General features: G+C 43.9%; 52 protein-coding genes and 1 tRNA gene (1 of these 53 cut by a window edge). 35 read left to right on the top strand and 18 right to left on the bottom strand.

The annotated features are described in order from the left end of the window. The first annotated feature begins 404 nt into the window (after positions 1-404). The 6 genes from IPH92_03060 to IPH92_03035 all read left to right on the top strand — a co-directional run bounded on the left by IPH92_03060 (position 405) and on the right by IPH92_03035 (position 6,422). Complete coding sequence (locus IPH92_03060) at positions 405-1,283, top strand: hypothetical protein (protein ID QQR64522.1); 879 nt, start codon at positions 405-407, stop codon at positions 1,281-1,283. A 278-nt stretch (positions 1,284-1,561) separates the two neighbouring features. After that, positions 1,562-1,963 carry a hypothetical protein gene (locus IPH92_03055; GenBank protein ID QQR64521.1) on the top strand — a complete coding sequence of 134 codons (402 nt, stop codon included), beginning with the start codon at positions 1,562-1,564 and terminating at the stop codon, positions 1,961-1,963. A 166-nt stretch (positions 1,964-2,129) separates the two neighbouring features. After that, complete coding sequence (locus IPH92_03050; GenBank protein QQR64520.1) at positions 2,130-3,005, top strand: PCRF domain-containing protein; 876 nt, start codon at positions 2,130-2,132, stop codon at positions 3,003-3,005. A gap of 111 nt (positions 3,006-3,116) precedes the next feature. Continuing rightward, entirely contained in the window at positions 3,117-3,800 is a 684-nt protein-coding gene (gene ftsE, locus IPH92_03045; GenBank protein ID QQR64519.1) for a cell division ATP-binding protein FtsE, read from the top strand. 22 nt (positions 3,801-3,822) lie between these two features. After that, positions 3,823-4,743: an ABC transporter permease gene (locus IPH92_03040; protein ID QQR64518.1), complete on the top strand. Its 921-nt coding sequence runs from the start codon at positions 3,823-3,825 to the stop codon at positions 4,741-4,743. Positions 4,744-4,745: 2 nt separating this feature from the next. Beyond that, a complete protein-coding gene (locus tag IPH92_03035) occupies positions 4,746-6,422 on the top strand; it encodes a CTP synthase (protein ID QQR64517.1) in 1,677 nt (558 codons plus the stop codon). 105 nt (positions 6,423-6,527) lie between these two features. Here the strand turns inward: IPH92_03035 and IPH92_03030 are convergent, their stop codons facing one another. The 3 genes from IPH92_03030 to IPH92_03020 are packed head-to-tail and all read right to left on the bottom strand — an operon-like array spanning position 6,528 to position 8,752. Continuing rightward, positions 6,528-7,220 carry an FAD-dependent oxidoreductase gene (locus IPH92_03030; GenBank protein QQR64516.1) on the bottom strand — a complete coding sequence of 231 codons (693 nt, stop codon included), beginning with the start codon at positions 7,218-7,220 and terminating at the stop codon, positions 6,528-6,530. Positions 7,221-7,223: 3 nt separating this feature from the next. Next, complete coding sequence (locus IPH92_03025) at positions 7,224-7,856, bottom strand: hypothetical protein (protein QQR64515.1); 633 nt, start codon at positions 7,854-7,856, stop codon at positions 7,224-7,226. After that, positions 7,853-8,752 carry an FAD:protein FMN transferase gene (locus IPH92_03020; protein QQR64514.1) on the bottom strand — a complete coding sequence of 300 codons (900 nt, stop codon included), beginning with the start codon at positions 8,750-8,752 and terminating at the stop codon, positions 7,853-7,855. The genes IPH92_03025 and IPH92_03020 overlap by 4 nt, the downstream gene beginning before the upstream one ends. Positions 8,753-8,813: 61 nt before the next feature. Here IPH92_03020 and IPH92_03015 point away from each other — a divergent pair, with 61 nt between their 5' ends. The 4 genes from IPH92_03015 (at position 8,814) to IPH92_03000 (ending at position 11,363) form a co-directional block, all read left to right on the top strand. Then, entirely contained in the window at positions 8,814-9,482 is a 669-nt protein-coding gene (locus IPH92_03015) for a response regulator transcription factor (GenBank protein QQR64513.1), read from the top strand. Beyond that, entirely contained in the window at positions 9,427-10,461 is a 1,035-nt protein-coding gene (locus tag IPH92_03010; protein QQR64512.1) for a HAMP domain-containing histidine kinase, read from the top strand. Before IPH92_03015 ends, IPH92_03010 begins: the two co-directional genes overlap by 56 nt. 195 nt (positions 10,462-10,656) lie before the next feature. After that, entirely contained in the window at positions 10,657-10,827 is a 171-nt protein-coding gene (locus tag IPH92_03005) for a rubredoxin (protein QQR64511.1), read from the top strand. Positions 10,828-10,832: 5 nt separating this feature from the next. Next, the gene (locus IPH92_03000; protein QQR64510.1) at positions 10,833-11,363 is read left to right on the top strand and encodes a hypothetical protein; all 531 of its coding nucleotides are present in this window, start codon (positions 10,833-10,835) and stop codon (positions 11,361-11,363) included. A gap of 80 nt (positions 11,364-11,443) precedes the next feature. Here the strand turns inward: IPH92_03000 and IPH92_02995 are convergent, their stop codons facing one another. Both IPH92_02995 and IPH92_02990 read right to left on the bottom strand, forming a co-directional pair. Continuing rightward, positions 11,444-11,917 (bottom strand): hypothetical protein, encoded by a 474-nt coding sequence (locus IPH92_02995; protein ID QQR64509.1) that lies wholly within the window; start codon positions 11,915-11,917, stop codon positions 11,444-11,446. A 236-nt stretch (positions 11,918-12,153) separates the two neighbouring features. After that, positions 12,154-12,771, bottom strand: coding sequence for an alpha/beta hydrolase (locus tag IPH92_02990; protein ID QQR64508.1), 618 nt, complete (start codon positions 12,769-12,771; stop codon positions 12,154-12,156). A gap of 585 nt (positions 12,772-13,356) precedes the next feature. On the opposite strand from IPH92_02990, the gene IPH92_02985 reads away from it, so the two are divergent. The 4 genes from IPH92_02985 to IPH92_02970 all read left to right on the top strand — a co-directional run bounded on the left by IPH92_02985 (position 13,357) and on the right by IPH92_02970 (position 21,524). Continuing rightward, positions 13,357-13,430, top strand: a tRNA-Gln gene (locus IPH92_02985). A gap of 170 nt (positions 13,431-13,600) precedes the next feature. Next, positions 13,601-16,462, top strand: a complete 2,862-nt coding sequence (locus IPH92_02980; GenBank protein ID QQR64507.1) for an AAA family ATPase — start codon at positions 13,601-13,603, stop codon at positions 16,460-16,462. 51 nt (positions 16,463-16,513) lie between these two features. Then, a complete protein-coding gene (locus IPH92_02975) occupies positions 16,514-19,285 on the top strand; it encodes an AAA family ATPase (protein QQR64506.1) in 2,772 nt (923 codons plus the stop codon). Position 19,286: 1 nt separating this feature from the next. Beyond that, complete coding sequence (locus tag IPH92_02970; protein ID QQR64505.1) at positions 19,287-21,524, top strand: hypothetical protein; 2,238 nt, start codon at positions 19,287-19,289, stop codon at positions 21,522-21,524. 12 nt (positions 21,525-21,536) lie between these two features. Here the strand turns inward: IPH92_02970 and IPH92_02965 are convergent, their stop codons facing one another. Continuing rightward, entirely contained in the window at positions 21,537-22,520 is a 984-nt protein-coding gene (locus IPH92_02965; protein ID QQR64504.1) for a hypothetical protein, read from the bottom strand. A 546-nt stretch (positions 22,521-23,066) separates the two neighbouring features. Between IPH92_02965 and IPH92_02960 the strand changes: the two genes are divergently transcribed. Continuing rightward, positions 23,067-23,543 (top strand): NUDIX hydrolase, encoded by a 477-nt coding sequence (locus IPH92_02960; protein ID QQR64503.1) that lies wholly within the window; start codon positions 23,067-23,069, stop codon positions 23,541-23,543. Between the two features lie 550 nt (positions 23,544-24,093). Here the strand turns inward: IPH92_02960 and IPH92_02955 are convergent. Beyond that, the gene (locus IPH92_02955; GenBank protein ID QQR64502.1) at positions 24,094-24,891 is read right to left on the bottom strand and encodes an HAD-IIB family hydrolase; all 798 of its coding nucleotides are present in this window, start codon (positions 24,889-24,891) and stop codon (positions 24,094-24,096) included. Between the two features lie 141 nt (positions 24,892-25,032). Here IPH92_02955 and IPH92_02950 point away from each other — a divergent pair, with 141 nt between their 5' ends. From IPH92_02950 to IPH92_02930, 5 genes are all read left to right on the top strand, one after another. Further along, a complete protein-coding gene (locus IPH92_02950) occupies positions 25,033-25,608 on the top strand; it encodes a cysteine hydrolase (GenBank protein ID QQR64501.1) in 576 nt (191 codons plus the stop codon). A gap of 287 nt (positions 25,609-25,895) precedes the next feature. Beyond that, complete coding sequence (locus IPH92_02945; protein QQR64500.1) at positions 25,896-26,603, top strand: hypothetical protein; 708 nt, start codon at positions 25,896-25,898, stop codon at positions 26,601-26,603. A 239-nt stretch (positions 26,604-26,842) separates the two neighbouring features. Then, entirely contained in the window at positions 26,843-27,766 is a 924-nt protein-coding gene (locus IPH92_02940) for a hypothetical protein (GenBank protein QQR64499.1), read from the top strand. 88 nt (positions 27,767-27,854) lie between these two features. Next, entirely contained in the window at positions 27,855-28,586 is a 732-nt protein-coding gene (locus IPH92_02935) for an SDR family oxidoreductase (GenBank protein ID QQR64498.1), read from the top strand. A 350-nt stretch (positions 28,587-28,936) separates the two neighbouring features. Then, positions 28,937-29,188 (top strand): hypothetical protein, encoded by a 252-nt coding sequence (locus IPH92_02930; protein ID QQR65450.1) that lies wholly within the window; start codon positions 28,937-28,939, stop codon positions 29,186-29,188. Between the two features lie 78 nt (positions 29,189-29,266). Here IPH92_02930 and IPH92_02925 read toward each other — a convergent pair whose 3' ends face one another. Further along, on the bottom strand, positions 29,267-30,013 hold the full coding sequence (locus IPH92_02925; protein QQR64497.1) for a class I SAM-dependent methyltransferase: 747 nt from the start codon (positions 30,011-30,013) through the stop codon (positions 29,267-29,269). Positions 30,014-30,034: 21 nt separating this feature from the next. On the opposite strand from IPH92_02925, the gene rlmB reads away from it, so the two are divergent. After that, entirely contained in the window at positions 30,035-30,784 is a 750-nt protein-coding gene (gene rlmB / locus IPH92_02920) for a 23S rRNA (guanosine(2251)-2'-O)-methyltransferase RlmB (GenBank protein ID QQR64496.1), read from the top strand. A 78-nt stretch (positions 30,785-30,862) separates the two neighbouring features. Next, positions 30,863-37,489, top strand: coding sequence for an Ig-like domain-containing protein (locus tag IPH92_02915; GenBank protein ID QQR64495.1), 6,627 nt, complete (start codon positions 30,863-30,865; stop codon positions 37,487-37,489). Here the strand turns inward: IPH92_02915 and IPH92_02910 are convergent. After that, a complete protein-coding gene (locus IPH92_02910; GenBank protein QQR64494.1) occupies positions 37,473-39,575 on the bottom strand; it encodes a transglycosylase domain-containing protein in 2,103 nt (700 codons plus the stop codon). The two genes, IPH92_02915 and IPH92_02910, sit on opposite strands and share 17 nt — an antisense overlap. A 231-nt stretch (positions 39,576-39,806) precedes the next feature. Here IPH92_02910 and IPH92_02905 point away from each other — a divergent pair, with 231 nt between their 5' ends. From IPH92_02905 to IPH92_02875, 7 genes are all read left to right on the top strand, one after another. Further along, on the top strand, positions 39,807-40,496 hold the full coding sequence (locus IPH92_02905) for a DUF2202 domain-containing protein (protein QQR65449.1): 690 nt from the start codon (positions 39,807-39,809) through the stop codon (positions 40,494-40,496). A 36-nt stretch (positions 40,497-40,532) separates the two neighbouring features. Continuing rightward, complete coding sequence (locus IPH92_02900) at positions 40,533-41,099, top strand: RNA polymerase sigma factor (GenBank protein ID QQR64493.1); 567 nt, start codon at positions 40,533-40,535, stop codon at positions 41,097-41,099. Then, positions 41,096-41,842, top strand: a complete 747-nt coding sequence (locus IPH92_02895; GenBank protein QQR64492.1) for a hypothetical protein — start codon at positions 41,096-41,098, stop codon at positions 41,840-41,842. The genes IPH92_02900 and IPH92_02895 overlap by 4 nt, the downstream gene beginning before the upstream one ends. Before the next feature lie 31 nt (positions 41,843-41,873). Then, positions 41,874-42,650: a sulfite exporter TauE/SafE family protein gene (locus IPH92_02890; GenBank protein ID QQR64491.1), complete on the top strand. Its 777-nt coding sequence runs from the start codon at positions 41,874-41,876 to the stop codon at positions 42,648-42,650. Between the two features lie 5 nt (positions 42,651-42,655). Continuing rightward, positions 42,656-43,057 (top strand): cupredoxin domain-containing protein, encoded by a 402-nt coding sequence (locus IPH92_02885; GenBank protein QQR64490.1) that lies wholly within the window; start codon positions 42,656-42,658, stop codon positions 43,055-43,057. Between the two features lie 90 nt (positions 43,058-43,147). Beyond that, a complete protein-coding gene (locus tag IPH92_02880; protein QQR65448.1) occupies positions 43,148-44,098 on the top strand; it encodes a virulence protein RhuM/Fic/DOC family protein in 951 nt (316 codons plus the stop codon). A gap of 383 nt (positions 44,099-44,481) precedes the next feature. Beyond that, positions 44,482-44,703 (top strand): hypothetical protein, encoded by a 222-nt coding sequence (locus IPH92_02875; protein ID QQR64489.1) that lies wholly within the window; start codon positions 44,482-44,484, stop codon positions 44,701-44,703. A 77-nt stretch (positions 44,704-44,780) separates the two neighbouring features. Here the strand turns inward: IPH92_02875 and IPH92_02870 are convergent, their stop codons facing one another. The 5 genes from IPH92_02870 to IPH92_02850 form a co-directional block, all read right to left on the bottom strand. Further along, on the bottom strand, positions 44,781-45,485 hold the full coding sequence (locus IPH92_02870; protein ID QQR64488.1) for a hypothetical protein: 705 nt from the start codon (positions 45,483-45,485) through the stop codon (positions 44,781-44,783). Positions 45,486-45,598: 113 nt separating this feature from the next. Beyond that, complete coding sequence (locus IPH92_02865) at positions 45,599-46,054, bottom strand: iron-sulfur cluster assembly scaffold protein (protein QQR64487.1); 456 nt, start codon at positions 46,052-46,054, stop codon at positions 45,599-45,601. After that, positions 46,051-47,226 carry a cysteine desulfurase gene (locus IPH92_02860; GenBank protein ID QQR64486.1) on the bottom strand — a complete coding sequence of 392 codons (1,176 nt, stop codon included), beginning with the start codon at positions 47,224-47,226 and terminating at the stop codon, positions 46,051-46,053. The genes IPH92_02865 and IPH92_02860 overlap by 4 nt, the downstream gene beginning before the upstream one ends. Position 47,227: 1 nt before the next feature. Beyond that, on the bottom strand, positions 47,228-47,914 hold the full coding sequence (locus tag IPH92_02855; protein ID QQR64485.1) for an anaerobic ribonucleoside-triphosphate reductase activating protein: 687 nt from the start codon (positions 47,912-47,914) through the stop codon (positions 47,228-47,230). A gap of 124 nt (positions 47,915-48,038) precedes the next feature. Next, complete coding sequence (locus IPH92_02850) at positions 48,039-50,195, bottom strand: ribonucleoside triphosphate reductase (protein ID QQR64484.1); 2,157 nt, start codon at positions 50,193-50,195, stop codon at positions 48,039-48,041. A gap of 189 nt (positions 50,196-50,384) precedes the next feature. Here IPH92_02850 and IPH92_02845 point away from each other — a divergent pair, with 189 nt between their 5' ends. After that, positions 50,385-50,654 (top strand): winged helix-turn-helix transcriptional regulator, encoded by a 270-nt coding sequence (locus IPH92_02845; GenBank protein QQR65447.1) that lies wholly within the window; start codon positions 50,385-50,387, stop codon positions 50,652-50,654. Between the two features lie 43 nt (positions 50,655-50,697). Here IPH92_02845 and IPH92_02840 read toward each other — a convergent pair whose 3' ends face one another. From IPH92_02840 to IPH92_02830, 3 genes are all read right to left on the bottom strand, one after another. Next, entirely contained in the window at positions 50,698-51,375 is a 678-nt protein-coding gene (locus IPH92_02840; protein QQR64483.1) for a transposase, read from the bottom strand. Between the two features lie 116 nt (positions 51,376-51,491). Then, positions 51,492-52,166 carry a hypothetical protein gene (locus IPH92_02835; protein QQR64482.1) on the bottom strand — a complete coding sequence of 225 codons (675 nt, stop codon included), beginning with the start codon at positions 52,164-52,166 and terminating at the stop codon, positions 51,492-51,494. Between the two features lie 115 nt (positions 52,167-52,281). Further along, positions 52,282-53,157 (bottom strand): hypothetical protein, encoded by an 876-nt coding sequence (locus tag IPH92_02830; GenBank protein QQR64481.1) that lies wholly within the window; start codon positions 53,155-53,157, stop codon positions 52,282-52,284. A 180-nt stretch (positions 53,158-53,337) separates the two neighbouring features. On the opposite strand from IPH92_02830, the gene IPH92_02825 reads away from it, so the two are divergent. Further along, positions 53,338-54,615, top strand: coding sequence for an ATP-grasp domain-containing protein (locus tag IPH92_02825; GenBank protein QQR64480.1), 1,278 nt, complete (start codon positions 53,338-53,340; stop codon positions 54,613-54,615). Here the strand turns inward: IPH92_02825 and IPH92_02820 are convergent. Then, positions 54,575-55,087, bottom strand: coding sequence for a hypothetical protein (locus IPH92_02820; GenBank protein QQR64479.1), 513 nt, complete (start codon positions 55,085-55,087; stop codon positions 54,575-54,577). The two genes, IPH92_02825 and IPH92_02820, sit on opposite strands and share 41 nt — an antisense overlap. Here IPH92_02820 and IPH92_02815 point away from each other — a divergent pair. The 4 genes from IPH92_02815 to IPH92_02800 all read left to right on the top strand — a co-directional run. Continuing rightward, positions 55,078-55,806, top strand: a complete 729-nt coding sequence (locus IPH92_02815; protein ID QQR64478.1) for a ribonuclease H-like domain-containing protein — start codon at positions 55,078-55,080, stop codon at positions 55,804-55,806. The two genes, IPH92_02820 and IPH92_02815, sit on opposite strands and share 10 nt — an antisense overlap. Before the next feature lie 54 nt (positions 55,807-55,860). Continuing rightward, a complete protein-coding gene (locus IPH92_02810; protein ID QQR64477.1) occupies positions 55,861-56,307 on the top strand; it encodes a hypothetical protein in 447 nt (148 codons plus the stop codon). Between the two features lie 65 nt (positions 56,308-56,372). Continuing rightward, complete coding sequence (locus IPH92_02805; protein ID QQR64476.1) at positions 56,373-57,614, top strand: glycoside hydrolase family 1 protein; 1,242 nt, start codon at positions 56,373-56,375, stop codon at positions 57,612-57,614. Between the two features lie 19 nt (positions 57,615-57,633). Then, positions 57,634-57,671 carry the beginning of an EamA family transporter gene (locus IPH92_02800; protein ID QQR64475.1) on the top strand. It continues 898 nt past the right edge of the window, so only the first 38 of its 936 coding nucleotides appear in the window; the start codon lies at positions 57,634-57,636; its stop codon lies beyond the right edge, outside the window.

The following is a 57,671-nucleotide window of genomic DNA, read 5'->3' as shown; positions in this document are numbered from 1 at the left end:
TCCACAATCCTAGTATAGATACCGTTTGTTTTCAACCAAACAATTTGGTATTCTAGTCACTGTCTGCAATAACCGAATTGCGGCAGCAGAAAGAAGCCATCTTAGCTCAGTCGGTAGAGCGCATCCATGGTAAGTCGCATTGACTTCTTGCCCACTTGCCCGGAAACAGGCAAGCGAATCCTGAATAACGGTTAACGGCTCATGTGGAGTTAAGACCGTGGCAATCACCACGTGGTGGAGGCCCGAACGACTGACAAGGGACGCTACGCCGAAAGGTATGCGTAAGATACAGTCTAGTCCCCATATATCACTTTTTGTAAATTGGGGTGTAAGCGAAGGATGAGGTCCCCGGTTCAATCCCGGGAGATGGCTCACGAAGGACGAAGTGATGGGTAAAACATAATATGATTCACGAAGGGTTTGGTAATAAAAAATTAAGTGTACCCGAGACAGTGTCTGGGGAATCATCAATTGATAAAGAAGAATTATCCGAACAATCACAGGATTTCTCGATAGAGTCTGATTCTAACCAAGTAGAGCAGGCGGCTAGATTCCTTGGGGATGAGACAGTTGTGGAAATAAGACGGATCGTTAGTGAATTACACGAGTCTATAGGAAAAATGCTTGAACCGGTTCTCGAAAAGATAGAGAATGGAGAATTCCAGTTACTTATTGGTGACGATACATCTGGCAGAATCCCAGCACTCATCGTGAGGAAGATTATCAACGTCGCTTATGAAAATACCGGTCGACCAAAAATCCCCACCCATTTTATTGCCGGGACGTCAATACATAGCAATAAAGAAGGATTATCTCTTAAGGAGCTAGAATTAGGAGTGGCAAAAAAGGAAGCTGAGATAAGTGCGTACATTGCAGAATTAAAAACTGAGTCTTCCTTAAATATCTCTGACGCACTCATTGTGACTGAATTTATAGAAAGTGGAGAGGGCCTTATTCCAGTGATAAAAGCTTTGCAAGGAAATAACATCACACCTGTTATACTCACCACAAATATTAATTCGTACAAAGTAGCGAGGGCAATGGAAACTGAACTAAATGTGCCGTTGGTTTCGTATGGTAAGAAGTCTCCGGTACCACCTTCTCTATTCGATAAGAAAGACCTTTCAGGAGTAGCCAAACATTATTTTGATTTACATGCTAAACCGATTAGACTAGGGATCTCAGAGGATGAGAGAAAAATGATTCTTGCGAAGATGACTATTGCTCGTGATGAAGCAGATCGTGTCGCAGACAAGCTTGTTGCTGAATTGCTCCTTACATAATTATAAAGACTACTATTTTTACAGTAGTTTAATCCTGGTTTTGGAAGTGTGGGCACCTTCACCACTAATGTACTTCGAATAATGAGGTAACTTAAGGATAAATCCCTCGATGGGGATTTTGTGTGTCAGAGGCGTATACGTTCTTTAACGATAGAGAAAACCGCCATATGTGTCTACACATTACCACCATCTATTGACTTTTGTTCTAAAAGTGATTTAATGTGAACCACATGAAGGTAGTACTTCATTTTCGAAAAGTTCATTACAAGGAGAGAAAGATGAGTAAATTCAACCCACGTGTCGGTGTTTTGTACACCGCGACTAAAGTTTCTGCGTCAGGCACTGAAGTTTCGTATCGATTGCGATGCAGCGAGGTAAATCCTTCAGCCTTCAGAGAGATCTGCCGAATGATAGATTGTGTCGTGTATCCACGCCAGAATGAATACACGCAAACCAGTTTTGATATTGTGCAACAATCTGAGGATGCTCGTCGTCCTGTCGTTGTGTTCTGGCGTGAATGTACTGCAGAAGATTTGCGCGCCATTCAAAGACTTTGGCAGAAAGAAAATTCAGTTCTAGGCGTAAATTATGTCAGTTTCAATGACTGGAAAACCAGCATAATGGCAGATGACACAATCCCACTAGATCTTAAAATGGACATGTGGAAGGTGTTTAAATAATTTCACGCACAGAATTCGCTCTTTAGAACTCCAGAAGAAAGTGTAATGATACGTCACCATGATGTTCCTTTATCCCGTTCTCATGATTGAAATACTGCGATGTAACAATCGCACCCCTGTGGCCGGCTCTCTTTGAGCCGGCCACATTTCTGTTATACTCATACAAATGGCACAGTCTCATGAGGAAAGAATAAAAGAAATTGAGGAAGCAATGGTGCGGCCTGATTTTTGGAATGAGCCGGCGAAGGCTCAGGCTATGTTTAAGGAACTCGAATCTCTTAAAGATGTGGCTTTAGGGAAAGGAAAATACGACAAAGCACCCGCAGTCATTACTATAGTGGCAGGGGCAGGGGGCGACGATGCCGAGGATTTTGCACGTATGCTTGTGGAGATGTATAAGCGCTATGCAGAAGGGAGAGGCTGGGGGCTTACCATCCTTGATTCAAATGCAAACAATGAAAACGGGTATCGCAATATTGTATTTGAGGTGAGTGGGAAGGAGGCGTATGGGACGTTGCGTCGTGAGTCAGGGGTGCATCGCTTGGTACGCATGTCGCCCTTTAATGCGAATGGTAAACGGCAGACATCATTTGCGCTCGTAGAAGTCTCACCACAGGTAGTTGATATGAAGGAAGTAGACCTAGCGGAGGAGGATGTTGAAATTACGTATGCAAAGTCAGGTGGCGCGGGTGGACAGAATGTAAATAAACGTGAGACCGCGGTGCGTGCAACCCACACGCCCACGCGCATTTCAGTGCACGTTTCTTCAGAGCGTAGTCAGCAGCAAAATAAAGAAAAGGCACTCACCCTCCTTGCAGGAAAAGTCTTTGCGTTTACCGAAGAGCAACACGCACGTGAACTCAAGGGACTTTCAATAGAAAAGACGGTGAAGATAGAATGGGGGAGTCAGATTCGCTCGTACGTACTCCATCCATATCAAATGGTAAAAGATCATCGTACCGAGGTGGAAGTGCGAGACACCGACAAGGTCCTTAATGGCGATATACAAGTATTTCTGGACGCAGAGGCGGAGTTAACATAGTTAAACGTGCGCATAAAAGCGCTGTTTTGAGTGTTCCCACTTTTGAGGGGCGCATGTTCATCAGAAAGTAATGGACATGCACCCCTCATACCAGTAGAATAGGTACGATATATGATTTATTTTGATAACGTTTCAAAGATATACAATGCAGGCCGTTCTGTGGCACTCCACGATGTAACGTTTCAGGTAGCACCCAATGAGTTTGTTTCTATTGTGGGACATTCAGGTGCGGGTAAAACCACACTGCTCAAAATGCTTATTGCTGAAGATAAGCCCACCAAAGGACAAGTTTTTTTTGAGTCACTCGACATCCATGCTATTTCGCGAAGTGCACTGCCAAAGTTTCGTCGCAAAATAGGTACCGTCTTTCAGGACTTTAAGCTCCTACCTCACATGACTGCCTATGAGAATATCGCCTTTGCGATGGAGGCAAATGGCCGTTCCGATGAAGAGATTGCGGAGAACGTGCCTCAGGCACTTGATCTGGTAGATTTAGGTGACAAAGTGTGGAATTTCCCTCATGAACTTTCTGGTGGTGAGAAACAGCGTGTGGCTATTGCACGTGCCATTGTGAATCAACCCGATATTATTATTGCGGATGAGCCCACAGGCAATCTCGATCCTATCGCTACATATGAAGTCGTCCAGATTTTGAAAAAAATTAATGACCTCGGCACTACTGTCATTATGACTACACATAATAAAGGCGTTATCGACGCACTCGGGAGACGTGTGATTACCATGGATGAGGGCCGGATAGTACGAGATGATGCGGAGGGTAAGTACGTTCTATAAGTATGCAATTCAATATATAAATATGGTTACTAGTCTTAAACGGGTCATTCGAGCAGGGTTTGTTGGGTTTTGGCGTAACGGCTTCGTGTCGCTTTCGGCAATTTTTGTTATCGCAATAACACTCATCGTCGTGGGCAGTTCCATGCTTACCGGGCAACTCCTCGATGCCTCACTCGTGCAGGTGCGCGAAAAGGTAGATATTAATGTGTACATGGTGACTTCCGCCAGTGAAGACGAAATCAATGTACTGAAATCTTCTCTCGAAAGTCTCCCTGATGTGCGTGAGGTCATCTATACCTCACGTGAAGATGCGCTTGCACAATTCCGTGAACGGCATCAAAACGATGAACTCACTATTCAGGCTCTTGAAGAACTCGGTGATAATCCGCTCGGTGCGTCACTCTCGATTCGAGCAAATGAGACTTCTCAATACGAGAGTATTGCAACCTTCCTCACTGACCATCAAGCCGCAGAATCATCCGAGGCACCACTTATTGATCGTATCAATTTCAATCAAAATAAGGAGGCAATCGACAAACTCACGAATATTATCAATACTGTCGAGCGTACGAGTTATTTTGCGATGCTCATTCTCATCGGTGCCTCAATTCTGATTGCCTTCAATACCATTCGTCTCGCTATCTACACATCGCGTGAAGAAATTAGCGTGATGCGCCTTGTGGGAGCATCCAACATGTTTATTCGTGGGCCATTTGTGCTTCAGGGAGTACTCTACGGACTTATTGCGGGTGTACTCACACTTCTTGTATTATATCCAGTCGTGTTGTGGCTTGGTCCAGGAACTGATGTATTCTTTGGATTCAATATCTTTAACTATTTTGTAGAAAACTTTGGGTATCTCTTCATTGTACTTGTCGGCTCGGGAATTGTACTCGGCGTTGTGTCGAGTACACTTGCCATTGCTAGATATCTTCGTGTATAACCATGACCAATAAAAAAACTTCAGTTGCGCAAAAAAGTAAAACACGTTCATACATTTTTATCGTCGGAGGAGTAATGAGTGGTGTGGGGAAGGGCATTGCCTCATCCTCTATTGCACTCTTGCTTCAGTCTCGTGGTCTAACCGTCACTTCACTCAAGATAGATCCATACATCAACGTTGACGCAGGCACGATGAATCCCACTGAGCATGGTGAGGTTTTTGTACTTGAAAACGGTCTCGAAACAGACCAAGACATGGGTAATTACGAGCGCTTCTTGGGGAAGACTATTCCTGGTATCAACTACATGACGACAGGAAGTGTGTATCAGGACGTGATACGGAAGGAGCGCAATCTTGAGTACGGAGGAAAAAATGTTGAGGTTGTTCCTCATATTCCCGAAGAGGTGATTCGACGTATTAAAAAAGCGGGCGAAGCAGCAGACGCTGACGTGATTACAATCGAAGTGGGGGGTACCGTGGGTGAATACCAAAACATTCTTTTTCTTGAGGCGGTGCGCATGATGAAAACCGAGATGCCGGAGCATGTGGCTGTGGTTATGGTGAGTTACCTCCCGGTACCCTCGAGTATCGGGGAAATGAAAACCAAGCCCACGCAGACCGCTGCGCGTATCTTGAACAGCACTGGTGTCTTTGCAGATTTTATTCTTGCACGTGGTCCCGTGGTGATAGATAAAAAACGGAAAGAAAAAATTGCTCGTTTTTGTAATGTGAAAGTTGAGCATGTCATTTCGGCACCTGATGTGAAAAGTGTGTACGATGTTCCCGTTAATTTTGAAAAAGATAATCTTTCTGCACTTATCTGTGCGCAACTCGGTATTGTGGCTCCGAGGCCAGTGAACCTCACTGCCTGGAAGAATTTTGTGTCACGGTCAAAGAATGGCAAGGATGTGGTAAAGATTGCCGTGGTGGGGAAGTATTTTAGTTCAGGCGATTTCATTCTCTCAGACGTATACATTTCCGTTCTTGAAGCGATTAAATACTCTGCTTATGCACTCCATCTCACTCCAGAGATTCACTATGTTTCTGCGTCAAGTTTTGAGGATAATCCAAAAAGTTTAAAGAAGCTGAATGACTTTGATGGCATCCTTGTCCCGGGCGGATTTGGTGCTACGGGTATTCCAGGACTGCTTTCAGTTATTAAATACGCACGCGAAAAAAAGATTCCCTACTTCGGTATTTGCTATGGTATGCAACTTTTGGTTATTGAGTTTGCACGCACGATACTTAGGTACAAAGATGCCCATACTGCAGAAATAGAACCTACTTCAAAACATATAGTGGTCGACGTCATGCCTGAGCAAAAAGAAAAGATTGCCCGTGGCGATATGGGTGGCTCAATGCGCCTTGGAGAATATCCTGCAGTCCTCACAAAGGGGTCTGTAGCCGCGCGAGCGTATAACGCACGCGAGATTAGTGAACGTCACCGCCACCGTTACGAGGTAAATCCCACATATATTGCGCCACTTACCGAAAAAGGATTGGTATTTTCAGGAACCTCTCCTGACGGCACTCTTATGGAGATAGCAGAACTTCCGAGTGACCTGCATCCGTTCTTTGTGGGTACCCAATTCCATCCCGAATTCCATGCGCGCCCCCTCTCCCCACATCCACTCTTTACTGCATTCATCAAAGCATCATACGAACATAAAAAAGGGTAAAGCCATGTGACATCAAAACAGCCGGCGCCCTATGGGCATCGGCTGTTTTGTATTTTACAAAATCAACAGGAAGGACCTGTTTAAACAGGTCCTTCCTGTTAATTTTTAATGAAATGCTTCGATAAAGAAATGACAGTTTTCAGGGTTTTGTGCTTTTATTTTTTCTACGAGACTGTCACAGGCAACGCCTTGGCCACAGGCATAGACATCGGCATTATTGAAATCAATGCCGTCAATATGGTCTTGGATGTATCCTTCTCGGAATCCAGCGGTCGCAGGTTTTGAGATGACATGACGTACTTCAATTATGGGGTGCTCTTGTGCCATGCTATCAAAGTAATCACGGTGCAGTATTTCATCTTCTGAACGACTTCCGGTCATAACCACTATTTTCTCTGCGATTCCTTTTTTAATCACATGGTCGAGCACCGACTTTACGACTCCTGCGCCGACGCCGTATGCAAAAAGATATGCACGTGGGCTTTTCATTTTGTCAGCAGTATTGAGTCCAAGTGGTCCCATAAGTTCTAGGGTTGTACCCGTTAAATCAGTTTTCCAAAAGAGAGGAGATATAACACCATTTAATGTTTCTCGAATCGAAAGTGATATGTGAGACTGGTAATCATCAGACGAAGAGATTGAGTATGCGCGCCTTACACTAACTCCATCGATATCCATAAAGATATTTACGAATTGCCCAGCGATGAAATCTATCTGCTCGGGAAGGGTAAGGGTGATTTCTTTTGCAGTCTTTGAAAGGTCTTTAATGTGTGTAATGTGTGCAGTGAGTTTTTTCATATGTTATACAGTTTGGGGGTTAGCTTGTTGTGCTTCTATGACGCGTGTTCTATTCGTGAGGTACGCGAGTATGGTCACGAACGTAATAATAATCATTGATATGAACGGGCCAATGTCACCGTATGAGAGGAACACAAAGAGTGAACTTGCGTAGAAAAACACATACGAGAGTTTCTGTACCTTCTTCCATAGGGCACCCATAATGCGCTTTGAAAGATTATTTGAAGTTGCAAGAAGTATGATTGCTGAAATGTCTGCAAGGTGTGCAAGAAGTGCGTAGTTCGCGGGTGACCAGTATGCGGAAGTACCTAATGCACTAAAATACCCGACCGGGTCCATAATAATCTTTGAAAAGATGAATGACATCACGACCGCTGCAGAAAAGACACCAACACCTTTGCGAAGAATAACAAGGGAGCGAATCCATTTCACTTTGAGGAAGATGTCAGCAAGTGGGCGTATGAGCATAACAAAGAAGACAGAGATATGTGAAATATCATACAAAAGCAGAGTGTTTGCTGGACTTACCCAATCAGGATGAAACGAGAGAATGAGGGGTAAGAGGAGCATGCTCGCAATCGAAATACCCAAGAAGAAGGTTTGTAAAAATTTAATTGTTTTGAGATATGTTTTCATATGGTGTCGGTGAGTAACGTACCGCCTTTGGTAATAATAATGTAGCGCATGGAGTGCTCCCGTAGTACCTGTGAAGCTTTCTGAATCCCAAGAGAGAGAAAAACTTTTGCACATGCTTCGGTCATGCCACCATGTTCGTGTACGACACTTGCTGAGACAATGTCTGAATCCGGGTTATGAGTACCTGAAGGGTCAAGGATGTGGTGTGTCGGAATATCTCCATGCATCCATGTACGTTTGTAGATACCACTCGTTGCGAGACTTGCGTCTTTGAGGGGAAGATGAAAATCGTCTTTTTGGGTAATGGGATTATAGATACTAAAGAGGAAGGGAGCACCTTCGGCATCAAGTCCTTGAGTATGAATATCACCACCGAGGTTCACGATGACTCCTTGGACTATATTTTCTGAGTTCATAAGTTCTTTGGCAATTTTTTCTGCAAGGAACCCTTTGAGAAAACCTCCAAAGTCCAATTTTTGTCCCTCATTAAGTATGACGCTTCGTATCTCAGGATCAATAGATGTGGTAGAGAAGTCGATATCGTATGGTTCTTCTGGAGACGGTGCAGGCGTCGTACTTTCAAGTGTTTCAAACGAGGTCACATATCCGAAGCGATCTATTTGGACTAAAGGATTAAAGACACCATGGGTGAGCTCGAAGAGTCGTTCTGCTTCGAGAAGTGCCTCAAGAAACTCGGGAGACACAATTGCTGTGCGTGTTGCATTGAGTTGTGAAAGTTCACTTTCGGGGAGGAATCGAGAAAAGCGCGCTTCGTACGCATGTATAGTGTTGCCCGCACTCTCAAAGAGAGTGCGGGCAACACTTTCATTTTCAGTCACAATAGAAACCGAAAAATCAGTCCCCATCGCTTTACCTGTGTACGTGAATTCCTGCATAATGGATATAGTGTATCAAGCATAAGATGAAGAGAAGATGAATACACGCTATACTATCCCCATGCGTATACTTGTAGTAGAAGATACCGAAAAACTTGCAGCCTACATTAAGCAAATGTTTGAGGAACATGGCTATGCGGTGGATACGGTGAGTGATGGAGAGTCTGGCGAGCGCATGGCTGGGTCGGGGGTATACGACCTTATTGTACTCGATGTCATGCTCCCTCAGAAAAACGGCAAAGATGTATGCCGTACACTTCGCGCCGCAGGGTACGTGATGCCTATTCTCATGCTTACCGCGTGTGGGGAAATAGATGACAAAGTTGATGGGCTCGATAGCGGTGCAGATGATTATCTCGTGAAGCCATTTGAAATGAAAGAACTGCTTGCACGCGCCCGCGCACTCCTTCGTCGCCCACAGGAAAAATTTGTTGACACACTTCACATGCAAGATTTAGAACTCAATACCACTGAGCACACCTTGAGGAAGAAAGGGAAGGAAATCACCCTCACGCCAAAGGAATACTCGATACTTGAGTACCTCATGCGAAATGCTGACGCCGTGGTGACTCGTGAGCAACTCCTTGAACATTGTTGGGACTTCGCCTATAGTGCATTTAGCAATATCACCGACGTATACATACGACAACTAAGAAAAAAACTCACAGATTCACATGAACACTATATTGAAACGATTCGCGGCGTTGGTTACAAATTCAACAGCCACTAACTTTAAAGGCGCAGTCATTCGCTTGACTGCGTACTACACGCTCGGCGTCTTTTGTATTCTCGTGGTATTTAGTGTAGCCGTATACATCCTTTTTTCACAAGGAGTTGAGCGTGAGTTAGAGATAGAACACGGAAGTGATGAGTATAAAGAAATGCTCGAGATGCGCAATGAGCCACTCCTCCATGAAGTAACTGAGAATCTCTTTGATATTCTCGTCGTGTCAGATATCGTTCTTCTTTTTATGACACTCATTGTTTCATATCTGCTCGCACGTAAAACGCTTGCACCACTTGCGGAGTCATACCAGCGTCAAAAGCAATTCGTGGCCGATGCAGCACATGAACTCCGTACACCACTTGCGGTCCTTAAAGCGGGAGGGGAAGTACTCCTTCAGGGGGAACGCACCACCCCTCAGTACCGACAGTTTCTTATGGAGTCGCAAGATGAAATTAATCGACTCATCACACTTTCAAACGATCTTCTTTTTCTCGTCCGAAATACCGAAGGGAGAGTGCGCACAGTAGCACCATTTTTATTCAATGACGTGTGTATTGCTCAGTGTGAAAGGCTTGTTGCCTATGCCGCACAAAAAGAGGTGACCGTATCTCATCGGGTAGATACAGCGGTGACCCTTGTGGGTAACCAGGATGACATGACACGCCTTGTGCTCAATGTCCTTAAAAATGCTGTGGACTACAATACCAGGGGAGGTAGTGTGACACTTTCACTCGAAAAAGTGCATCGTGAAGCGGTACTTCGTATTACGGATACGGGTATCGGTATTGCGGAGGAAGACATACCACGTATCTTTGAACGATTTTTCAAAGTTGATGTCGCCCGAACCCAAAAAGCCACCACAGGCTCTGGCCTCGGTCTTGCGATTGTAAAAGAAATTGCTGATGCACATGGGGGGACGCTTCGTGTGACAAGTATAAAAAGTGAAGGTACGACTATTGAACTCCGCGTACCCTGTGCATAAGAGCCCATCCACTAACCCCACCTACTTCGTTATCTTCGTCGTTCAGACATTCATCGTACATTAAGTACGCCTCATGTCTTCACTCCTCGATGCCTCGTATCTGGGGTCATTGGATGGGCTCTACGTCCCCTCATCTTCATCAAATATTCATACTAGAAAGGTAGTATTATTTGGTAATAAGATAACCAACAAATTATGTCTCAATACGTATGCTTAGAGTGTGGATGGATTTACGATGAAGCGGTGGGCTTCCCCGAACGTGGTTTCCTCGCGGGCACTAAGTGGGAGACATTACCTGATACATTTAAGTGTGGTGAATGTGAGGTGACAAAAGGTGAGACACACATGTGGCAGAAACTTGATTAACCTATATGAAAAAAGATATTAGAAATGTAGCGGCTACTTTTGCACTCATTGGCATCATGCTCTATGGAGGTTCTTCGGCGTATGCGGAAAAGGTGGCAATAGAGATTGAGAATGAACGTCTCAACTTTGAAAAAGAACAAAAAGAAGAGGAGGCAAAAGCAAAACTCCAAGCAGAATTGCTTCTTTTAAAAAATGAAGAGCAAGCGCGCGCTGAAGAAAAACTAAAAGCGGAAATTGCCCAAGCACAAAAGGAAGCGGAACGATTAGAAGCAGAGGCAGCAGCGGCGGCTCAGAAAGCAGCCTCAGATAAAAATGCCGCAGACTTCGCGACGTCCCTTGCGAAGAAGCAAGCCGAAACCGCTGCTGCAAAGAAAGCCGCAGACGCTCTCGCTGCACAAAAAGCCGCAGCCGATGCCTTGGCAGCCCAAAAAGCAGCACTCGCAAAACAGCAAGCCGCCGCAGATGCACTTGCCGCAAAAAAAGCCGCCGATGCCGCCGCCGCAGCAAAGAAAGCCCGTCAATCAAGAGCGAGTTAACAATTGAGATTATTGAAAAAGTAAAACACTGGCGTTAACGCCAGTGTTTTATGTGTATAGTATCTGTTGTCGTCATATATTCATGCATGCTTGCGCGTTGCTATGTACCTTAAACTGACAACAGTCTTTTTCCACCCGTAATACAAAAGGCTGTGAATACCGTAACTCAGCAAGGTTGAAATAACTGCATACAATGGCCATAACAATATATTATAGGGGAGGTATTGATCGTTGCCACATCCATAAAAGACGCAGTTAATATCTTCTACAGGTGGTGTCCATATGAGCGTGACGATGTAGAGAAAAACGATATAGGGAAGAGCATATAGAAGCGATGTATACATTGGTTTTACTCTAAAACTAAAAACAAGTATCGCAATAGGAATAATTATATGAACTCCTACTGAAACCTCATTGGTATATGTGAATCCTTCAAGGTATATGTAGTCAGTGATTCCAGACAAATCAAATCCTAATATGTGCGAGCCAAAATCTAATATCCAGAGTATCTGTGACACTAATCCGAGGTAACTAATACCCTTGATCATCTGCATATCCTGCTTATAACAAGCATACATCAAGAAAATACAGAAATTGTTACATGACCAGAATAAAAAGATACCTATTGAAGGATCGTGAAGGACAGCACTAAAAATAAAGAGTTGCGCTACAACAAGGAAAATACCCATCATATAAAAAGGATTTATATGATGAAGTCTGAGTAATATCATCAACTCCAGTATAGCAGGTATCTACTGAATGTAGACAAGATAATTTGTGTCTTATAGTGTTATCGTGGACGCGTATCTTTGAGAATCATTTTTACTATTTCGGGTAATTTGCTCACGTTGAAATGTCCATTTTTTCCTTTGAGTATCCGTATCATTGCGGTGGGAAGTTTTTCACGATATTTTTCTGCATGTTGCACGGGGACGACATCATCATCTGCGGAGAAGAGAATTGAAAGATGATTCGTGTTTTCAGGAAGAAGGGAAAGGTCTGGTTTGAGTTTGAAGCCATTCACCAAGTCTTCATCAGAAAGAGAGTTATCAAAAGGAGGACAAACGAGATATGTCGCAAGTGCTTTTTGTGGAAGGCGGTTCTCAGAAAGATATCGTGCAAGGAAAATGCCACCAAGAGATTCTCCAATAAGAATGACTTGCTTCGTGAAGAAGGGAAGATAGCGCTCAAAGTGAATTTTCCATTCATCATAATGGGCGTTGTCGGGGGTTGGCATACGGAGCCGGACTATCTCAAACTGTTTTCCGAGAGAGGTATTCAGATATTCTTCAGTCCAGTTTGGCTTACGATCAATAGAAATTTCTCGGGTCGTAAGGTACGTAATATAATCCTTTTTACTTTTAAAAGTCATCCCACCATGGATAATAAATACTCGTATTTTTTGCATGATAAAAGTATAGCAAAAATTGAAAAATCTGTTAGAATTCAGACGCTATTGATTTGGGAGTTCCAAAGCAATACACATTGCCGATTCATCTAATGGTGGCCAGAAATTAAAGAGCGAAGCAATTATAATTTCTGAGCCCGTCTGTTTTTCTTCCCCACGGAAGAAAAACAGACGATGCACACACGCATCCCAAAAAAAGTAATCTGGGCGACGTACAAAATATTGCCGATTCATCTAATGGTGGGATTCTTCCCCCGGGAGAAAGTCATTGGGGCTGAAATGATATGGGGTATCATTTCAGGACGTTGCCAGATATTTTGTAAAAATATCGACAACGTGTACTGATCATGTAATGATCGAGTCCAAACGAGAACAAACAAAGTACAAAACAAACATTGCCGATTCATCTAATGGTAGGATGCTTCCCTCTGGAGGAAGTCATTGGGGCTTGAAAAGTCTGGGAGACTTTTCAAGAAGGTTGCCAGATAATTTATGAGTGCATGCGAAATAAAGTATCGACAACCTGAACAGATTCTGTAGGAATCGAGTCCAAACGAGAACCTTGTACAAACGCACATATCACATTGCCGATTCATCTAATGGTAGGATGCTTCCCTCTGGAGGAAGTCATTGGGGTTCGAGTCCCTGATCGGCAGCCAACTCGAGGTAGGTTATCGCGCACGAGACGCGTCGAAACCACCCGAGGACTATTCTGAAATGGCATACCTGCTGAGAGCAGTATCCAAACTAAAAATCCACCCATTTGGGTGGATTTTGTTTTTGGGACCAACAAACTACCCAGTATTTTTTGGGTATAATAATGGACATTATGAAAGAAAACTGGAAACCGATTGAAAAGTCAGTCAATGAAAAGGAAGTTATTGCACGTGAAAATCTAGCTCGATCCGAGGATCTTGATCTCCCTCCAGAACTCCAGTCATACATTACAGAAACCATACCAGATGAGGTTGGTTTAACAGCAGAGGAAACCGTACTTGCTGAACTAAGAATCCAAAATGTAAGGAAGGCCGCTCGAGCGTTTCGTGCTTTTGACAAAAAGATAGATTCACTTAAACACGCAAAGCTTAGGTTTGAGGAAAAATTTCCAATCAATTCTGCACAAAACCGTCCATCGCAAGTAATTTTGGCGATGAGAAAAATTGATACGGAAATATCGGAAATAGAAAACTCGACTGCAGAATTAATGCAATCAAATCCAGAAGCATATGTGGTGCGTAATGCCTTAGAGTTGCGTGAGTACAGAAAGCAATTAAAGTCGGGGGATTTTGTTTTGACTCCATACGCTGAGAGAAAGATAGACGAGCTCCAAGATAACTACTACGCAATAGATAAGATCCCCTTTCTAAATGGAGAGACGGGGTCAGGGAAATCATCAATCGCCAAGTATTTCTGCGCTGAAGTACTTGAGGTAGAACCAGAGCGAATTGCGGGAGCAAAAGGAATTGATGAAACAAAAATATTTGGCAAAATTGATCTTACTTCAGACGAGAACGGACCACAGGCACGCTTTGTGCCAGGTCCCCTTTATCGTGCAATGGAAAAAGGAGTTCCCCTCATTATTGAAGAAGTTAATGCAATTCCGCCTGAGATCCTAAAATCACTCAATGACATAATTATCAATGCGAAAAAGGGTGAGGAGGTATCTGTTATTGGTGACCCCAAGGGTTCAAAAGTAAAGGCTAAGGATGGATTCGGCGTGATCATGACCGGAAACCTCAATCGCAATCCAAAGGCTATCGATCGATACAAAGGGCTATTTGAACTTTCTGCCGATTTTGTTAATCGCGTTCGTCCAATAGATTACGATTATCTACCCCAATCAACTGAAGGTAACTACATTGAAGAGGCGGGAAAAAGTAATGAACTTTACACACTCATGATCGCAATGCTCATGAACGATAAGGGTGATGTAAATGCACCTAAAGAGGCGTTCGATGATTTGTGGCGTTTGGCAAAGTTTGTCCGAAAAGTACAAGAAGTCTACAGCGGTCAGCGAGACGGGAAATTATTTTCAGGACAAGGCGGACTGAATATGCCTGTGACCGCCACATCTTCAGTCGTGAGTATGCGCGATGTGAAGCAGGTTATTGAGTCATGGAAGCGAGATAATTTTGAAAGAGAGTTTGATTACTACGTATATAAGGAACTTATTGCACCGCTCACTAATGCAATGGATGTAAAGTTTTTTGTTCAACAACTTCAGTCTGAAGGTTTCCTTACTGATCAGTCATGGAAGGATGTCGTTTCAAAAGCTGGGACATTCGATTCTGCTATGCATGCTCCTGAAAATAAGGGGCAAGAAATTCAGTTTTCGACTGTTCGCGACGTTGTACAAAATGTTTACGGGAAAATTCCTGAGAGAAAGGAGTACCCACAGTATGATCCTAATGTTATTACCTATGCAAAGAGCGAACTCTGCACTGTACAGTCACAAAAAGAAAAAATGGACGCATTTCTTGAGGGTGCAGAAAATAATCAATTTCGTGGCATTCGTGATGGTCTTGCAGAACTTGAAGCAGACGTTACCACTCTAGTAAAAGAAATGGAGGATGCACACCAAACACGAGACGGAAAGAAACTTCGTATACTCGGTGAACAGCTAAGTGAGTCATTGACTCAACTTCGTGCAGGATCAATCGAAAAAGTACTTAAAACCGTTGATTCTCTTCAAAATAGACGGATAATAAAGGCTGGGGAGTTCGTGGATTTATGGAAGGAAAGAATCAAAAAAGAAGAAACGTTATGGTCAGAATTAAAGGATGTATACACTGAGGACTATATTGCAGCAAGCAACAGAATCGAAGAGTATGAAACAAAAAGGAATCCAGATCAGATACTTGGTAAAAAAGAATTGATTGTCGAATTGGAAGGATTGCTGGAGGAAAAAAATGAACTAGTCAAAAATTTTCATTCGGACCTGACTCTTGCTGATCGTGTGAATGAAATAATAAATCGTATACTTGATTTAGAATTAAGACTTGGGGCTGATATGTACACATTGGAGGACGTAAAACATCCCGCATCTGTCTTAATGAGTGATTTTAATTTCTTCTTTCGTAAACATAACGACTTGCGCTGGACACTGAGAACAGATGTATATCCGAATCTTGATGAGAAAAGTGAAATAATTGAGCTTGATCAAATTCCAGCTATTTTTAACCCTCATTTCAGAGATGAAAAAGGACTAGCTTATTACCGCAAGGAGTTGTTGGAAAAAACAATCATTCATAAGGATGCTGGTGTCGAAGAAGTCTTTGCAAATGCGAGAAGAGTTTTTAAAGAAGAAAGTGCAGTTACTTTTCAGCTTTTCTTTCAAAAAGATTTCTTCGATACGAGAGACGAGAATGGTAATCCAAACCCGAAATCATTCGAGATTGATACGAAAAAAATTAACACGCTACTCAGTGGTTTTTCCAAAAGTGACACATGGATGGTTGAAGGATTTATATACCATTCCGAGAAATTGTACGAATACTCTGAAGATTATGCAAAGGCATACATGTATAGCTTCCCAGCAGTATTTTGTGTTGCCCAAAAAAATGGTGAGGATGTCTTACTTGCTTTAGACAGGACTGGGGATCATGAATGGAGTATCACTAAAGTTACCCAGCCATCGATTTCTGCCCAGCAGTTCGTTGCTCCAACAATCACAGGAAAAGCTTTTAACTAGGGGAATAATGACAAACAAATTCATATTTAATGAGCTATAATCAACAGTACTATGAAAGAGAGTTGGAAACCTGTTGAGGAATCAGTAAACAAAAAAGAAATCGTTACGCGTGAGAATTTGTCTAGTGCAACTGATCTGGATCTACCTGACGATTTACGTGTCTTTTTGACAGAAACTATTACAAATGATGTTGATTTTTCTGTTGAAGAGAATGCTCTTATTGAGCTTAGATTAAAAAATGTTAAAGAGGCCGCACGGGCATTTCATGTCTTTGATAAGAGAGTTGTGGCTCTCAAAGATGCAAAGTTAAAATTTGAGGAGCGTTTTCCAATCAATTCCGCACTCAATCGACCACCGCAGGTGATTGAAGCAATGAAGAAGATTAATACTGAGATCGAGGGTGTAGAAACTTCAATCGCAGAGCTTATGTGGTCGAACCCAGAAGCATATATTGTTCGAAATGCCCTTGAATTACGAGAGTATCGAAAGGAGTTAAAGTCTGGTGATTTTGTGCTTACACCATACGCAGAAAAGAAATTAGATGAGCTTCAAGATAATTACTATGCAATTGATAAGATCCCTTTTCTGAATGGTGAAACGGGTTCAGGTAAATCGTCTGTTGCTAAATATTTTTGTAGTGAGGTGTTAAGTGTTGAGCCAGAAAGAATAGCGGGTGCAAAAGGTATTGATGAAACAAAGATATTTGGGAAAATTGATTTAACGTCAGATGAACGTGGTCCACAGGCAAATTTTGTTTTGGGTCCCCTATATAGGGCAATGGATCAAGGAATTCCTCTCATTATCGAAGAAGTTAACGCAATTCCACCTGAGATACTTAAATCACTTAATGACATAATTATTAATGCGAAACGTGGAGAAGAAGTTCCTGTTATCGGCGACCCTAAGGGGACAAAAATGATTGCAAGACCAGGATTCGGAGTCATTATGACTGGAAACTTAAACCGCAATCCAAAGGCGATAGATAGGTATAAAGGACTTTTTGAATTGTCTGCGGATTTTGTAAACAGAATCCGTCCGATAGATTACGATTATTTACCGCAAGCCACAGAGGGCACATACCAAGAAACGGCTGAGCGAGGAAATGAATTGTATACGCTTATGATCGCGATGCTGATGAACGATAAAGGGGATGTGAACGCTCCAGAAGATGCTTTCGATGATTTGTGGCGATTGGCAAAGTTTATACGAAAGGTCCAGGAAGTATACAGTGGTCAGCGCGATGGGAAGCTGTTTTCGGGACAGGCTGGCTTAAATGTACCACTTACTGCGACATCGTCGGTCGTAAGCATGCGTGACGTGAAGCAAGTTATTGAGTCGTGGAAACGAGATAACTTTGAAAACGAATTTGATTTCTATATTTATAAAGAGTTAATCGCACCACTCACAAATGCAATGGACGTAAAGTTTTTCGTCCAACAACTTCAAGCAGAAGGATTTCTCACTGATGCTTCGTGGAAAGAGGCTGTAGCAAAGGCTGGAACATTTGACTCAGCGATCCACACTCCTGAAAATAAAGGGAGGGATCTACAGTTTACTACCGTACGCGAAGTTGTTGAAAATGTATACGGAAAAGCTCCTGAAAGAAATGAATTTCCGTACGATTTTGAAAGAATAAAGAAAAGTGAATACACAATTCTGAAACTGGAAAATAACATAAGAACACTGCAAAAATTTGTCTCAGCAGAAGGTGTTTCATCCGATCTGAAGACCTCACTCGCTCCTGTTTTGGAGTATGGTAATGAATCTCTCTCAAAAATTAAGGAGCTTGTCTTTAAATTAAGAAAGCATCTAAAAAATGGAGAGAAGGAAGAGATTAATACGACCACGGATCTTTTAAACGAAACTGAAGAACAATTGTTGCAGAGCACGTTTTCTGAGGTAGTAAAAGCTTTAGATGATCCTGGTAAGTATGATTCAGTAGAACAAGCGGTTGCTTCTGTCGAAAGAGTGATAGAAAGTGAGAAGAATCTTTTTCCATCTATTGCTGCAACATACACAGAGAAATTTAAGATCAATGAAGCATTTGTTAAATATCATACTGACTTCTTGCACCAACTAGAAGAAGATTTTGGGTCTGAATTACACAACGTTAAAGAAGTGCTGGGACAACGACTTGAGTTAAGAGTTCGGGTTGCATTGGGTGACAAAGATGCTCAAAGTAAGCTCGACGAGGGGTTTAGTAAATTTATCGAATTCACCAAGGAAAGACGTGAACGAGAATTATATTGTGGCACTCCTGATTTCCCAAACTTGAAACCAGGTACTGACTCAAAAACACTTCAGCCAAGGACTGGTAGAAGTATGATCAATCGCGGATCTCAATTTACTGCATTTGATATGGACGAAAAAGAATCTCAAGAATTTAAAAAGCTAAAAATGTCCTTAGATCCAGAAGTCGAACAAGTTTTTGAACAGGCCGCACATATCTTTAAAAATAAGAGTAGTTTTGAATTTAATCAGTATTACGGTGCTGATTGGAGAGAAGATCAAAGACTTCCTGCATACACTGTTTCTATCGATAAACTGAAAGAATTATTGAGTGACTTCATATTCACTGAGCCATGGATGATTAAACTGTTTATTTACTATGAAGAAAGATGGAGAGACAATGAGCATCTTGAGAAGAGTTTTGGATCAATGTACGCAGATGACCCCGTCCTTTTTTGTATAAAATTAAAGAGTGATGAAAATGTCCTTATTTCAGTAAAACGCATTGGAGATCAAGAATGGAAAGTCTCAAAAGTAAACGGGAGTTTCTCTACACACCGATTTGTCGCACCACAAATAGCACGTGGTTATTAATATGCCTCCAAAGTTTAAATTCAATTCGATAGATCAAATAAAACGACCATCTGTAGAGATGGAAATTGAAGCCTATAAAAAGCAGGGTGAGGATTTTGTGAATAGCCACAGAAGACTCCTCAACTCCTTTGCCGAGGATGTCTCGCTCAGATTCAAAATGGAGGACCAATTTCTTATTGATTACGAGAATGGGGTCGTACAACTCGACAGCAAATGGTTTTTTGAACGAGGGTACAATAAAGAGCAAATACTCTGGGCAGTATTTCATGAACTTTCACATTTTAGAGATTTTGCTACTGACAAAGAAGGATTGCTTGCGAGTTTTGAATACATGAAAGGAAAGGCGGATACACTTTCAAAGGAAACAGAGATGGATCCGCAACTTGCCTATAAGACGTACCACACGTTATTCAACTGTTTGGATGATGTCTATGTAAATAAAGTGGTATCAAGACGGGCAAGTTATTACGAAAGCAAAAGACAAGGTGGAAAGCATGTGGAAGATTTGTACCGAGAAAAATTATTTAAAGATTCAGATTTTACTAATGTACAAGGAGACGATGGTTCAATTTCACAAATCCCCCGACATCTTCAGTTTGCATATTATCTACTTCGGAAAGCCATGCTCCCTAGCGAGGAAATTGTTGTAGATGCTGAGGTGAGAGAGGCACTAGATACCCAAATTACTGTCGGCAATAAAGAATATGACGTGGAGTCACTCATCCATACTTTTATGGTTCCAGGTCGAACTGATGCAAAAGCGTCAGCACGACATGAGTACTTAAAGAGGTATATCCAACCAATATACGAAGCTTTGATACAAAAGGATGTTAACGAGAATAAGGATTCAAATCCTGAGGATAAGAAGAATGACGGATCCAATCCTAACCAAGATAATGGGCAAGAACAAAATCAGGGTAATGAAAGTCCTGAACAGAAAAATCAAGAAAGTACTGAAGATAAAGGTCAGTCAGAAAATAAGAATCCTGAGGATCAAGGGACGGATAAGTCACAAAGTGGTAGCGGAAATGAGGACAAAAAATCAGATGGTACTGCTAGTAACGAGCAACAAAATACTAATTCAACTGGAACTTCGTCAAAAGAGCGACAAGAGCAAAAATTTAAAGAGTGGTCAAATATTCATGAAAAGTTTGAATCACAAAGCCCTGATCAACTCAATGAGGACGAGATAAAGAAATTTACTGAACGTAAAGAGGAAGAAAAGGCAAAAGACGCTCAGAAGGATGGAAAAGTAAAAGAACAACCGAAGAGTGAACGTGCCTTTCAGGAAAACTTAGACAAAGATTGGGCAAACCAGCACGAAATTCAAGGTAGAAACATATATCAAGAATTGCGTTCTCTCCGAAGGATTGAGGAGAGTATTCTTCCGTATCTGAATGATCTTACTGAGTTGTGGCAAAATATCATTACGGGAAGTTCGATTGAAATTACACACACAAGAGATAGTGCACACTCATCTGGTTTTGACTTAAATATCGACTCCGTCATAGACAATATGGGGGCAATCTATGCAGGTCAGTCCTCGCCAAGAATATACGATAAGGTGATAACGAAGGAATCTACAGTTGAAAAGCCCGAGGTCATTAGGGTTCGTCTTGTGGTGGACAAATCAGGTTCAATGGATGATGAAACGAAGCAAAATGTGCTTGCCAAGACCCTAGTTCTCATTCTCAGATCGCTTCAACAATTTAACGAGATGCTCAATCTTACTCGAGGTAGTACAGGTTCAAAGCTCAAAGTCGAAACACAGGTACTCGGATTCAGTAATACTTTATCGATCATCAAGAAGCTTGATTCAGAAAGTGGAGAAGAAGACCCGACGATTGAGATTCTTAATACATTGAAGCAGTCTGGTGCTGAAAATGGAAACACCTATGATCATGTCGCTTTAAATCATATACTCGAAACTCAAGATGAAGTGAGTAAACAAAGAATACAACAAGGGAAGATTCTAGATATACTCTTCGAGATTACAGACGGTGGATCAAGCGATGCTGGAGCAACTCAAGAAGCAGTTAAAAAAATGGTGGAAGTTGGTGTTCATGCGAGCGCATTTCAGATCGGTCAAGTCGGTAGATCTGAAGAAAGAGCATTTAACTATGCATGGAATAGTGATGAGAATGAGAAACGCGGAATGGTTGTTGGCGTGGATATGCAAAAACTACTCCCAGTGCTCTCCGAAGCTCTTAAGAAGTACCTTGGAGGAGTAAAGATATAGCACACTAATTAATTAGTGTGCTGAGCCGTGCATTATTTTTGGTTTTGTCCCAGTATTGTAGATAGCTTGGTTGTCTTTATACATTTTGAGAATGATTTTCTCTGGTTCATTTAAGTCCGTATAAGCTTCTCTCTTGTCGACTTCACTCATAGGTAAAGATAGTACCTGCTTTTCGCCGTTAGTGGTGAACTCAAATATAATCGTATCTCCCTCTGCTCGTGCACTCACATCATGAATAGCCCATCGTGTAACAGCTACTTCATTAACTGCTAACGTGTGGTCTTCCTTTCTTCGAGCCACAAAAAGCGTGTCGACTCCAAAGGAACCACCATTTTCACTTCTGTATATCATATGTGACATCTCGTCAGCATTATCAACTGGACGCGGAAGTGTCGTGGAGTCGTACCCCATTTTCGTACCAAGATCTCCCGTTACTACAGAATACAATTCAGATTGAACTGGATCTTCAATAGACTCAAGAACTGCTTTGTGCTCCTTGTTTATCTTATCTTGTTCAACAATAGATGGAGATTCATCAACTACATTAATGTCTGGAAATGATTCCTTTAAAATTGACACAACGCGAGGGGGAAAATTTCCGTATGATCCAGAACTACCATGCACAACAAGATTGCCATCACGCACACTTAGATACCCACCACCATCGACTTTAAAATCTTTTCCATAGAGCTTCCTCGCAAAATTCGCTATCTGCCTATGATAATCCATCTTGTTTATGGGTAGTGCGATAAGATACTCCTTCCCCTCATCATCGTGCATATATATAAACTTGTCTGCCTTTGTAGGGTCACCGAGTTTAACAAGCACCTTAGGTGTATTTAAATTTTCAGGGATCTCTTTCAGAATCCTAACTCGCTCCACAAGCTCTTCGTCGTTCTCAGGCTTACTATATAATTGCCTCACAGCCTCATCCAATTGATGAATGTTACTTAAATTTTGATTATGTTCGACATTTGATATTTTTGGTTTTTCCATATAGAAATTATACCAAAATTTACCAGATTTTTTTCTCCATCTATAGTTGGGTACTTTGTGCAAGACGTGTGGGGTCAATTCGGGGGGTACCCCCACTCAAAAACAAAAGTTCGAAAGTAAATGAAAAAACCCCCGCAAAGTTACGAATTTGTATAGTAATCAGCATTCATCACTCTAGGCCCTTCAACCTCTCTGTCTGAATTAGTGAGTAAATTCAAGGATATCTTGGAGTGTGAGAGAGGGGTATTCCACCAAATCTACCCACTTTGGCGTTCGTAAATCGTCCAAGGCTGCCAGCTAACACAAAAATAACCGACAAAAGTCGGTTATTTTTGTGTTTGTTGCCTAGGGACTCGAAAGGCGGAAGAAAACAGTCCGGGGGACTGTTTTACCCGCCGGGGTCGAGAACACTTAGTAGATTTGGAGTCGTAGACGAACAAATATACTTAGTGATTCGTGACCGAGTCCCTGATCGGCAGCTCTTTATTTTAGCCATACCTTTCAATAAAAAATTGGTTCAAGTCGAAGGTCTGGTATACTTTTGATATGGCTCATTTAAATTATTATGTCGATCTTTGTACTGATGCGTATATCGTGAACGACAAAGCCGTGCTTTTACGTTTACACGAAAAATATAATTTCTGGATTGCTCCAGGTGGTCATGTGGATCCAGGAGAAGATATTAATGAGGCAGTACTTCGAGAAGTTTGGGAGGAGGTTGGTTTGAAAGTCGAATTGATCGGACCAAGTACGTGGACCAAACAAGACTTTGACATCAATAAAGATTTGGTACCACCGATCTTTGTTAATAGACATTCAATTAACGAGCACCACGACCATTCCTCCTTTATTTTTTTTGCAAAGTCGAATAGTCGTGAAATAAAACCCCAAGAGGAGGCAAGTAAAAATGCTCAGTGTGTTTGGGTAACAAAAGAAGAATTAAATCAAATGCATACAAACGATGAACGTTTACGTGATGATGTATATCGCTATGCATCAGTCGCTCTTGAACTTGTTAAATAAGTTCTCACATCGTCCCAGACGGCCAGCAATCGCTTTTTAGTCTTCTAACATAATATTAATTCACAAGAGGCAATATTTTATTTGTGCCAACTTGCTCGCATTTGAAATTAAAAGAAGTAACTTTATTTTGCTGGTCAAGTATTCCACCTTGTGATGTGCACTGATTTACTAGTGTGTTGCCTCTCCATACATAGCTTCCAACTCCACCGATGATTAATGCTACGAAAAGTATCCATACAGTCTTTTGCCATACACTATTACTTCTTTGCATAGCAAACCAAAGCATCATCGCTATAACAACAGTACTCGACAGATAAGCTGTTATTGGCATTGAGACTTCTGCCCATGACTGGATTGATAGTGAGGTGGACCAAAATTTCGCATATAAAAAAAAGAGAAATCCGCATACCTAGAATACCGATGTGCAAGTTACATTCTTTTTTCTGCCCATATAGTTTTAATTGTAACGCATTTTGCAAATATTTACTTTTTTGTTGTATAAAAAGTTCTAACATCGTCCCAGACGGCCAGCAATACAACTATAGATTTTCTAAAAGACTTTAAAGTAACGGAGTCCTTCAAGTAAACCAAAGCAAAAGGGCTCTGTAACCTTATAATAAATACAACTAGAATTTTCTGGTGATAAGAAAAAAGAATTAACTTCCTCACTGGCTTTTTGAGGAATGATAAATTTTATTCCCGCTTTGCAGACAGCTAAGTCGTTACCACTGTCTCCAGCATAGACAATTCTATCTTTAGAAATATTAGTCTTTTGAGCTAGAAAGTTTAATGCAGATTCTTTAGATGCTCCTTTAGGAAGGATATCTAAGTAGCCAATATTATTATTTGGGTCAGTGCTGTATATCGCTTGAAGTTTAAATTCCTCTGTTATCTGTTTAATAACAGAATTTTCAAATGATTCACGCTCAATGTCGGAAGAAACGTAGTAACACAGTTTAAATTCACCCTGTCTATTATCTTCTTGTAGGGTAAGGAAAGGAAAATTTTGTAGCCAATCAATCAATTTGTCTTTTGTGGTTTCTTGCCAAGATTTTGTAAGTTGATCCCTATAAACTTGGTCAAGAGAAAAAGCTCCAGTTAAGACATTTTGTTCATAGATAGTGGTTCCGACATCACAGATATAAAAATCTGGCTCAATAAGACCAGCTTCTTTTACTCCTTCTTTAGCTCTTTCAAGGTGACGGCCAGTTACGTAGGCTAAAGTATGTGATTCTCTATGCTTTTGGATTATTAAGTTAAAAGCTTTTGTACCCAGATTTACTTCAGGAGAATTATCTGGATAGATCAGTGTTCCATCCAAGTCGCTTCCAATCAGCCAAGTTTTCATTTCTTAATTATAGTATACGAAATGATTAGTTTGTAAAAAAGTTCGAACATCGTCCCAGATGGCCAGCACGTCATCCAGCCTTATTTGAGGTTGAATTAGATCAAGAGTTTTACTTTTGAACTTTGATACACTTAACGCAATATGAAACCAGCTTTACTCATCATTGATCTTCAAAAGGATTTTTTTGAGTCAGTAGAACTTAATGCAATTCAAAGTGATTTAGTTCCAAAGATAAATATTCTGTCTGGAATAATACGGGAGCATGGCGTACCGATCATTTGGGTCAGGCAGGAAATGAAACCTGATGGAAGTGATGCCTTCATAGGCGATCGCAAATTAGGTAAGAGATTTGTTGTTGCTGGAACTGAAGGGAGCAAGCTTTTGGATGGTCTTGACCATCAGACGTACGATTTAGAAATTATTAAAAGGAGGTATAGTCCGTTCTATAAAACTAACCTTGATGAGATGCTTCAGGCGCTTGGAATAGATACACTCATCATATCAGGGATCAATACGCATGCATGCGTCAGAATGGCAGTAATAGATGCATATCAGAGAGATTACGAGGTGATCCTTGCTTTGGATTGTATCAATTCATGGGATGAGGAGCATCATGTGGTTACGATAAAGTATCTTTCTGGAAAAATATCAGCGCCAATGACTAATCTGCAGATTAAAGATTTTCTAGAGAAGGATGGTTCTAACATCCTCCCATAAGGCCAGCTCGTTTTATGAAAGAAAAAGCCACCATTAAAGGTGGCGGGTGAGTGCTTGGACACCAGATGACCGTTATAGTTACGGCCGTCGTTTGTCGTGGCTGTGGGCAGCAGGTTTACTTGTGCTCTCAACCTGTTGTCGACACCGGACATAGAGATTGGTAATCCAAGCACTCAAGTGTGACTATACAGTAGATTCATTAAATACAAAAGTTCGAACATCGTCCCAGATGGCCCGCAGCCTTGACACAACTAAAATGATATTGTTTTTTGTGGTACACTTTAGACATGAAAAGCAACAAAATAATCTCTATACTACTCGTCGTCGTAAGTCTGATGGTATTAGGAATAGTAGGATATTCTCTTCGTGACAAAAATAAAGTAACAGTGCCGGTACAGGAACCCACTGCTTCGAGCACCTCTATCGTATATAGCAATACTGACTTCGGATTTACCTTTTCACTCCCTCAAAACTGGGAAGGATATTCCATTGTAGAAAACACGTGGGAAGGGAATCCCTTAACGTCCACGGAAAGTACACAAACAGGGGTTACACTTTTGATCCGAAATCCAAAGTGGACCGCAACACTTCCGTATGAAGATATTCCTGTCATGGTTTTCACCTTGGCTCAATGGGATTCATACATCGCTGAAGATTTTTCTGTATCAGCTGCTCCTATACTCGCAACTGAACTAGGAAGAAATAATCTTTACGTATTCGCGCTTCCTCCGCGCTGGAACTTTGATTACCATGAGGGATATGAGGAAGCAGAGCGTATTGTAGAATCCAACGCGCTTAAAGCATTTAATGGGCAGACTCATGTTTCTGGAAAATTAAACGCGGACGTCATATGCGAAGGAGCCCTTTCCTATATGACATTCCCCGACAGCGCAGAAGCGAATACATTTGTCGCAGAATGCAAAGAAGGCAAACATCCTGAAGTTATCGAGAAGTACAAATCTGAAATGAATCTCCCCAGTGGAGCCACCATCTAAGTCTACAAGAAATAGGGTCGGTTCACTGACCACATTTCCACTTATCTTATTCTATTTTATATAGGATTTTAAATTCTCCAGATAGTCGAACTTTTCAGACCCAAGTTCATACTTACGTTGAGAGTGCTAAATACGTTCAAATATCGTCCCAGATGGCTAGCAAATGGCTTTGACAGCGATAAGGGTCAGACCTTCGGAGCTAACCCACCCAGACAGTCAATAAAAATGTATACTAAGGTATGAAAACAAAAATACTCGCCACCTTTATCTTAGTTTTACTAATCATACTTTTGGTAAAGATGTTCATACAGCCTGATTCTCAGCCTACAAGCGTACTCGGAGAAAAGGAAGCGCTCGATGCAATACTCGTACAATATCCTCAATTAGCTGTATATCAGACTACTGATTTGCCCCCGAGTTCTATAGAGTCTAAACAAAGTCGAGATGGTTGGTATTTTGGATTTATACAGCGAGGAAGCGGGGTGCCGGGTATATTGGATGCGAAGTGCTATTACTTGAAAAATGATAGGACAATTACGTTGCTAGGAGAATACAAACGAGGAAACTCCAGCGCGGTAGATTTTATTGACTTGGAGACATGTGAGTCTGCTGAGGAAATTCCTCAGATTCCTTCCGTATCGCCAGATACAGATACTGGTCTTAGATTGGGAGAACTTGGTACCTTTACATCAATATCTATCCTTCCACTTTCTATAGAAGAAGATAGTCGTTGTCCTGTTGACGTAACCTGTATTCAGGCTGGAACGGTGCGTCTCAAAATTCAAGTGGTCTCACGTACCGGCACAAGCACGAGTATAGTAGAACTTGGCCAAGAGTTTACAACGGAGGGAATGAGCATAACACTGACAAACGTTACTCCTCCAAAAAATTCAAAAATAGATGTCGAAGAGACAGAATACCGTTTTAATTTTAATGTAGTAAAACAAGATGCACCTATCGTGACAAACCCTTCAGATACATGTTACCGCGGTGGCTGTTCCTCACAGCTCTGCTCGGATCAACCGGATATGGCATCAACATGTGAGTTCAGGGAGGAATACGCTTGCTATCAGAGTGCAGTGTGCGAACGTCAAGCAAGTGGTCAATGTGGCTGGACAGAGACAGCAGATCTCCGTGCATGTCTGGGTACACAATCTCGATGAAATGGGTGGTTACATAAGTTCTCATATCGTCCCAGACGGCCAGCACGTAATAGTAGTTTCCTGAGGAAAAATTATGTAGAATCAATACATGATAATAAAGAATAACAAGATTGCGCTCATTACAGGAGCAAACAAGGGTCTGGGCAAGGAGATAGCGAGACAGCTTGGTGTACTCGGGTACACGGTTGTTCTCACAGCACGTGACCAACAGGCGGGCGCTACAGCTGCTGCAGAACTCGTGGCTGCAGGTTGTGATGCTCATGCGGTTCGTCTCGAAGTTACCAACTCTGATGACATCGTCAACCTTGTGAGTTATCTCGAAAAAACGTTTGGTAAGCTTGATGTGCTCGTGAATAACGCCGGGATAGCACTTGAGTGGGATGGAGAGCCTACCGACGCAGATAAGATTCGTCGCACACTTGAAGTCAACCTCATTGCTCCCTACGCAATCACAGAATCCCTGGTACTGCTTCTCTCGCGTAGTGAAGACGCACGAGTAATTAATCATTCGTCAGCATTAGGCTCGCTGCATACCGCAGACAGTAGCTGGGAGTACGTTGCAGATTTTATGCGCGTTGGATACTCGACATCTAAGGCAGGCCTCAACATGCTCACACTAATTCAATCGAAGACGCTAAAGAGCAAGGGAATCGCTGTTGCAGCAGCCCATCCTGGCTGGGTGAAGACAGATCTCGGAACTCAAGCCGCGCCAATGGAGGTCGACGAGGGTGCAGCCACAGTCGTTGAACTTGTGACAATGCCTCGAGACCAGTTCCCACACGGCCAACTAATACACAAAGGTAAGCGACTCCCTTGGTAGTGTAGAAGACACGTATTGTTTTGATGACGACAATATTCAGATTTTTTGACACATTCATTCATGTGTCCTCTTGTGGCCAATATATGAGCCATTTTTGGATGTTTTGTAAGAAGTGTGGAGTTAGTGCGTCTTGAAAACGGACGTTCCACTGTACATACGTTCGTATGGTGGCGCCAAAACCCTTTATACTATGAGGTATTAAACCATTGAAGTTCTTTGTAGGTAAAAAAGTTCTCACGCTCATTGCTTTTTTCGCCAGTATTAGTGCGGCACACGGAGTAGGTTACTCGGTAGGCGACACTGTGGTAAAAAAAGCAACGTGGTATGGGCAACAGTTTCATGGGCGACGTATGGCGAACGGTAAAAAGTTCAACATGTATGACCCCTCTGTTGTGGCACACAAAACCCTGCCGCTCGGTACGATTCTTCTCGTGAAGAATACTCAAAACGGTAAGACGAGTGTCGTTACAGTGCAAGATCGCGGACCATATCACAAGGATCCCAACTTCGTGTTGGATATGTCGTATGCGGGAGCCGAGCAACTCGGCTATGCGCATGCAGGTAAGGCAGTCCTTAAGATTACCGTGCTCAAGCTCGGCTAACATCCACAAAGGCCTCCGGAATTTCGGAGGCCTTTTTTATGTTCCCCTATTTTGTTGCCGAAGGGTGTTGGTATGATATTAACCAAACTTTTGCATGTACACCGAGATACTGCGTCTTTTTGCATACTTGCCACGGTGACGGTGGGACTTCGATATTTTATGAATGGTGAAGTATTTGCCGTAGAGTTCTTCAATCTCTTCTTCGGTGGACACATGCTCTGCTGCACCAATCTTGGGATGAATGTATGTATTTTCTTCATCGGTAGGATTTTCGAGAATCATACGTGCGGCGTTTTTGTCTTCGTCGAGGAGGAACGTCTTGTAGTAAAAGTAACCACCAGGGCGCAGGACACGATGAATTTCTTGTATGAGCGCGAGACGTTCATCTGCTTTCAGGAAGTGTGAGGTCATCATGTCGAGCACGAAAGTCTGAGATTCATCGGGAAGGGGAATGGGCTTACCAATAGAGCGTGCAGCAAAGGTGAGCGGAAGGTGTGCTGCTTCGGCACGTCGTGCCGCTTGCTTTACCGCCTCCTCAGAGATGTCGTATCCGACACCGTGCATACCAAATTCCTCAGCGAGCCAATGAATGTTGCGTCCGTTGCCACAGCCGAGGTCGAGCATGGAGCTTGTGACATTGAGGAGCGAGTGTCCCTCTTCGCGTACGAGCCACCGTACAAATTTTTCGAGGTCCTCACTTTGGTTCGTCGAAAGCGCGAGGTGTCCTGCCTCTTTATACTCTGCATTCCAGAATTCTTTTCCTCCGCGTTTTTTCTTCATGGGCGTAAGTAGACCATAAAAAGGTACCTCTGGCAAACTTTGCATATCTGCGCTATACTGCCGCGCATGATAGAAGAAGCAACATATATATATGGAAAGCACGCCGTGGCGGAGGCGGTGAATGCCCGCCCCGACATTGTGCGTGCGGTCCACGGAGTGCGTGAAGGAATAGATGCGGGCATTATGAAGCAGTTAGGGCGCGCACATATTCCCGTGATTGACCTCAATCCAAAGAAACTCCCCAAGGGTGTGCCGTCTGATTCTGTACATCAGGGAATTATTGCAGAAATAAACCCGAAGAAACTCATCATCTCTTACGAAGATTTTATTCCAACATACACGGTGACGAGTGACTCCGCCTTCGTGCTACTCGGGGAAGTGCAGGATCCGCACAATGTAGGGGCGGTCATTCGTTCGGCGGTGGCTTTTGGTATAGCGGGGGTACTCATTCCCGAGCATCGGCAGGCACAGGTGAATGGTACGGTGATTAAAGTGTCTGCAGGAATGGCGTTTCGTATTCCACTCATTCAGATTGGCAATGTGAATACTACGGTGAAGGATTTGAAAGAACGTGGTTTTTGGATTTATGGCCTTGCAGGGGATGCAGAACAAGAGGTTGCAAACGAGGGATTTGAAAAACCAAGCGTCATTATTCTTGGCAATGAAGGCGATGGTATCCGCACAAAGACTTTGGAACACTGTGATATTCCCCTTAGGATCTCTATGCATAAAAATGCAGAATCTCTCAATGCTTCAGTAGCAGCAGGGGTAGTGCTCCACGCATGGAGCACGAAGCATCCGGGTGCGTTACGGTAATTTGGGAAAGCCACGGCGACTTTGTCCGTTATCCCGTGATACACTTATACGTAATTAATAACGTATTGTGTTACACGTATGAATGATGAAACGCATGCAGGTGAGGGGGCTGTGGTGGTTGATGCAACTCTGCAGGATGTAGTGACGCCGAGTGAGGCGGAGCCAACAGAAGTGCCGTTGCCTACAGAGGGTGTCGTACACGAGACACCACGGATGCGTATGTTTGCGAATCTTCGCGCACACATGTTTGCTATCGTTTTTGGTGTTGTTGGCCTTAGTGCACTCATCATTCTTGCATTTTATTTCTCCAATATGGAGACACACAGTGTCCCACTCAAGCATTTTACAAACGTATACACATTTGTTCCCGAAAAAATCTCGAAAAGTGCGATGATCCCTCTCTCGCTCCCAAAGGGGGTGAGCGAAGAAGAAGCAATTAAAACGGTGGTATTTTCTCCATCTCTTAAAGGAGAATGGATTGAAGACACGGTTCCTGAACACGTAACCTTTAAACCTGAAGACGAACTACTGCTCGGTACCTACTATGCAGTGAGTTTGGATACGGGGGCGGTGCGCGTGTCCGGTGACTTCCTTGTGGATGCTGACCCACGTGTAGAGGCAGTATTTCCACGCGACGGAAGTGAGACCGATGAACATTCAAAAATCACTATCCTCTTTAATCGTCCCATGGTACCCCTCACCACGCTTACCGAGCAGGAGATGAAAGAATTACCCATTACGATTACTCCAGAAACCAAAGGGCGATTCAAATGGATTAGTACCCGCAATCTGCAGTTCATTCCCGACACCCAACTTGTACCTTCGTCACACTATGCGGTAGCGATAGGGGAGGGGCTGACTTCAGTTGATGGGCTCAGTGTGGCTCCTGTGACATACTCCTTTACCACACGCCCGCTGCGCTACGTATCAATATCGGAGAGTGAAGTGGGGTATCGTTCCCCCATAGTAATTGCATTCAATCAGCCAGTGGACCTTGAAGAAACCGAAAGGTTGATTCATGTGACCAATGGTAATGGCGACGCTATTAACGTACAGGTGGAGTATGGCAAAACCACGGTGTACGATCGAGTGAGTGGGGAAGCGACGACGCAGGAAGACCAAAGTCTTGTGTTTGTGTATCAAAAGAAAGATGCATATGGCAGAAAAAATGTTTGGGACTTTGGGACGCAGTATACATTCACGGTGAGTGGTGCTGTGCCGAGTGAGGGAGACATTGTGCTCGATGAGGAACGTACGGTGCCACTTTGGGTTCCGGGTATTGTTGCTGGTGTTGAAACGACTTCTGAACGTAGCCCCGTCACATCATCCGCATTATTTGACCCACAAGGTTCGCTCATTGTTCGTTTCTACGATGATATTGATAAAGAACGTTCAAAAATAAAGGCAAAAGGACTCCGTTCTGTTACGTATGGAGAGCGGTGTAAAAAGGATGCGCGTGGCGAGGAAATTCTTCTCGGGGATGATTGTGAAAAAGAAGAAGACCCACGCACACTCATGCTCACATTTGATCCTGATGCCTTTAAACCCGGTGAAGTATTTACATTGACGTTTGATGCGCTCTATACACGAGATGGATTCCTAGCGAATAAAGAGGAAATTCTTCATGATCTTACGGTATATCCAACACTCTCTATTTTACGCACCGTACCCGCGAGCGGAGCACAGGATGCAGCGCTTGACCGACTCTATGTATGTACGAACGCCCCACTCCGTGAACCAGGGGATGCAGGTATAAAATCATACGTGAATACCGAAAACTATATTGTCTATGGTAGATGGTCGAATTCGTACCTGGTGAGTCAGTATGACGACAATTCGTACTTTAAGCCAGTGTGTAATCCAGGTGAATATGAAACCGAGATTAAATACGGACTTCTTCCGACAACGTCGTATACACTCTCGCTTTCACTTACCGACGCATTTGGTGGTACCGCAAGCAATCATATATCGTTTACTACTACTCAGCCGAGTGAACAGTATACGCGCTTCCACAATATGCAAAAACAGTACAATGTGACGCGTCCTGAACATACCAAACTTACGTATGCAGTAGAAAATCTTGAGCAGGTGGATATGCATATTTGTAAATTGCCTGCGGCATCATTTTTGGAACGACTGAGTCATACAGGGAATCAATCTCCTTCCGGAACAGGATGTACTGAGATAAAAACGGAGCGTATTACGCTACCCCCACGGTATTGGGTAAACAACTATTTCCAAGTGGACTTGCATACCTACTTTACCGATACCCGAGGCCAATACGTACTGACGTTTAGTAGTCCACTCTATCGCGATTCGTATTCAAAGGAACCACTGTATGATGTGACCTACCTGAGTGTGACGGGGCTTGCGGTCGGGAAAAAAGAAGTTCGCTATGAGGAAAATGAGTACTACTGGGGGTCAGCGAATCCACTCGCGAATGAAGTACTTAAAAAGAAAATCGGCGCAAGCCAAAACCTGTACTGGGTAAATGACAGTGCAACACTTGCGGCGGTGAGTGGCGCGACGGTGGTGCAGTACCATGGGGACGAATATCCAAAGAGTGGTGCAGTGGGGAGTACCAATGGTGAAGGTATTGCGCGACTCACCACCGAGCGCAATGTGACCGCGGCGATTGTTACGTACAACGGCGATGTGGCTATTGTGAGTGACTGGGCAGACAGTCTTGGGTGGTATCAGACTGTAGAGAACAGTTCGCGCACATACCTCTATACAGACAGACCAATCTACCGCCCTGGACATACGGTGTATATCCGCGGGATTGACCGTGTGGGATTTGATGGTGCATACGAAGTGTGGCAACAGAATAATGTTCCCCTTGAAGTGTTTGATGCATCGGGAAACCGTATCTACGACACGATGCTCACAGTGAATCCATACGGTACATTCAATACTGAGTTCACATTACCCGCTGACGCACCACTGGGGAGTTATCGTATTGATGTATTTAATCAGAGTACGTGGTTTGATGTGGAAGAGTATGTTCCTGCCCCATTCAAACTCGAACTAACGGGAGGAAAGGAAGAATATACAAATGGTGAGGAAATTAAACTTGATGTACAGGCGGACTATTACTTCGGCGTACCACTCAGTGGAGGTGAAATCTTTTATAGCGCGACTGCACAAGACTATTACTTTGACCGGTATACCGATGAGTATTTCAACTTTGGAAGTGGTTGGTATTCCTGCTACTCATGTGGGTATGGAGACCGATTCCTTTTCCGTGGAGAGGCAGTAATTGATGGTGAGGGGCATGCACATATATCCCGCAAAATAAATCTTAAGGACTTTTTCAAGGATGATGAATCAGTCGGGAGTAAACTCATCACCTTCACCGTGTCTGCAAAAGATACAAATGGTCGCTCGGTGTCTGCGCAGCGTACATTTATTGTCCATAAAGGGTCGTTCTACATCGGTGCGGTGACGAGTGAGTACTATACTGGGGTGAATGCTCCTATTACGCTTAAGGTAAAAACGGTTGATACAAAAGGCACACCGATTTCACAAAAGGGAATACAGAGAACTGTGTATAAAGTTGACTGGGATGTCTTTAAGCGTCAGGAAGTTGACGGTGGATTCTATTATCGTTCTGAAAAGAAACGCACACCGATCAGTGAGGAAACGATTGCTACTGATGATAAAGGTAATTGGGAAGGAACTCTTACGTTCCCTAAAGAGGGTGAGTATGAAATTGTGGTTTCGAAGGACGACAACGATGGAAATCGCATCGACACCACATCGTCCGTGTATATCTATGGCGAGAGTGTGGTGGTACCGCCCAACAATAACTACGACCTTGATATGGAGGTCATGAGTAATGATATGAAAGTAGGGCAAAAAGGTTCTCTTCTGATTAAGTCACCCTATACACGCGCGAAGGTCCTTATTACTGCAGAACGTGGCACCATCTTTGATTATTGGGTCAAAGACGTGAATGGTGGACTTTTCCTTCATGAGTTCCCCATTAAAAGCGAATATGCGCCAAATGTATATTTTTCTGCACTCTTACTCTCGGATACTCCCGAAGTGAAGTATGGTACGACTGAATTTGCCATCAATACTGATGAGCATGTTCTCGATGTTGACGTGACTGCAAACAAAACATCGTATCTTCCTGGTGAACAAGTAACGCTTGATGTGGTCACAAAGGATAGTGTGGGGAATCCTGTGCCTGCAGAGGTTTCTATTGCGGTTGCAGACCTTTCGGTCCTTGCCCTTAAAGGTAATCCAAAACGTGATCCGCTCTCGTATTTCTATAACGGATTTCCTCTCTCAGTCATGACGGGAAGCAATATAAAAAACGTATTGTACGAGATGGATATTCCACTCGGGACAAAGGGTGGTGGTGGAGACCCGAATGATTTGGTAACAAAAAAGCGTGGTCTCTTTAAAGATACTGCGTATTGGAGTGCATCGGTAACCACAGATGCAGATGGTCGTGCACATGTATCCTTCACGCTTCCTGATAATCTCACCACATGGCAGATAGAGTCGATTGGTGTTACGAAAGATACAAAAGTCGGTGTTGACTATAAAGAGTTTTCTACAAAGAAAGATCTTATGGCAGTCCCACTCTCTCCACGTTTCATTGTCCCTGGAGACACCTTTAAACTCGGAGCAAAGGTATTCAATGAAACGGAAAAATCAGCACAAGTTTCTGTCTCGCTCACGAGTGATACGCTTACTTTTACTGGGGAACATACCGATGTGGTGACAGTAGAGAAGGGTGAGACAAAGACCGTCTACTTTGACGTGACTGCGCCAAAAAATAAAAAATCAGGAGAACACTCCTTCACCTTCAAAGCATCGTTTGATGCATATGTTGATGAGGTCGAGCGTACAATTCCTATTACTAAAAACCGTACCTATGAAACTGTCGCGACCGCAGGGATGACTACTGATGCTGTCACTACTGAGTATCTCTATGTGCCGGAAGAGGTGGTGGGAGGGGACGGAGGACTCACCGTACATACAAATGCAACGCTCGCTGCATTTATGACTGATGCACTCACCTCTATGGCAACGTACCCGTATGGCTGTAGTGAACAACTCGCGAGTGCACTGAGCACCATCGCCATTTTGCAGAGCGCACTTAAGACGCCGAACGTGCCCGGAAGTTTTGAGACAATTGAATATGAGGGGGTTACGTATACCGTGGATGACGTAGTGCGTACAGGACTTACAAAGATATATGAAACGCAGACTATGAATGGGGGATTCTCATACTACAAAGGACTTATTCCTGATATATGGCTCAGCATGCATGTGCTCACTGCACTCACCGAACTTAAAAACGCAGGGTTTCCCGTACGAGAGGATGTGCTCGTGCGTGGTGCAGCATATGTGGAAACGGAAGTAGCGGAAATGCATCAATACTATCCACGTTTTCATCGTGAACTCGTTATTCTTGCGGAGTATACATTACGACAAATGAATGGAAACACATCTACGAAACTTACTCCGCTCGTGACAGGAATACTGAACGAGCAACTCTATGTGAAAGAAGAAATAAGTAGCATGACGCTCGCGTATCTTGCGGTTCTCACTGCACAGGGATGGAATGAGAAAGTGTCGGCAGACGTGTACAACACACTTCTGAATCGGATCAGTATTGATGGACGCGGCGCGTACTTGAAACCATCAGTACAACAGAAGACCGAGTACTATGAGACAGCAATAAAAGACACGGCACTACTTCTCAAAGCATTTGTGGCACATGAAGACAAGAATGCAAACATTGCGAGCCTCCTTCGTTGGCTCCTTGCAAGTCGAGATGTGCACGGCGTGTGGGGTTCAACACAAAACACCTTTGTGGTCATTGACGCGATGACTGAATATCTCGCGTTTACGCATGAGACCGAAGCACAATTTACCCTCGAGGGTACACTTGGTGGTAATGCACTCTTTGAACACTCATGGAATGGCACCAATATCTTTGAGACATTCACCCACACAATCCCCATTGATTCATTTGCACGAAATACACTCCTCCCATTCACGTTCACAAAGAAAGAGAGTACAGGCCAGAAAAGCACCCTCTACTACGATATGTCACTCAAATACTTTTTGCCCGTCGAGTCGCTTCCACCACGTGATGAGGGTATTACCATCACACGCGACATCTATGCGCTTACCGATACCAAGGAAGAAAAACCACTCCGTGACGCGCGGATTGGCGACATTGTAAAAGGAAAGATAACACTCACCGTACCAAGTGCATACGCACATGTGTCCGTTGAAGATTTTATTCCTGCTGGTTTTGAGATAGTAAATCAAAACCTCGATACTGAGCGTGGGGCAGTAGACGCAGAAATGGGTGATTATAGTTTTGCACCCGTAACGCCAGAGACTAAGAGAGGATTTCTCGCACGGACTTTCTCACAAGTGGGTTCGTACTTTGGGTATGAACCGCAGCTTGCACAGACGTATGGTGCATTGGATTATGTGTATGCAAATGACGGAGAGATGGGGACGCGGACACTCTATCCTTCACATATTGAGGCTCATGATGATAGGGTATTCCTCTATGTTAAATCACTTGAGCCAGGAGTATATGAGTATGAGTATTATCTGCGTGCGCTCGTGCCAGGGACATTTGCACATCTTCCTGCGCGTGCAGAGGAACTGTATTTCCCTGATATCTTTGGTCGTACAAGCGGAGGACGCTTTACCGTGAAGGAGTAACGACGTGAATAGTTATATACTCAGTGCGTCCTGATTCTGGGTCGTGGGCGCTGAGTTCATACGTACCGGGAGTCTCTGGTCTAAACACTACTTCAGCACTTTCTTCGAGTGACGTACCGTTAATCGTCCAAACTACTGAACGTGATGCATGAAGCGGAATGGTAATAGACTTTGAAAACTCAAAGGTATCATCGTGATGGGGGCGCATGATGAGGGCATCAGTAAGCAGGAGGGTTTTGTGTTCACGTGGTGTATCACCGGGAAGTCCCCATTCTACAGAGTCATCCATAGGGATTTTAGTGATGTGTGTATCAGTGAAGGATGCTCTTGTGTAGTATGGTGTTTCTTTTAAATACTCCATAACATCATGCCAGATAGTTCCTGCGCCCGACTGTCCCGTTACCTGCATCAAAGGCTCGTTTTCACTGTTACCGATCCATACCCCCACGACAAAATCAGGGGTATACCCAATGACCCAACTATCGTGGAAATCTCTCGAGGTACCTGTTTTTACCGCGTACGAAGGAATCGTCAGATTGAGACTACTTTTGAGACCAAACTGTTCAACGCCGGTGAGTCGGTCGCTTAAGATAGCGGTGACGAGTTCAGTATATTTTTCCTCTGCAACAGTGCGAACGTTGTGGATGTTGGACTGAGGGGGAAGTGTGCGTGTGGTACTTCCATTGCGTGTGGTAACAAGTGGTGCAAGCGTTCCTCCACGGGGGAACAGGGTGAAGTAATGAGTGAGGGTGAGTAAATCCATCTCGAGCCCACCAAGCGCAATGCCGTACTGGTAACTGTCGTATGGCTGAAGGGGGGTAAATGAAAGTGTGTCTCCAAGAAAATGATAAAAATGACTGAGACCAATATACTCAAGTATTTTTACCGAGGGTACGTTAAGGCTATTACTAAGGGCTTGGTGAAGAGATACTTCACCACGATACTGACCATCAAAGTTTTTGGGGTAAAGTGCGTACCCTGTGGCGATAGGGTATTTATATTCGCGATCATCAACCCGTGAATACGGGCGCAGGCCTTCCATAAATCCCTTGAGGTATATAAATGGCTTTATTGTGGAGCCAATAGGGCGCGGCTCAAGTGCCATATTTATTTTTCCGCCATTCGTTTCCTTTGTGGGATCAGGACTTCCTACAAGAGCAATGAGTTCTTCGCTCTTTGGGTCAATAACTACGATAGCCCCATTTCGTGCGCCACGTGTACGTTCGCGTGCTATGTGTTGTGCGAGGATTGTTCGGAGGTCCTCATTGACCGTGGCGTCGAGCGTGATCTTGCACGAATGATTGCAGGCGATACCGAGTGACGATACTTCAAAAATGCTCGGACTCTGAAATGAGTATGCATCAGTCATGCGTGGTGCAACATATGACTCAGGGAGTCCGAGGCGTGCATAGAGCGCTTGCGCATAGGTATTATTTTCTTCACGCCACGGGTTTCTCTTTGTCGGATTTGCAAGTGTTGCGAGCAGAGCAACCTGTTCAAATGGAGTGGTTTCAGAAAATGATTTATCAAAATATGCTCGGCTACCGGCCTCAAATCCCTGTACCTGATTGCCCAAGGAGACTGTGCTCGCATACATATGGAGAATGTCATCTTTACTTGTATACATCTCAAGACTTAGTGCGTAGAGTGTCTCACGAAGTTTGTTCTTAAACGTACGTTCTCCCTCTGTTCCTAAAATATTTTTTGTGAGTTGTTGTGTAATGGTGCTCGCCCCACCAGCATCTCCATATCGCATGTAGTGAAAGAGCGCACGAAGTGTGCTGAACGGATTGACTCCTGGGTGAAAATAAAAAAAGCGATCCTCTTTCTTTATGAGAAGACGTGAAAAGTCTTGTTTGATATACCCCATTGGGTAGGCGTACAGTCCTTTGCTGTTTGCGGTGATGCGGAGTGGTTCCCCGTTCCTGTCATAGATGATGTGTGATGTGAGTGTGTCAAAACGCTTTTCCGCCTCACGTGCAAGAACAAATGCTCCAATGAAACAGAGTGCAATACAAACACAAAAACTAATGAGAATCCTTGCATGTCTCCGTAAAAAAGGATGAATAGCAAAGAGTAAATGCATTATTGTATTTTTGCACGAAAGTGAGCGGGCGCATAGGGAGAGATGAAATAAATTCGACACTGACGTGTACTACAAGTACTACAATCCTAATTTTTACGTATGAAACAACCACATATCACCGCACTTTTAGGTACAATCCTTATACTTGGTGGCACAGGGCTTTATGCTTATTTTAATGAACAGAGTGATATTGCGATGCGGGGGAATGGTGGTCAGCATCAACGACAGAGTATGAATAATAAGTATTCAGTGCTTTCTGAGGATGCAGGAGAAGATGATACTTCTTTACAAAGACTCGCTATTCCTACTGACACGAGTACACTAACAGAAGATGAGACGGCAGGGCTCATTAAAATGCGTGAGGAAGAAAAACTTGCACGTGATGTGTATCAGGCACTCGATGAAACTTGGAGTGTGCCCATTTTTAAAAATATTGCAGTGAGTGAGTCACGCCATACCGAGGCAGTGAAGTCGCTCCTCAGTGCACACCGTGTTGCAGACCCCGTGACTGACGATACGCGCGGTGTCTTCCAGAATGCAGAACTTGCAAAGCTCTACACGGAATTGGTCGCCCGCGGTTCGGCATCGGTGGTAGAGGCATACAAGGTGGGTGCATACATTGAAGACCTTGATATTGCTGATTTGAAGAAAGAAATTGCATCGGTAACACATGAAGATATACGTGTTGTGTATGAATACTTGCAAAGTGGTTCAGAAAACCACATGCGTGCATTCAATCGCAATATTGAAATTGTAACGGGTGAAACGTACATACCATCCTTTATTTCAAAGGATACACTCGAAATTATTCTTGATAGCGAAAATAGTATGAAAGGAATGAGTCGTGGAGATGGGTCAAGGCAGGGAATGCACGATGGTTCCGGACACGGGAAAGCGCAAGGAAATGGTCGAAATAGGTAATGAAAGAAAAATGTGCACTCAGTGTATTATAGAAAGATGACAGAAAGTGAAGCAGTACTGAGTGACGAGGAACTTGCACACAGAGTACAGGAAGGTGAGTCTGCGGCGTTTGGTGTCATTATGGAGCGCTACGCCACGCGCCTCACCCGGTACGGTAGACGTTACCTCGCACGCGATGAAGACATAGAAGATGTCATGCAAGACGTTTTTCTAAAGACGTATCAAAACATTCAGTCATACAATTCCACGTATCGCTTTTCTCCATGGATATATCGTATAGCGCACAATGCATTTGTGAATGTCTTACGGAAACACAAGCATCGGACCTTTGAATTTTATGATTTCGACACATTGGTTTCTCCACTCTCGTTTGCACAGCCCGACGAAATGGAAGTTGAATCAGCGAAGCTTGCAAAAGTGATTGAAGAGCATCTGTCGGAACTTGCACCAAAATATCGTGAAGTCATTGTGCTCCATTACTTTGAAGAACTTTCCTATGACGAAATAGCCGAGGTACTCCATATCCCTATTGGCACAGTCGGTGTTCGTCTGAGGCGGGCACGCATAGAACTCAAAAAAACACTCAAAGCGAAAATACTATGAATGAAAAATACAACAACATAATAGAGAAGGTAAATGCTCAGATATCTTCGGGAAAAGTAAAAATGCGCTCGCGTGCTATTTTTGTGTGCAAGTCCATTGCGCTGGTCCTTCTGAGTATTTTTGTATTTCTTACCACAACGCTCATGGTGAATTTCATTATTTTTTCGATTCATATACAGAGCACTGATGCGTTTCTAGGCTTTGGCCCGCGGGGGTGGTATGCATTTCTTACGTTCTTTCCATGGATACTTCTGGTGGTGGATGCAGTTGGCACCATACTTCTCATTATGCTTTTGCGCACATTTCGATTTGGCTATCGTGTTCCACTTCTCTATATCGCTGGTGCGGTATTTGTTGCGGCTTCAGTCTTTGGCTTTGCGGTCGAGCGTCATACACCTATGAACGATGTTCTTTTGCGCGAAGCCAACAGATCTGGAATGCCTCGGCCTATTCCGATGTTTTTCAATCGTCTTCATACACCACCACCAGGTGAGGGACGCTGTCATTGTGAGGTGACGGCCATTATCGATGCAACACACCTTGAGGTGCGTGATGTCGTAACAGATGAGTCTTTTACGGCGGTTATGCAAGATGATGTACACGGGACTACTTCGGGACTTACTGTAGGAGACGTAGTCTTTATGGGGGGTGAGATGAAGAATGGTGTATTTGAAGTATTTGGTATACGTACGGGAGAGCGACGTGGTTCAGGACTGCATAGGAAGGGGCTGAATAAACTTTGAGTATCGAGTATTCTTCGGTACTATAGTCAGTATGTTTCGAGAATACATACAGGCGAGTCTCATTGCTGGGACGCTCATTTGCGGGTTTGTATTTTTGCAATCTCTTGGGCTCGTACATCTCGTCAGTGGGGGAGAGATAGGCTATGGGGCGATTTTTATGATTGGGGTTATTGCTTCTTTGTCTACTTGTATGGCAGTGGTGGGAGGAATTGTACTTACGCTTTCAGCAACATTTGCTCGTGCAGGTGGAGGACTCATTCCTCAATTCTATTTCCATGTAGGGCGCCTCGTCTCCTTCTTTATCCTTGGTGGTGTGATTGGGCTTTTGGGACAGGTATTTACGCTCACCACCACGACAACCTTTGTGCTTAATCTCCTCATTGGGATGGTGATGCTCATCCTCGGAGGTAAGTTGCTTGGCATTCCGTTTTTTGAACATATGCGCATCTCATTCCCGAGGGTCTTTCATACACATGTAGAGCGTACGCTTTCATTTGATACGAGTGTAACGCCCCTCCTTGTGGGTATTGCTACGTTCTTTATGCCGTGCGGATTTACGCAGTCAATGCAACTCTACACACTTAGTACAGGGGGATTTGTAGTGGGCGGACTTACCATGCTTGTGTTTGGGCTCGGAACACTTCCGATGCTTGCACTCATGAGTGTGGGCTCGGTATCGCTCGCAGAGAGTCGCTATGCGAGTCTTTTCTACAAGACTGCAGGGCTCATTGTGCTTGCATTTGCATTTCTCAATATCATCAATAGTTTTGTTATCATAGGACTCATCAACCCCGTTTTTAATTTTTAGAGTGTATGAATAAAAATCTTGGCATTGCAGTAGGGGTAGGTGTGCTCATCATTATGGGCGCATTCTTCTTGCGTGAAAAATCTACCGAAACATCAATAGTGGTACCGACAACTATCACCAGTAATGTGACTATGGAGGGAGAAAAACAGGTGGTGATGATAGATGCAAAGGGCGGCTACCTTCCCGAGGTGAGCACCGCAAAAGCGGGAGTGCCAACCATTGTGCGTTTTAATACTACCGGCACCTTTGACTGCTCTGCATCAGTACGTATCCCGAGCCGCGACGTGTCGCAAATACTTCCTCAATCAGGTACGACCGATATTGATATAGGTGTGAATGAAAAAGGCCCCCTCGAAGGAAGTTGCGGCATGGGCATGTACCCTTTTCAGATTGAGTTTATTGAGTAGTTATATCTCCCTCGTGAGGGTGATGGAGAGAGTGAATCCTCATACCTTTTGTAAATTGTTAGATGTATACTTGTGTGTATGAAAAAGGAAATGCATAAAACTGAACTTGTATTGTTTAGAGGTCCCAGTGGTGATGTAAAACTTCGGGGGGATTTCAGGCATGATACGGTATGGGCAACGCAACAAGAAATTGCTGATGTGTTTGGGGTAGAGCGTTCGGTGATTACAAAGCACATCGGAAATCTTTTCAAGAGTGATGAAATTGCGGAAAAAAGCAATGTGCAAAAAATGCACATTGCAAATTCTGACAAACCAATATCACTTTATTCACTCGATATTATTTTAGCGGTGGGGTATCGCACAAATTCAGTAACCGCAATTCGTTTTCGCCAGTGGGCGACGAAGACGCTTCGTGAACATATCACGAAGGGATACACCATCAACAAAAAGTTAGTAGGGAAGAACTACGATGCTTTTATGAAGTCGGTTGCGGATGTGCAGGCACTCCTTCCTGAGCACGTCACCCTCGATCCAAAGTCGGTACTTGAACTTATTAAGGAGTTTGCAACCACATGGGTATCGCTCGATGCGTATGATAAAGGAACACTTGTTACCAAAGGTGTCACACGGAAAAAAGTAACACTTCTTGGGAGCGACCTTGATACTGCACTTCAGAGTCTCAAAACAATACTTATGAAAAAGGGGGAAGCGACAGAACTTTTTGCGAATGAACGTAGTCGCGGAGCGCTCGAAGGAATTGTGGGGAATGTTATGCAGTCATTTGGTGGAAAGCCTGTGTATCCCACTCTTGAAGAGAAGGCAGCACACCTCCTCTACTTCGTTATAAAGAATCATCCGTTTTCAGATGGCAACAAGCGCTCAGGAGCGTTTGCCTTTGTGTGGCTCCTCAAAAAAGCAGGGGCACGAGGCGCATCGCAGATAAACCCCGCAGCACTCACCGCACTCACACTTCTTATTGCAGAAAGTGATCCTGAAAAGAAAGATCAGATGGTCGCACTCGTAACCCAGATGCTCAGGTAGTAAATACAACTTCGTTCAAGGCCGGACTTTGTACATTCGTACAAGGCCCGGCCTTGATTTGTGAAAAAAGCCCCCTCACAGGTAACTGTGGTATGGGCATGTACCCTTTTCAGATTGAGTTTATTGAGTAGGACTCGTTTCTAGTAGTATTTGCTCAGTATATAGATTAATGATAATGTACGCGCGGTTCCACTTGGTGTGGTATCCACAGTGGGTTGACCCTGCTGTGCTAAATCTGTTGACCGGAGGATGAAATGGAAACACGTTCTTTGCACTTTCAAGAATTCGTACCCTTATTCAAAATGAGCGAGTCGTGTGAGTTTACTGGTTTTACAAACGCAGTTCTCGAGTTCGCTTTTGCATTGCCAAGGTCTACTCGCGGAATGATCGAACGGGTAGTATGGAGTAATGGTATCGAAATCGTAGCGTACAGAGTTAATCGTCTTGCACGGTTCGATATAAATCTCAATGGGAAACGCCATTACTTTTACATTTATGCAGAAGCATACATAATGAAGCTTCGTGAATGGCAAGTAACAGGACGGAGCATATTCTTTGAAGGAGCAATTCGTCTGCCTAAGGCAGAAGAAATGATTTGGCTCTAAAACAAGACATTGTCACAAGACCAAAAACCCGACTCTTCACAGAGTCGGGTTTTTTCATGGTACCAACTTTTTTTAATCTAAAAAAAGCCTTCGGTGTAGATTTTGGTGGAGGGGATGTGGAGGGTGCGGAGGTGGGACCATAGGCTCTTGGTGAAGTCCATGGAGCCACAGAGAAAGTAGTCTGCTTCGGGGATTTTAGTGTACTCGACGAGACTGGCTTCGGTAAGGCGTCCTCGGTGCTGGGTGTCGGTTTCGACGATGTCTTCTCTTGTGAGAAAGTGGTGTATGGAAAATGTTGGGTGGTTGGACGCGAGTGTAGTGAGGGTGTCTTTGAAAATAATATCTGCCTCAGTGCGATTGCTATAGAGGAGAGTGATATGTGTGTCTGGAGCGGTGTGGAGGAGAGAACGAATCATACTCATACAGGGGGTGATACCGATACCGCCAGCAATGAAAATGAGGTGTGGTGCGCGGGGCTCATCAGGATAGAAAAAGCCGTAGGGGGTGGAGGTGGTGAGGATGGTGCCGACTTCATGCGCAAGGAGGGCACGCGAGAAATTACCCATCTCTTTTATCGTAAGTGTGAGGAGTGGGTCATGCGGTGCACTACTGATGCTATAACTCTTTCCCTCAGCGGGCTCGAAGCCAGGAAGTTGTACGGTGAGGTATTGACCTGCAATAAAGTTGGGTTGCTCACTTTCGGCACGAAGAAAGAGGGTAGAAACAAGCGGCGCCTCCTCCTTCTTTTCTACAATAGTCCAATTACAGGTGTTATTTTGCATATCTATCAATAGAGTTTATTGGAAAAACCTCAGCCGACATATCGTTTTTAAACCCAGTCCTACCCCCGCCTTTTAAAAACGATATGTCGGCTGAGATTAAAGACCTGTTATGCTCAATCTGTATTGAGTGATGACTCATAATCAAGAATCGCTTCGTGGAGTGCTTGATGGCCGAGTACCGAGCAATGATACTTTCGGTCGGGAAGTCCGCCCAATCGCTCGAGTATTGCTTCGGGAGTGAGATGCTTTCCTTCCTTGAGTGTCATACCACCATTCTCCGTTGCCATGACCGACATCATCGATGTGGAGGCAATAGCGGACGCACATCCAAAGGTGCGCCAGACACATTCAGTTATACGCTTTGTTTCAGCGTCTACCTTTATCCAGACCACCATCATGTCACCACAGGCAGGACTTCCAACAATACCAATGCCATCACTCTCATACGTCATATCGTCGATGAGTAGATTACGAGGATTAAGAAAGTGATCTTTTACCACATCGTTATAGAGCCACGAGGTGCCCTTGTCGCATGCGGTGACATCGGGGATGTTTGATGGGGTATTCATAAGTGTAGTGGTGAGGGTGAAATACGGGTAAGGCGAGTGACGGCGTGCGTGAGTGCATCCACTGTTGTATCAATATCTGCTTCTGTGGTGGTACGCCCGAGGGTAAAGCGCAGGGTGCCGTGGATTCGTTCGACAGAAATACCAATGGCACGAAGTACATGCGAGGGAACAAGATCCTCTGCGTTACACGCAGAACCAGTGGACGCACAGATACCAAAGGTGTCTAAAAGAAGTACAAGAGATTCTCCTTCAATGTGGGGGAATGAAAAATGCACGTTCCCCGGAAGACGGAGGGTGGGGTGTCCATGGAGTGTGGCATCCGGGAAGGACTTTTGTATACGTGTAATGAGTGTGTCACGGAGATTGATGAGTCGCGCGCATTCGTGAGTCTGGTCTTCTTCTGCAAGTGTAAGCGCGCGTGCAAATCCTACGATACCCGCAAGATTCTCGGTACCTGCACGCATACCGTGCTCTTGGTGTCCGCCGCGTGCTGTAGGTGTAAATCGGACACCCTCACGCACGTAGAGCATCCCCACACCTTTTGGTCCGTACATCTTGCTGCCATTCAGTGTCATCAAATCCACACCGAGTGTCGTAACATCTAGAGGAAGCTGTCCGGGTGCTTGGCATGCGTCGGTGTGGAGGAGGGGTCTATCTGCTCCGAAGCGATCACGAAGTGCTTTTGCGATTTCTGCTATTGGCTCTACAGTACCTATTTCGTTGTTGGCGTACATGATCGAGATAAGTGCGGTGTCTGCACGCACGCGCGTCATTACTTCTTTGACACTCACGAGTCCGTATGTATCGACAGGAATATATTCCTCATCACACCCTTCTCCTCTGAGATCTTCCGCCGATGCAAGTACCGACACATGCTCAATTGCAGATACAAGAATGTGTGACTTACGATGTCGCACATTTTTCATGACGCCGTGGAGGGCGAGGTTGTTGGATTCAGTGCCACCACTGGTGAATATGATTTCTTTTCCGTGTGCACCTATGTCGCGCGCTACCTCCTCTCGTGCAGTACTGAGTGCATCGTATGCTGCGCGTCCCTTGTGGTGTATGGAAGAAGGGTTTCCGTATGTTTCTTGAAGGAAGGGAAGCATAGCGCAAAACACCTCATCGCGGATGGGTGTTGATGCTGCGTTGTCGAGATAGATAGTTTTCATATTATGCACGTACTGCGCAGGCTTCCACATAGGGCGAGAGCATGATACGCATGTCCTCAAATTCTGCATCAGTATACGTCGTTTTTCTGATGAATGCAGGATTGAGTGTTTTGGTGGGTACAAATTTCTGCAAAAAGTACTGTTTTGCGCCATGAATTTCTCCGACTATCTTGAGGATGTCTTCGGGGGAGAGAAGTGACTTCACTACGGTAGTACGAAATTCGTAATCGACACCACTTTTCATAATGAGCGCAATGCTCTCGCGAATTTTTCCCACATCTACGGGCCTCGCTACAGTCTCGCTGTATTTTTGGAGGGGGGATTTAATATCCATGGCGATGTAGTCCACGAGCCCCCGTGCAAACACCTCTTTGAGCATGTCGGGATTGGTGCCGTTGCTGTCGAGTTTCACCAAGAAGCCGAGTGCACGAATACGTTCGATGAAGGGGATAAGGTCGTCGTGCACCGTGGGCTCACCACCCGTGATAGTGACGGCATCAAGGAGGTTTTTCCTCCGTTCGAGGAAACTAAATATTTCCTCTTCCGTCATCTCGGTCGCAGTCTCGTCAACGAGTTCTGGGTTGTGACAGTACGGACAGCGGAAGTTGCAGCCAATGGTAAATACTATTGCAGAGATTTTCCCTGGGTAATCAATGAGCGAACACTTTTGTAATCCACCAATTTTCATATAAAACTTTTATAATTGGCGTATTTTTTTTGTCACTTCGTTCGTTTGCTCCATGCGTAGTACACTCGTACAACTTGGTCGCAAGCCTCGCTCGTTCCTCAAACTACACTCAATTCTAAAAGTTTTAGACCTTTGCATGCTGGTTATGAGTTATCTCTATTTTTTCCGGCTCTATGTGCGCACGATTGCCGTACTCTGCGCGCTTACCCTTGTTCCACTGCTCTACGGGACGAAGGTAACCGACGATACGGGTGTACACTTCACATTCACTGTTACACGTAGGACAGGTGAATGCTTCACCGTGAATATATCCATGATTTTTGCAGACACTAAAGGTGGGGGAAATGGTGAAGTACGGGAGTTTGTATTCACTACAGATTTTCTTTACCAGATTTTTTATTGCGTTCACATCCTGCACCCGTTCACCGAGGAAGAAGTGGATTACCGTACCCCCAGTGTATTTTGTCTGAAGCGTATCCTGAAGTTCAAGAATTTCAAAGATGTCCTCGCTCTGTTGTACGGGAAGATGGGTAGAATTGGTGTAGTACGGGTCGATTGCTTCTTGTCCGACACCGTTTGCAAAAATCATGTCGTCAAACTTCTTTTGGTCGATGAGCGCAAGGCGGTACGAGGTGCCTTCTGCGGGCGTTGCTTCGAGGTTGTAATTATTGCCCGTGGTTTCCTGATAGTCAGACATTCTGCTACGCATGAAGTCGAGTACATCTGCTGCAAACGCTTGTCCCTCTTCGGTAGCGATTGAGGTATGTAGAAGGTTTTGGATTGCTTCGTTCATGCCTACAAGGCCTATTGTCGAGAAGTGATTTTTCCAGAAGGTGCCGTAGGCAATTTTTATATTTTCAAGGTAGTACTTGGTGTATGGGTAGAGATTTTTGTCAGTAAATTGCTCAAGTATTTTGCGCTTTATCTCAAGGCTGTCACGGGCACTGTCCATAAGTACTGCTAGTTTCTCGAGGAAATCTGCTTTGTTTTTTGAGGTCTTGCCGAGGCGAGGGAGATTCATGGTGACGACACCAATAGAGCCCGTAAGTGGATTGGCACCAAAGAGACCACCACCACGTTTCTGGAGTTCACGGTTGTCGATGCGGAGGCGACAGCACATGGAACGGGCGTCATCGGGACTCATGTCTGAATTTACAAAGTTGGAGAAGTACGGAATACCATACTTTGCTGCAGACTCCCAAAGCGACACGATGTTTTCATCATCCCAGTTAAAATCCTTGGTGATGTTGTATGTGGGAATAGGGAAGGTGAAGACGCGCCCTGAAGCATCGCCCTCGCTCATGACTTCGAGGAATGCGCGGTTAAACATCGCCATCTCTTTATTGAACTCACCGTATGTCTCTTTCATCTCTTTTCCCCCTATGATGACGCGCATCTTTTCGTAGTGGGCAGGTACCGTGAGGTCTAACGTGATGTTGGTGAAGGGGGTTTGGAAGCCCACGCGAGTCGGTATGTTTACATTAAAGACAAATTCTTGAATTGCTTGCTTTACCTCATCATACGAAAGATGGTCGTACCAGATGAATGGCGCAAGGAGTGTGTCCACATTTGAGAATGCTTGTGCACCCGCTGCTTCGCCCTGGAGGGTGTAGAAGAAGTTCACTACTTGCCCGAGCGCGGTCTTCAAGTGCTTTGCAGGCTTGCTCTGAACCTTGCCAGGCACACCACCAAAGCCGCGTTTCAGAAGGTCAAAGAGGTCCCAGCCCACGCAGTACACCGAGAGAAGATTGAGGTCGTGAATATGATAGTCACCATTTTGGTGAGCATCACGAATTTCGGGTGGATAGATTTTGTTGAGCCAGTAGTTTTTTGAAACCTCGGATGCGATGTAGTTGTTGAGTCCTTGGAGGGAAAATGCCATGTTGCTGTTTTCCTTCACCTGCCAATCTGCCGATGCGAGGTATTGGTCGACCAAGTCGATAGATTCGGTTTGAATCATCCTGCGAATCTGCGCGTGCTGCTCGCGATAAAGAATGTATGCCTTTGCCGTATCAAGGTATCCGACCTCCATCAAAGTACGTTCAATCACGTCTTGCACTTCTTCCACAGAAGGGACAAAGGCCGGGTCTGATTTGTGGAGGGAATTGAGTTCCGCGATGACCGCCTTGGTGATTTTCTCTGGAGTGGCCGGCTTGTACACACCGGTAGCGTGGAGGGCCTTTTCGATAGCACGAGTGATTTTCCCCTTATTGAAGGGTACTTTACGTCCAGAGCGCTTGATAACGTGGGTGAGCGTGGTGCTTTCTGTGATATTTGGCATGGTGTTTCTAAAAGGCGTTGCCTCGCGAGTGCAACCTCTGGTACAATTAATAGATAATAGCCTATATATCATATATAGATACTCATCTATATAATTTTTGAGACTGTGGAAAAAGTAAAAAAAGCACAAAAAGACACGCATTCGAAAACACGAACGTACCCCCGTCCAGCATGGGTGAGAAAAACGGTAGTGAGCGAGCAGGAACTCTGCCCCGACTGCTTCAAGGTAGTGGGTGTGGAGAGCCGTTATAAATTAGTGTGTTTCCTCGGGAAAGCAAAAAAAGGGGAGACGGTAGGGAAACTTACCGAGCGTTTAGGACTCAAGCAACCCACCATTACGCATCATCTCAATGTACTCAAATCAGTAGGTGCCGTTTCGGTACGTGACGAAGGACGCGAGCGAATCTACACCCTCAACCGCGACGCCCACTGCTTCGAAGAGTGCAAGATTCCGTATTAAATTTATTCAATGTTGGATGTTGGGTTTACGAAACCCAACATGATTACTCGAGGAAAAGTTTTGATAGCATGGCAGTTTGTGCGTCTGAAATGCTCTGAAGATATTTCTCTGTACTCCTTTGTACATCCCCAAGTTTTTCTTGAAACAGTGTTGTGGTGAGTATGGAAGGGAAGTTTTTCTTACCGAGGTAATCTTGATAACTACTCCACCTGTACTGATGAAGATGTGTCTGGAGTTGTGAGAATTCTACTTCAGAAGTTTTTGAAGCATCTCGCACTCGCCACTCTTGCGCTCCTTCAAGATAGTCGAGTGGGTTGAGGTGTATGTAGTGGAGAATATATAAAAAATGGGCGTCTGTTTCGATATGAATCTTTTTTGTTCGCCCCTGAAATAGGGTGCCACTTCTCTGGTATCGTTCATTAAAATAATTTGCGTATCCGACATTAAGCTTTCGCATGAAAAGAGAGATACCACCTTCTCTATGCTCAGAGAGGAGTAGATGATAATGATTATGCATGAGTACCCACGCATGTACATCAACCAAAATCTCACGTTCTTTAATTGTGATGTCAGCAATATCACCAGGGCGTCGATTTGATTGTGGTGCTGGGTTCGCGTCGTTGAATTCATACATATTGTGTATAAATCGAACATAGTCGCCAGAGTCTTTAAAAAGAATACGACCATCAACCCCTCTGTTCAAAACATGAAATAATTCCATATTACACAAGTATATATGTTGGGTTTCGTAAACCCAACATTACGCATCATCTCAGCGTGCTTAAATCAGTGGTTCCGTTTCAGTGCGCGACGAAGGACGCGAGCGAATCTACACCCTCAATCGCGATGCCCACTGCTTCGAAGAGTGCAAAATCCCGTACTGATTTTTTCTATATCAATTGCCTCAATCCACTCAATTGATTTGATGGTAAATGATGACTGTTCAAGTAAATGAATCATTCCTGGCATGTGAGCACAACCCCAATAGGTTGCAACGTTTCCATTCTCTATGTGTTTGAGAATCGCATTTACCGCGGATTGGTTTCTTGTATTAATTACAAATTCAATATTCGGTATTTCAGGTCCAGAACCGCGTAATTCTGGTAGCAGTATCTCCTGTAAATATTTTTCTGGATTCTTCATATTCTCAGCATAGTCTTCTACTTGAGGAAAGTTTTTTACCATTTCTTCTGGTGATACATCAGCAGACACCCATGATGTTTTCGGTTGTATGAAGCTTAGTTGGCTGTATAGACCATACATTTCTAGACCTTTAAGCAAATTATCAAGATTCTCTTGAGATGCAGATGGTACGCTCTCGATATCTTCATACAATATTTTAAATCCAGCAGATTCATATGAATTGAGACGAGAAAGAACAACTTCGAAATACGCCCTCGAGGCAACATGGAGCATTCCTATTATGATAATTGTTTTATTCCCTATTTTTAGTGTAATGAATGGGAGCAATACCTTGTTTTGTTCAATACGGAGTTCAGTATCTAGTTGCATATGATATTTTAATTCCAGGAAATGCCCGAGAGTGCCAATTACTTATTATAATCTTCCCCGAGGACTGTCCTCGGGTAATATTATAATATCTGACTACATACTGTAAGTGCTGTTTTCATTTCATTCGCTTGAGCATGAGCTCGGCGATTCTTTCGAAGACTTTGAAATTGTGTACGGATTCGAAGCCGTGAATCTGGGGTGACTTGTTGACCTCGAGGACAATTGGTCCTTCTGCGGTATGTATCATGTCGATGCCTGCGACATCCATGCCACATACCTTTGCTGAACGAAGTGCAATTTCTTTTTCTATATCAGTGAGCGCATACACTTCGGGTATCGCACCCTGTGCGATGTTGTTGAGGTAGCCGGTTGTGCGTGTTCGCTTAATGCTGCCGAGTACTTCGCCAAACGCTACTAGGGTACGCGTATCAAAGGTGTTTTGAATGAAGGGTTGCACGAGCGCCAGTACATATGGTTGCTTTGCTGTAATAAGTCTTCGCAGTTCACCAATATTTTCTGCAAAGTGCACATTGCGCCCCTTACTCCCATCAGTCTTATACACTGCGGGGAAGATGAGCCGCTCTTCTATGTAGGCTTGATTTCGAGCATACGATTCCTCACGAAAAATAAATGACTCCGGAACGCGAATACCATGCATCGCAAGAAGTGACATTTGTGATATTTTCTCTGCGCTATTTTCATAGGAACGATTGATAGGGTCACTTGCGGGAATGTGGTGATGAGCAAAATAGTCATAAAGAATCCCACAGAATTGAGTATCGGTACCACGAAGGCGTGTGAAGACTTGTGCACCTGTCCAGTCGATACGCTTATTTCTGCGTATAAAAATTACATCCCCTTCTTTTGAAACATGGAGTGCAATATTCTTCGTGTGGTACCACTTGTAGGGAGTATCGCCAATCCCCGCGAGAAATGCTTTGCGTGTCTCAGTCCCTGCGTTTAAAAATATTACTTTTGAAGATGTTTCCATTCGAGTATCATAGTCTATATAAGGGATTTTGGACATACACCCATACTATTTTAGTTATAACGAGTCCCAGATTTGCAACAGCATTTCTGTACATACATATGTGATTATGGTATAGTCTCGAACAATAATTATCCTACTCCATTATTTGTGTGACCCATTTCTTGTGTTGCACACACTCTCATGAAAAAAATAGAACGAAACATCATTGTATACGTTTCTGTTCTGCCTGCGGGTGCGGTTGGGAGTATTCGTGCGTACGAGAAAAGAGAAAAACGCAAGTTTAAAGTCATGCTTATTCGCGATGCACATGAAGGGAAACAGAAAGAAATCGAGTCATACAAAGGACTTGATATACTCATCGAGTGCGACCTCAATACGCCTGCGCGCATCGCGGAAGCCCTTGCGCCGTATCAAAGCCAACTCTGTGCCATCACCTGTCGTTCTGAATCTCACATGGCACGCTTCATTGAAGTTATCCCCCATGTGCCATACCTCCGTACACCCACCACCGAGTCCCTCATATGGGCTACCGACAAACTCGAGATGCGTCGCAGGTTTAAACTCCTTGCACCGCGTTTTTCTCCAAAGTATACCGTTGTGAAAAGTAATACGACAGGCGAGCGAAAGCGCATCATTGAAAAAATTGGCTTTCCAATGATTGTTAAGCCTACGAATCTCGCACAAAGTCTTTTAGTGTCACTGTGCTATCACGAAGATGAATTAAAAAAAGCACTCACGAATCTGAGTAAAAAAATTGAGCAGACGTATGCCCAAAACAATCGCACCGAAGAACCACGCATGATGGTGGAGGAATTTATGGAGGGGGACATGTATTCTGTTGATGCGTATGTCAATTCACGCGGCGTGATGTATTTTTGCCCTATGGTGCGTGTCCTAACGGGGCACAACATCGGCCATGAAGACTTTTTTAACTACCTTCACATGAGTCCGACTCATTTGAAACAAACTTCTATCCTGCGAGCACACACTGCTGCGGAAGCGGGCATTCACGCACTCGGGTTACGCAACACGACTGCACATGTAGAACTCATGAAGATGGACGATGAGTGGAAAATTATCGAGATAGGTCCACGCGTGGGTGGATTTCGCGATAAATTGCATCGCCTCAGTTGCGATATTGATCATTCGCTCAATGATATTCTCGTGCGTATGCCCAAGAAACCGCATACACCAAAAAAATGCAAAGGCTTCGCAGCAACCATCAAATGGTATTCAAAAAAAGAGGGGAAGATTATAGCACTGAAAGGTATAAAGAAATGCCAAGAATTGGCATCATTTAATGAAATCAAACTGATTAAGAAAGTGGGTGATACTTGTGTCTTTGCACGCCATGGAGGAAAAGCCGTTTTCACAATCACGCTTTTTAATACCGAACGTTCCAAATTACTTGCCGATATTAGACGGGTAGAAAAATTGATTGAAGTACAGGTAAAATGAGAAAGGTACTCACACCCGTGGGGGCAAAGCCCCCACGGGTGTTGTAGTATAGTGGATACATGCCACGCACCCGCGATTTGCTCGTTGTTGTCGTCTCTCTCTTTCTCACGTTTTTGGTGTGGGTGATATACATACTGCTGTCTCCAGTATCCGAGACTGTAGAATCAACACCCGATACATCAGCAGTCCTGCTCGCTACACCAAAAGACTCATATGAGGTGGTGCCGTACGAAGAAAATTCTTTGCGCGAGGGGCGAGATGCATTTATCGAGAAAGTACGCCGGACATATGTTGCACCAGAACGATTATCGTCTGAGGAGAACCTTCCTCCTTTTGTATCGGAGTTTGAAACTCCTCCCGCAGTAGAAAGTCCTACACCTACGGTATCTTCTACGACCTCAATCGTAGTACCGGTTGTAGTACCTATAGCGACTACTTCTGCCGCAACTATGACTCCTTTGTATGGCAACACTCGTCTTTGATATTGAAACTGTCGGGGAGTCATGGGACTCATTCGATCACACGACGCAAGAGATGCTTTCTCGGTGGATTTTGCGTACTGCAAAAAATGAAGCAGAACGTGAAGTCGAACTCAAAGATCTTCGTGAAGGCCTTGGCTTCTCACCACTCACGGGGCATATTGTTGCGATTGGACTCTATGATATAGAACGAAGACAGGGTGTGGTGTATTACCAAAGTGATGATGAAATAGAAAGTGACGTGGGTGAATACGTACTGAAGCCAAGAACCGAAAAAGACATGCTCCTTGATTTTTGGGAAGGAGCAAAATCATATGACACATTTGTAACCTTCAATGGGCGAGGATTTGATGCACCATTTCTCAATCTTCGCTCAGCAATCTTAGGTATTCATCCGACCGTAGATTTGATGGACGGACGATATCTCTATCAACAAAAGAACGTACGACACGTTGACCTACAAGACCAAATGACTTTTTACGGTGCGATGATGCGTCGACCGTCACTCCATCTTTTTTGTAGGGCATTTGGGATAAAGAGTCCAAAGGCAGAGGGTGTGGCAGGGGATGATGTCGCGGAACTTTTTCATGCGAAAAAGTTCCGCGACATCGCGCACTATAATGCACGCGATGTCATTGCAACAACAGCTCTGTACCACAAATGGCTAGAGTCCCTCGCACCTCAAAAATTCCAAAATACTCCTATTGAATAAAAAATATTTTGTGGTACAGTGTTTTCTGTTTTGTATTTTACAGGAGAAGAAGTAATGAAAAACGTTGCAAAGGAAGTCCAAAATTTCTTTGGCATGGTTGGACGACTTTTCAAAGGGAAATTTTGGTTCCCTGCGGGCAAGTCCCTTGCAGATGTCAGTTGTTTAATTGTTCAAGGTGATTCCGAGGCCGTTCCTCAAACTGATCCATTCTGGCGCGACACGTGGAAGTGGATTGTTATCTCCACGTCATACAAAGGGGCATTCGACATCTACTTTGAGACAGATGAAGTGGGTTCTTGTATGAGTTACTTCAATAAAATTTCTACACCGTATGTTGCAATGCGTGAGGGTCCGCGTGCAATCAAAGTGGCTGCACTGTCGGAAATGGGAGGTTATGGTGAGGTCGTACAGTTCGATGTGTTCCTCACACCAGCGAGTGAAGAGTCCATTCGGGATGCACTCAGGGAGCGTTCTCTTCTAGAAAAAGTAACCTGGATTTGATTTTTCGTCCTCAGATGAAACGGCCTCGCTTCGAGGCTGTTTTCTTTTGTGATATAGTTTTTAGTATGTCTGAACTAAAAAAATTTCCGGAAGGATTTTCTTGGGGTGCAGCAACTGCATCATATCAAGTGGAAGGGGGTATAGAAAATACCGATTGGGCTGAAGCGGCACGCGCGGGGCGTGTGCCTCTGTGTGGTATTGCCTGCGACCACTATCATCGCTACGAGGAGGATTTTGATATTGCAAAATCCTTGGGACACAACGCCCATCGTTTCTCTATAGAATGGGCGCGTATTGAGCCGGAGGAAGGAAACTTTAATGAAAACGAAATTGAGCACTATAGAAAGGTACTTATTGCACTGAATGAAAGAGGAATGAAACCATATATCACACTTTGGCACTTTACGTTGCCAACGTGGTTTGCAAAGGAGGGTGGATTCGAGCAAAAAAACGCACCTCAGGTATTTGCGCGCTACTCTGCTTTTGTTGCATCGCGTCTGGGGGACCTCTGTGGAGATTTTTCTACCATGAATGAGCCAAACGTTTTTGGTTCGAATGGATGGCTCCGAGGAAGTTGGCCGCCATTTAAACGATTTACCCTCACTGATCTCATTTCAATTACCAATTCTGGTCGCACGTATGAATCACAAGCACAAAAAGGATTTGGTCCACTACGCCTCTATTTTCGTGTGATGAAAAATCTTGCATTAGCACACAATCTTGCATATGACGCAATCAAGAAAGCATCACCAAAGGCAGACGTGAGTGTGGTAAAGCATGTTATTCTTTTTCATGCGAACTGGAATCCTCTCAATAAAATGATTGCATGTATTGCAAACTATTTCTGGACGTATCTTTTCATGGGGCGTGTGTATAAAAAATGCGACTCTATAGGACTTAATTACTATTTCCACAAAAAATTTGGTGATACTAAAACGTATGTAAAGACCGATATGGATTGGGATATTTATCCTGAAGGACTTGAAGATGCACTTGTGATGCTCGCAAAATATAAAAAACCACTGTATGTGGCGGAGTCAGGACTGGCTGATGCGGCTGATCTCTATCGTGCTGATTACATCACCCGCCAGGTCGAAGCTATGTGGCGCGCTATGAAGAGGGGAGTGGATGTGCGCGGGCATATGTATTGGTCACTTCTCGATAATTATGAATGGGCACTTGGTTTTGAAAAACGCTTTGGACTCGTTGCTGTTGATTTTGTCACTTTGAAGCGCACTGTGCGTCCTTCTGCCCAGGTGTATAAGGAGATTTGTGTGAACAATGCGGTACAATACACAAACATATGAGACAGTTAATTTCTCGAGCATGAACTGGATTCTTCTTGCAGTAGGTGCACAATTTCT

The sequence above is a fragment of the Candidatus Kaiserbacteria bacterium genome, from assembly GCA_016699245.1.
GTDB lineage: Bacteria > Patescibacteriota > Minisyncoccia > Phycocordibacterales > UBA918 > Damh-18.
Note: the sequence above shows the minus strand (reverse complement) of the source record. Positions and strands in the feature narration are given on the sequence as shown.

What these genes read in the sequence shown, in the direction of transcription:
- IPH92_03060 (QQR64522.1), top strand. Translation starts at nt 405, where the DNA reads ATGATTCACGAAGGGTTTGGTAATAAAAAATTAAGTGTACCCGAGACA.
- IPH92_03055 (QQR64521.1), top strand. Translation starts at nt 1,562, where the DNA reads ATGAGTAAATTCAACCCACGTGTCGGTGTTTTGTACACCGCGACTAAA.
- IPH92_03050 (QQR64520.1), top strand. Translation starts at nt 2,130, where the DNA reads ATGGCACAGTCTCATGAGGAAAGAATAAAAGAAATTGAGGAAGCAATG.
- ftsE (QQR64519.1), top strand. Translation starts at nt 3,117, where the DNA reads ATGATTTATTTTGATAACGTTTCAAAGATATACAATGCAGGCCGTTCT.
- IPH92_03040 (QQR64518.1), top strand. Translation starts at nt 3,823, where the DNA reads ATGGTTACTAGTCTTAAACGGGTCATTCGAGCAGGGTTTGTTGGGTTT.
- IPH92_03035 (QQR64517.1), top strand. Translation starts at nt 4,746, where the DNA reads ATGACCAATAAAAAAACTTCAGTTGCGCAAAAAAGTAAAACACGTTCA.
- IPH92_03030 (QQR64516.1), bottom strand. Translation starts at nt 7,220, where the DNA reads ATGAAAAAACTCACTGCACACATTACACACATTAAAGACCTTTCAAAG.
- IPH92_03025 (QQR64515.1), bottom strand. Translation starts at nt 7,856, where the DNA reads ATGAAAACATATCTCAAAACAATTAAATTTTTACAAACCTTCTTCTTG.
- IPH92_03020 (QQR64514.1), bottom strand. Translation starts at nt 8,752, where the DNA reads ATGCAGGAATTCACGTACACAGGTAAAGCGATGGGGACTGATTTTTCG.
- IPH92_03015 (QQR64513.1), top strand. Translation starts at nt 8,814, where the DNA reads ATGCGTATACTTGTAGTAGAAGATACCGAAAAACTTGCAGCCTACATT.
- IPH92_03010 (QQR64512.1), top strand. Translation starts at nt 9,427, where the DNA reads ATGAACACTATATTGAAACGATTCGCGGCGTTGGTTACAAATTCAACA.
- IPH92_03005 (QQR64511.1), top strand. Translation starts at nt 10,657, where the DNA reads ATGTCTCAATACGTATGCTTAGAGTGTGGATGGATTTACGATGAAGCG.
- IPH92_03000 (QQR64510.1), top strand. Translation starts at nt 10,833, where the DNA reads ATGAAAAAAGATATTAGAAATGTAGCGGCTACTTTTGCACTCATTGGC.
- IPH92_02995 (QQR64509.1), bottom strand. Translation starts at nt 11,917, where the DNA reads ATGCAGATGATCAAGGGTATTAGTTACCTCGGATTAGTGTCACAGATA.
- IPH92_02990 (QQR64508.1), bottom strand. Translation starts at nt 12,771, where the DNA reads ATGCAAAAAATACGAGTATTTATTATCCATGGTGGGATGACTTTTAAA.
- IPH92_02980 (QQR64507.1), top strand. Translation starts at nt 13,601, where the DNA reads ATGAAAGAAAACTGGAAACCGATTGAAAAGTCAGTCAATGAAAAGGAA.
- IPH92_02975 (QQR64506.1), top strand. Translation starts at nt 16,514, where the DNA reads ATGAAAGAGAGTTGGAAACCTGTTGAGGAATCAGTAAACAAAAAAGAA.
- IPH92_02970 (QQR64505.1), top strand. Translation starts at nt 19,287, where the DNA reads ATGCCTCCAAAGTTTAAATTCAATTCGATAGATCAAATAAAACGACCA.
- IPH92_02965 (QQR64504.1), bottom strand. Translation starts at nt 22,520, where the DNA reads ATGGAAAAACCAAAAATATCAAATGTCGAACATAATCAAAATTTAAGT.
- IPH92_02960 (QQR64503.1), top strand. Translation starts at nt 23,067, where the DNA reads ATGGCTCATTTAAATTATTATGTCGATCTTTGTACTGATGCGTATATC.
- IPH92_02955 (QQR64502.1), bottom strand. Translation starts at nt 24,891, where the DNA reads ATGAAAACTTGGCTGATTGGAAGCGACTTGGATGGAACACTGATCTAT.
- IPH92_02950 (QQR64501.1), top strand. Translation starts at nt 25,033, where the DNA reads ATGAAACCAGCTTTACTCATCATTGATCTTCAAAAGGATTTTTTTGAG.
- IPH92_02945 (QQR64500.1), top strand. Translation starts at nt 25,896, where the DNA reads ATGAAAAGCAACAAAATAATCTCTATACTACTCGTCGTCGTAAGTCTG.
- IPH92_02940 (QQR64499.1), top strand. Translation starts at nt 26,843, where the DNA reads ATGAAAACAAAAATACTCGCCACCTTTATCTTAGTTTTACTAATCATA.
- IPH92_02935 (QQR64498.1), top strand. Translation starts at nt 27,855, where the DNA reads ATGATAATAAAGAATAACAAGATTGCGCTCATTACAGGAGCAAACAAG.
- IPH92_02930 (QQR65450.1), top strand. Translation starts at nt 28,937, where the DNA reads ATGGCGAACGGTAAAAAGTTCAACATGTATGACCCCTCTGTTGTGGCA.
- IPH92_02925 (QQR64497.1), bottom strand. Translation starts at nt 30,013, where the DNA reads ATGCAAAGTTTGCCAGAGGTACCTTTTTATGGTCTACTTACGCCCATG.
- rlmB (QQR64496.1), top strand. Translation starts at nt 30,035, where the DNA reads ATGATAGAAGAAGCAACATATATATATGGAAAGCACGCCGTGGCGGAG.
- IPH92_02915 (QQR64495.1), top strand. Translation starts at nt 30,863, where the DNA reads ATGAATGATGAAACGCATGCAGGTGAGGGGGCTGTGGTGGTTGATGCA.
- IPH92_02910 (QQR64494.1), bottom strand. Translation starts at nt 39,575, where the DNA reads ATGCATTTACTCTTTGCTATTCATCCTTTTTTACGGAGACATGCAAGG.
- IPH92_02905 (QQR65449.1), top strand. Translation starts at nt 39,807, where the DNA reads ATGAATAATAAGTATTCAGTGCTTTCTGAGGATGCAGGAGAAGATGAT.
- IPH92_02900 (QQR64493.1), top strand. Translation starts at nt 40,533, where the DNA reads ATGACAGAAAGTGAAGCAGTACTGAGTGACGAGGAACTTGCACACAGA.
- IPH92_02895 (QQR64492.1), top strand. Translation starts at nt 41,096, where the DNA reads ATGAATGAAAAATACAACAACATAATAGAGAAGGTAAATGCTCAGATA.
- IPH92_02890 (QQR64491.1), top strand. Translation starts at nt 41,874, where the DNA reads ATGTTTCGAGAATACATACAGGCGAGTCTCATTGCTGGGACGCTCATT.
- IPH92_02885 (QQR64490.1), top strand. Translation starts at nt 42,656, where the DNA reads ATGAATAAAAATCTTGGCATTGCAGTAGGGGTAGGTGTGCTCATCATT.
- IPH92_02880 (QQR65448.1), top strand. Translation starts at nt 43,148, where the DNA reads ATGCATAAAACTGAACTTGTATTGTTTAGAGGTCCCAGTGGTGATGTA.
- IPH92_02875 (QQR64489.1), top strand. Translation starts at nt 44,482, where the DNA reads ATGATCGAACGGGTAGTATGGAGTAATGGTATCGAAATCGTAGCGTAC.
- IPH92_02870 (QQR64488.1), bottom strand. Translation starts at nt 45,485, where the DNA reads ATGCAAAATAACACCTGTAATTGGACTATTGTAGAAAAGAAGGAGGAG.
- IPH92_02865 (QQR64487.1), bottom strand. Translation starts at nt 46,054, where the DNA reads ATGAATACCCCATCAAACATCCCCGATGTCACCGCATGCGACAAGGGC.
- IPH92_02860 (QQR64486.1), bottom strand. Translation starts at nt 47,226, where the DNA reads ATGAAAACTATCTATCTCGACAACGCAGCATCAACACCCATCCGCGAT.
- IPH92_02855 (QQR64485.1), bottom strand. Translation starts at nt 47,914, where the DNA reads ATGAAAATTGGTGGATTACAAAAGTGTTCGCTCATTGATTACCCAGGG.
- IPH92_02850 (QQR64484.1), bottom strand. Translation starts at nt 50,195, where the DNA reads ATGCCAAATATCACAGAAAGCACCACGCTCACCCACGTTATCAAGCGC.
- IPH92_02840 (QQR64483.1), bottom strand. Translation starts at nt 51,375, where the DNA reads ATGGAATTATTTCATGTTTTGAACAGAGGGGTTGATGGTCGTATTCTT.
- IPH92_02835 (QQR64482.1), bottom strand. Translation starts at nt 52,166, where the DNA reads ATGCAACTAGATACTGAACTCCGTATTGAACAAAACAAGGTATTGCTC.
- IPH92_02830 (QQR64481.1), bottom strand. Translation starts at nt 53,157, where the DNA reads ATGGAAACATCTTCAAAAGTAATATTTTTAAACGCAGGGACTGAGACA.
- IPH92_02825 (QQR64480.1), top strand. Translation starts at nt 53,338, where the DNA reads ATGAAAAAAATAGAACGAAACATCATTGTATACGTTTCTGTTCTGCCT.
- IPH92_02815 (QQR64478.1), top strand. Translation starts at nt 55,078, where the DNA reads ATGGCAACACTCGTCTTTGATATTGAAACTGTCGGGGAGTCATGGGAC.
- IPH92_02810 (QQR64477.1), top strand. Translation starts at nt 55,861, where the DNA reads ATGAAAAACGTTGCAAAGGAAGTCCAAAATTTCTTTGGCATGGTTGGA.
- IPH92_02805 (QQR64476.1), top strand. Translation starts at nt 56,373, where the DNA reads ATGTCTGAACTAAAAAAATTTCCGGAAGGATTTTCTTGGGGTGCAGCA.